Consider the following 41724-nt stretch of genomic DNA (forward strand, 5'->3'; position numbering starts at 1 on the left):
TTGTGGCGCCATGGATCGTCCGCTACACCTACGACTTCACCGACTGGGACAATATGCAGATTCCGCCGTCCTTTTCTACCCATCACTATCTGGGTACGGATTTGCTCGGCCGCGATTTGCTGTCGCGCGCGGCAACCGGCGGACGTATTTCCTTGCTGGTCGGTGTGGCCGGCGCATTGGTGGCCGTTGTCATCGGTACGCTTTACGGCGCGATTGCCGGCTTTATCGGCGGTAAGCTCGATTCACTGATGATGCGCTTTTTGGAAATTTTGAACGCGTTTCCGTTTATGTTTTTCGTGATTCTGCTGACCACATTCTTCGGCCGCAACCTGCTTTTGATTTTTGCCGCCGTGGGTTTGGTGTCTTGGTTGGACGTGGCACGTATCGTGCGCGGCCAAACCTTGAGCTTGAAGCATAAAGAGTTTGTCGAAGCGGCGCGTGTGAGCGGCGTGGCAAAACGTAAAATCGTAACGCGCCACATTATTCCGAATGTTTTGGGCGTGGTGATGGTGTATGCCTCATTGTTGGTACCGGGCATGATTATGTTTGAATCCTTCTTGAGCTTCTTGGGCTTGGGTGTGCAAGAGCCGATGACCAGTTGGGGTTCGATGCTGCAAGAGGGCGCGATTTCGATGGAAGCCGCACCATGGCAGCTGCTCGTGCCGAGTTTCTTCTTGGTAACCACTTTGTTCTGTTTCAACTTTATCGGCGACGGCCTGCGCGATGCGCTTGACCCGAAAGACCGCTAAACCACAACCAAAAGGATAATCAAAATGACAAAACAGTTACTGGTTGTAGAAAATCTGGACATCAATTTCGAACTGCATGAGAAAACCGTGCACGCCGTGCGTAATGTCAGCTTTAAAGTGGCAGAGGGCGAAACATTGGCTTTGGTCGGCGAATCCGGTTCGGGCAAGTCGGTAACGTCCATGTCCATCATGCGTCTGTTGCCTGAAAAATTTGCCCGATACAGCAAAGATTCGCGCATTACGTTTGACGGCATTTCCATTTTGGACGCCGATGAGAAAACCCTGCGCGATTTGCGCGGCAACCGCATCAGCGTGATTTTCCAAGAGCCGATGACCTCGCTCAATCCGTTTATGCGTATCGGTACGCAGCTGATTGAAGCGGCGCGGGTACACAATAAAAAGCTCGGCAAAAAAGAAGCAGGGCAGAAGGCATTGGCATTGCTGCAACGGGTTGGCATCAAAGAAGCCGAACGCCGCATGAAGCAATATCCGCACGAGTTTTCCGGCGGTCAGCTGCAACGCATCATGATTGCCATGGCGCTCATTAACGAACCCGACCTGCTGATTGCCGACGAGCCGACCACTGCTTTGGATGTGACCATTCAAGCTGAGATTCTCGATTTGCTCCACGATTTGCAACAGCAAATGGGCATGGCGATTATTTTCATTACTCACGATTTGGGTTTGGCTGAACACTATTCCAAAACCGTCTGCGTCATGCGTAACGGCGAAATTGTCGAGCGCGGCAAAATCAAAGAAGTATTTGCCCATCCGAAACACGAATATACTGCCGAACTCATCAATGCCATTCCCAAAGGCATGAAAGAGCCTGAAGAAAACAACGCCGGTGTGTTAATCGATGCCGATAATGTCCATGTTTCTTTCGTATTGAAGCAAAACTTTTTCGGCAAACCGCTCAAAACTTTTGAAGCCGTTAAAGGCATCAGCCTCAAAATTAAAGAAGGCGAAACATTGGGCGTCGTCGGCGAGTCCGGTTCCGGCAAATCCACGCTGGGCAAAGCCGTCATGCAGATGCTGCCTTATACCGGCAATATTTCCTTTGAAGGCAAAGACCTGAAAAACTATACCGCCGAAGAAGCACGCCGTCTGAAATCGCAACGGCAAATTGTGTTCCAAGATCCGTTCGGTTCGCTTTCCCCACGTCTGACCGTTGGTGAAATTATCGGCGAAGGTTTGACGGTTCATCATCCTGAAATGACCAAAAAAGAACGTATCCAGCGCGTTTTGGAAGTCATGAAGGAAGTGTCCCTGCCGCTTGATGCGCTCAACCGTTATCCGCATGAGTTCTCCGGCGGCCAGCGTCAGCGTATCGCCATTGCACGCGCCGTTATCCTGCGCCCGAAATTCATCCTTTTGGACGAGCCGACCTCTGCACTTGACCGTTCCGTACAATCCAAAGTGGTCGAACTTTTGCGCGATTTGCAGAAGAAATACGGCCTGACTTATATGTTCATCAGTCATGACTTATCTGTCGTGCGCGCCGTCAGCGACAACGTGATTGTGATGAAGCAGGGCGAAATGGTTGAGTATGGCAGCGCGGATCAGATTTTCCACCATCCGCAAAACGACTACACCAAACGTTTGATTAACGCCGCATTTGATTTGTAGAAAAGGAAAAGGCCGTCTGAAAAGAAGTTTTCAGACGGCCTTTTAAAGCGGAGGCTTTTTTCATCTAATTAGCGCTATTGCCTATACCTTGGCGGCATCCAATGCCTGTGCCAAGTCGGCAAGCAAATCGTCGATATGCTCGATACCCACGCTCAGGCGTACCATGTCGGGGCTGACGCCTGCTGCGGCGAGTTCTGCATCGTCAAGCTGACGGTGAGTCGTTGTAGCAGGATGGGTAGCCAGCGATTTGGCATCGCCGATATTCACCAAACGCAGGAAGAGTTGCAGTGCGTCAATGAACTTCGCGCCGGCTTTACGACCGCCTTTAATGCCGAAACTCAGCAAACCGGAGGCTTTTCCGCCATAGTCGCGGTCGATTAAGTTTTTGTACGGGCTGTCAGGCAAGGCAGGATAGTTTACCCATTCGACCTGCGGGTGTTTCTTCAAGAATTCGGCTACTTTCAGGGCGTTTTCACAATGACGCTCCATGCGCAGGGCGAGGGTTTCCAAACCCTGCAGCAGTAAAAACGCGCTGTGCGGCGATAAGGCGGCACCGGTATTGCGAAGCGGGACGACCCGGGCACGGGCGATATAGGCCGCCGCGCCAAAATGTTCGCAGTAGTTTACGCCGTGGTAAGACGGATCAGGCTGATTGAAGGTTTTTTCAAAACGCGGATTGCCTGCCCATTGGAATTTGCCGCCGTCGATAATGGCACCGCCAATCGTTGTGCCGTGACCGCCGATGTATTTGGTCAGGGATTGGATAACGATGTCGGCGCCATGCTCGATGGGGCGGAACAATGTGGGCGTAGCGACTGTGTTGTCCACCATCAGTGGCAGCCCTTGAGCGTGCGCGGCTTGGGCGAATGCTGGAATATCAACGACATTGATGGCGGGATTGCCGATAGATTCGCAATACACCAGTTTGGTACGGCTGTCGGTATTGGCGGCGATTTCTTCGGGTTTGGCCGGATCGATAAAGCGTACTTCAATGCCTTGGCGCGGCAGGCTGTGGGCAAAGAAATTGTAAGTGCCGCCGTAGAGCGTTTTGGTTGCGATGATGTTGTCGCCTGCTTCAACCAAGGTTTGAACGGCATAGGTAATTGCAGCCATACCGCTGGCGACAGCCAATGCGGCGATACCGCCTTCCAAACGGGCAACGCGTTCTTCCAAAACGGCAGTGGTCGGATTCATGATACGGGTGTAGATATTGCCCGCTACATCAAGGTTGAACAAGTCTGCGCCGTGTTGCGTGTTGTCGAAAGTGTATGAAGTGGTTTGGTAAATGGGGACGGCAGCGGATTTGGTAGTCGGTTCGGATTGATAGCCTGCATGCAGGGCAATGGTTTCCCGTTTCATTTAAATATCCTTGTAGCGATTAAATAATGATAAATAGAGGCCAGCAGATTCGGATTTGAAGGGCAAACTTTCCATAACGGAAAAGTTCGGTATGCAGCAGCATACAGCCTTTCCTACAAGAAAGATTACCCTGAGCGACACGCAACTGACCCAAGAAGAACGATACCACATTCAAGACCTGTCCTGCCACCACACCATCATCGAATGACACCCCATCACAATACCGTTTACCGCGACCTTCTCCAAGATAAAAGCAACGGCGGTACTCTGTGGCAATATCTCGAAATATGCAGCAAACCCTATCGCAAACGATACGGCGGCACACAGACCTGAAGCAAAATGCACAATTGCGTCGGCATAGGAAAAGCCCAGCATGGTTGAGAGAAAATTCCGCATTGGTGATGGGTAGGCTGATGCCATTGACGGCAAAGATTAGAAAAGCGGAGACCTTCGCAAAAGTCCCCCAAGTCTCTAAATGTCTGGGTAGGACTTTAGGGATTTGGGGGAATTTTAAAGGTATTAGGCCGTCTGAAACTGAGTTATAGAAAGTTTCAGACGGCCTTTACGGGATTCTTTGGATTTGAAAATAAAAAAAGACTTGAATCATCAAGTCTCACATTTCATTTTTCATTAGATAAAAAAATATCAAGAATGGCGGAAGCGGTGAGATTCGAACTCACGGAGGGCTATCAACCCTCGACGGTTTTCAAGACCGTTGCATTAAACCGCTCTGCCACGCTTCCGTTCTTGAAGCCGTAATATTAATGGAACTTACGGCCTTTGCCAAGTGGTATTTTAGGGAAAATATCTAGTATTTTGTTTTTATTTGGATTGTTCTTCACGCATGAATATCCATTCGGCTTCGTTTGAAGCTGCTTCATTGAATGAATAGCCCTCGTAGTCGAAATTTTTGAGCATTTCAGGCTCGGTAATGCCGTGTTCTGCCGCGTAGCGTACCATCAAACCGCGCGCACGTTTGGCGTAGAAACTGATGATTTTGTATTTGCCGTTTTTCTCGTCTTTAAAAATCGGCGTAATCAGGCGTGCGTTGAGTTTTTTGGTGTTGACGGATTTGAAATATTCTTGTGAGGCGAGGTTGATTAAAACATCGCTGCCGGCCTGCTTCAGTGTTTGGTTGAGCAGGTCGGTAATTTTATCGCCCCAAAATTCGTAGAGGTTTTTGCCGCACGAGTTGGCAAAGGCTGTGCCCATTTCCAAGCGGTAGGGCTGCATCAAGTCGAGCGGGCGCAGTACGCCGTATAGGCCGGAGAGCAGGCGGACGTGTTGTTGCAGGTAGTCGATTTGCTCCGGTTTGAGCGTATCGGCGGCAATGCCTTCATAGACGTCGCCGTTGAACATAAATACGGCCTGCTTGGCGTTTTCAGGTGTAAACGGCGTGTGCCATGCGGCATTTCGTTCGGCGTTGAGCAGGGCGATTTTGTCGGAAACGTGCATCAGCTCGGCGATTTGATGAGGGGCAAGTTTGCGCAACTCCTGCATCAGGATTTCTGCTTCGGGCAGAAGGTCGGGCTGGGTAAAGCTGCTGACGGGGGAGGGGTCTTTTTCGTTGAGGTTTTTGGCTGGGGATAAGACAAAAAACATAATAATTTCGGCTTTGAAATGAATAATGTGTGGGATTGTAGGTTTAAAATCGAGGAAGAACAAGACGGGCTAAACGCATTAATTGAATGCTTTTATTGAAACGTATTTCTGTTGAAAGTAAAATTCGAAGCTTCCACCTGTTTCTGACATTTCTACTTGAGGAGAATATCATGTCTAAAACCATTATCCATACCGACAAAGCCCCTGCCGCAATTGGCGCATACAGCCAAGCAGTCCGCGCAGGCGATACGGTTTATATGAGCGGTCAGATTCCTTTGGATCCGGCCACAATGACTGTGGTCGGTAATGGCGACTTCCGTGCCGAAGCAGTGCAAGTATTTAAAAACCTGCAAGCCATAGCCGAAGCGGCCGGCGGTTCTTTAAACGATATCGTCAAACTCAATGCTTATTTGACCGATTTGGCCAACTTTGCCGTGTTCAATGAAGTGATGGCTGAATTTATCGAACAACCTTTCCCTGCGCGTGCGGCGGTTGGCGTGGCCAGCCTGCCTAAAGGCGTTCAGGTTGAAGCGGAAGCAGTATTGGTTTTAAACGCATAATTGATGTTTCAGACGGCCTGGGCTGGGCTTGAGGCCGTCTGAAAATAATAACAACGGAAAACAATAATAATGGCACATTACGCAATCGGAGACATTCAAGGCTGCTTTGACGAGCTGACTTTGCTGCTTGCCAAAATCGGCTTTAATCATGGTACGGACACCCTTTGGCTGGTCGGCGATATTGTCAATCGCGGTCCGAAGTCATTGGAAACCTTGAAATTTGCCAAAGAGTACGACAGCAGTGTGCAAATGGTTTTGGGCAATCATGATTTGCATCTTTTGGCCGTCGGTTGCGGTGAAGGAACGCTCAAGCGCAGCGATACGGTTGAGCCGATTTTGACCCATCCCGAGAGTCAATCCCTATTGGACTGGCTGCGTCATCAGCCGCTTTTGGTGCGCGGCAACAGGCATGTGATGGTGCATGCCGGTATTTTGCCGCAATGGTCGGTTGATAAGGCCGAAAGCCTTGCCCGTGAAGCCGAGGCTGAATTGCAAGGTAAAAAATACAGGAAATTTTTTGGCAAAATGTACGGCAACAAGCCGACTGCGTGGACGGATGATTTGACCGGCTACGAGCGCCTGCGGATGATTGTCAATGTCTTTACCCGTATGCGTGCGCTGACATACAAAGGCGAATTGGATTACGAATATAAATCCACTTTGAAAAAAATGCCGCTTTACCTGCGCCCTTGGTTTAAAGCGCCTGATAGGCAGAATTTGGATTATATTACCGTGTTCGGGCATTGGTCGTCGTTGGGCTACGTTAACACAGACCAAGTGATTGCTTTGGATACCGGCGCGTTGTGGGGCGGAGAGCTGACAGCGGTCAATTTGGATACCAACGAAGTGATACAGGTACCGTCGTTGGGCGGATTGGACTGGAAAACGGCATTAAAATAGTTTGGATAAGATAAAAGGCCGTCTGAAATGTTTCAGACGGCCTTTTTGTATTGGTTAATCCAAAGAAGGAAGGAGTTTTCCCGGATTCATAATGCCGTAAGGGTCAAGCTGATTTTTGATGGCATGCATCAGAGCAAGTTCGGCTTGTGTGCGCACTCGGGGCAGCCAATGTTTTTTGATGATGCCTACACCGTGTTCGGCTGCAATCGTACCGTGGCAGGCAAGGATGTTTTCATAAACAATGGTATTGACGGCATCTTCGTATTGGTAGGCTTCGTTGCTCAATACGTTGGGCAGGAATGTATTGTAATGCAGGCTACCGTCGCCTAAATGTCCGAAGCAGACAATTTGTATGCCGGGGAAACGGGTTTCCAAGGCAGGCGCGCATTGGCGGACAAAAGCGGCTACTTGGGCGATAGGGACGGCGATATCGTGTTTGATGCTGGTGCCGAGTTTGCGTTGGGAGGCGGAAATATTTTCACGCAAGGTCCATAAATCGGAGCGCTCTTGCTCGGATTGAGCCAAGATACTGTTTTCCCATCCGTTTTGATAGAGAAATTCGGCAAGTTTTTCATCCAAACCTGCGTCGGGAACGGAGTCGGCAAGTTCAATCAAAATATGCCATTCCGCATCGGCAGGCTTTTTGAGTTGGCTGAATTCCGAAGATAAATCAAGGGCAAAGCGGCTGATCAGCTCGAAACTGGTCAAGCGTTCGGCAAAATGGCCTTGCACAGCGGTCAAAAGCGAGACGGCGGATTCAATATCATCTAGGCCTACCCATGCGGTCGCTTTGGTTTTGGGCTGGGCAAAGAGTTTGAGTGTGGTGGCGGTAATGATGCCTAATGTTCCTTCACTGCCGATAAAAAGATGGCGCAAGTCATAGCCGGTCGTGTTTTTGTGTAGGGGCTGAAGGTGGGAAACCAGTTCGCCGTTGGGTAAAACAACTTCCAAACCCAATACCAAATCACGCATGCTGCCGTAACGCAAGACATTCAAACCGCCGGCATTACAGGCGATATTGCCACCGATTTGGCAAGAGCCCTCGCTGGCAAGGCTGAGCGGAAACAGTCGTCCGGCTTCGGCTGCCGCCTTTTGAGCATTTTGCAAAATCACACCGGCCTCAACCGTCATGCTGTTGTCGGCAAGGTTGATATCGCGGATGCGGTTTAGCTTGGAGAGGTTGAGCAGTACGCCTTCGGTGGTTACCGTCGCGCCGCATAATCCGGTATTGCCGCCTTGCGGGGTGACACGGATGCGGTTTTCAAAACAGAAACGCATGATTTTCTGCACGCTTTCGACAGAGTTCGGCTGTAAGACAATATCCGGAGAAGAAGTAAAACGGCGGCGTTGGTCGTTTAACAAGGCCGGAGTGGCTTCGATGATTTCAGAGGCAGAAAGAAACGTTGCAAAACGGTTGTGAAGGTGCATGGCAGTCAGGCGGAAAAGTCGGGAAGGGGAGTGAGAGGAATGTAAAAAAGCAGGATACGCAATGGTATCCTGCTTTTTTATATTCAAAAGAATATTATTTAGCAGCTTCAGAAGCGGCAGAAGCAGCGGCATCAGTAGCAGACGCAGCAGCTTCAGTAGCAGAAGCAGCAGCTTCGGTAGCGGCAGAAGCAGCGGCATCAGCAGTAGAAGCAGCGGCATCAGCAGTAGAAGCAGCAGCTTCAGTAGCAGAAGCAGCGGCTTCAGAAGCAGCAGAAGCGGCAGTTTCAGCAGCTTTATCAGCACCGCCACAAGCGGCCAAAGCTAAAGACAACAAAGCAGCAGCGAACAGAGATTTTTTCATTTTTAAGAACCTTTTTTAAATCGATTTAAACTAAAAATAGCCGTCAAACGGCCTATACAGTAGAAATTCATTGCTGAATTTTTCAATATTATGCCCCACGGGATAGGTCAATGCAACGTTGCGTAACCGTTTGCCGGCTAAAATCAATACGAAAATAGTGAAAATAATGTAAATCATATTGGCGCGCGAAAAATCATCTGAAAATATTCATTATTGATGAAGATTTTAAAAACATATTATATTCAATTGGTTGTGTAGTTTTATTTGTTATTGGTTTTAAGGGTTTGGAATGTTTTTGCTTTGGGGAAGTTTTTTGTAATTTAATCACTTTGTGTTGTGAAAAAGCAACTTATGCGTATTGAAATCATTTGATTTTGCTTTTTTATATAGGCTTTTATCTTTTTGTCGCATTTGAACGGGGTATTTATTAAAGCAAGCCGATTGTTTGGTTGAGGCTGTGATAGAATAACCGTAGCGTAACTTTTAAATATTGATTAAGGACGGCATGATGTCTATTGTTAAAAATTCCGTAGTTTCCCTGCATTATGAAATGTACGATGCCAACAACCAACTGTTGGACAAAACCGAAGAGCCGATTGCTTACCTGCATGGCGGTTATGACGGTATTTTCCCTTTGGTGGAAGAAGCGTTGCACGGCAAAAATGTAGGCGATACCGTCGAAGTGGCTTTGTCGCCCGATGATGCTTTCGGCGAACAAGATCCTGAGTTGGTGCGCATTGAAGATGTCAGCGTGTTCCCTGTTGAAGTCGAAGTCGGCATGATGTTTGAAGCTGATGATCCGGAAACCGGCGATGTATTGATTTATCGTGTAACCGATGTTGCCGACGGCAAAGCCGTGGTGGACGGCAACCATCCTTTGGCCGGTATGAAAGTATTGTTCAAAGCGACTGTTGAGGGCGTGCGCGATGCGACCGAGGAAGAAATTGCCCACGGTCACGTACACGGTCCGCACGGTCATCATCACCACTAATCAGGCTTAAAGCATGATAAAGGCCGTCTGAAAAGGAATGAAATCCTCCTTTTCAGACGGCCTTTAAGTTTTTACAAGACAGATAAATAGGAAATTTTGGCTCAGGTCAAATCAAGCGGGGAAATATGGGGTTTGTTTGAGACTACAATGAATTACATATCACGGTGCGGCAGAATCTGTATTAAGATTCAGATATTGGTAAAACAGGCAGAATGCAATGAGTGAAACATTGGAGCAGCAGGCGGTACAGGCCGGTATTGATTTAGGCTATCACGACATCAACGGGACATATCATGCGACAAAACCTGAAGTTTTGGAATCGATCGTTGCTGTTTTGAACAAAAGCAAACCGGATTCAGACGGCCTTTATCTGAATACGATGGTTGCGCATGAAAACGGCGAAGAATCTTTACAGATGCCGTCTGAATTTCATGGTGCGGAAGCGGTCGTATTGAGTGATGAGGCGGATGAGTGCCAGAACTTGACTTTATATCCGGGCGACAACGATACGCTTTGGATTAAGCTGCCCCAACTGGCTTGCGGTTATTACACTTTGTCGGCTGAGACTAGCAGCAAATGTTGCCTTATACGCCTGATTGTTGCGCCTGAATCGGTTTACCAACCCAAATTACTTGCCAATGGCGGTCGGATGAATGGTTTGACCATGCATTTGTACAGTCTGCGTTCCGAGCGTAACTGGGGCATAGGCGACTTTACCGATTTGCTGAATCTGATGAAATATGCGGCTGAGAAAAAGCTGGATTTTGTCGGTATCAATCCTTTGCACGCTTTGTTTACTAGCAAGCCTGCCTTTGCCAGCCCGTATAGCCCTTCTTCGCGCGAATGGCTCAATCCGATTTATTTGGATATTGAGAAAGTGGGCGCGTTTACTTATAACGAGCAACTGAAAAACTGGCTGGCACAACCGAAAATCCGTCAGCGCATTGCCGCTTTGCGTGTTACGGAAACGGTGACTTATACGGCAGTTTGGGCATGCAAGCGTGATGCGCTGCAGATGGCGTTTAACGCGTTTGAACAAGATACTTGCGAAGCTGCGGCAAATGAACGCGCTGCATTTGAAGCGTTTGTATTAGAAAAAGGCAAGGCTTTGCAGGGCTTCGGTTTGTTTGAGGCTTTAGACCAGTATTACAGCCGTCCCGGACAAGTGGGTTGGCAGTCATGGCCGTCTGAATTTCATCAACCTGATGGCGAAGCAGTAGAAAAATTCGCGCGCAGTCATGAGCGTGAAATCCGTTTTTATATGTGGCTGCAATGGCTTTGCGCGGAGCAATTGCGCGAAGTCAACCAAGCCGCTGCCGAATACGGTGTCAAACTTGGCATTTACGGCGATTTGGCAGTCGGCGTGGCGCGCGGCAGTGCGGACACTTGGTTAAACCGTCAAGATTATTGTATGGACGTATCGGTCGGTGCGCCGCCCGATCCTTTGGGGCCGACCGGGCAGAATTGGAATTTGCCGCCGCTTAATCCGTCGATGTTGAAGCATACGGGCTATGAAAAGTTTGCTCATCTGTTGCGCGAAAACATGCGTCTGTATGGCGTGTTGCGGATTGACCATGTGATGGCATTGTGTCGTTTGTGGTGGGTTTTAAATGATAAAACAGCAGATTTCGGCGCATATGTACATTACGATGCCGAAGTGACTTTTGCCATTTTGGCATTGGAAAGTCAGCGCAACCGTTGCGTCATTATCGGCGAGGACTTGGGGACGGTACCCGATCAAGCACGTTATCTGCTCAACCGCTATCAAGTGTTCTCCTACAAGGTCATGTATTTCAGCAAGGGCTGGAACGGTTTTCAGTTACCTGAAGAATACCCCGAACAGGCGATTACGGTCATCAGTACCCACGATGTTGCGCCACTGGCAGGGTATTGGATAGGCAAAGATTTGGATACGATGTTCAAACTCGGAACTTTGCCTGAAGCAGCCGCTTTTCAGACGGCCTTGGATGAGCGCGAACACGATAAAGCCGATTTGCTGGATAAATTGAAAGAAACTGGCTGTCTGGGTGCAGACGTACAAATGCCGGCAAAAGCCGATGAAACCTTGCTGGCGGCTTTGCACAAATACGGCGCATTGAGCCGCAGCAAGCTTTACGCCGTACAACTGGAAAACCTGCTGGGTGTCATTGACAATCTGAATGTCCCGGGTGTAACCGAAGGCTATCCGAACTGGGCGCAAAAAATGCCGGTTTCTTTGGAAGATTTCCTACAACACCGCCTCATGGGCGGCCAACTTGCCATTATTGACGAGGTACGCATGAAAACAAACAGCCAAATCAAGACTTATCATGAACTTGACCAAATCGAGCGCGATACGGTCGAAAGCCTGTTTCTTGCCACCCACAGCGATGTGTTCGCTTATCTGGGACGACACCGCCTTGCAGAGGGCGATGAAGTAGTACGCGTTTTGATTCCCGGCGCAGTAAGCGTGGATATCGTGAACCGCCGCAGCGGCGAACTCATCGTGCCGTCTGAAAAAATTGATGAACGCGGTTTCTTTGTGGCCGTCTTGCCCGATGATGCGCCCGATTACGCTTTGCGTATCCGTTACACCGAAGACACCGAGCCAGTGATTGAAGAAGACCCTTATCATTTCAGCTCTGCTTTGCAAGACATGGATTCCTGGCTGTTGGCCGAAGGCAAACACCTGCGTCCTTATGAGACTTTAGGCGCGCATTTTGCCGAGTTGGACGGCGTGAAGGGCGTACGCTTTGCCGTCTGGGCGCCCAATGCGCAACGCGTTTCCGTTATCGGCGAGTTCAATAACTGGGACGGCCGCCGCCATGTGATGCGCTTCCACCGCGACAACGGCATTTGGGACATCTTTATTCCGGCTGTCAAACTCAACGCCCTCTACAAATTTGAAATCCGCGATGCCAACGGCAATGTGCGCGAAAAAGCCGACCCGTATGCTTTCGGTGCGGAACTGCGCCCGACCACGGCATCTATCGTGCGCGGTTTGCCTGACGAAGTGGAAGAACCGGCTTTCCGTGCCCGCGCCAATGCCATTGATGCGCCGATCAGCATTTATGAAGTGCATTTGGGTTCATGGAAGCGCAATCCGGAAAACAATTTCTGGCTGACTTACGAACAGCTCGCCAAAGAATTGGTGGCATACGTCAAAGACATGGGTTTTACCCATATCGAGTTCCTGCCTGTTTCCGAATATCCGTTTGACGGATCGTGGGGCTATCAGGCAACCGGTTTGTATGCGCCAACCAGTCGTTTCGGTTCGCCGGAAGAATTACGCGCATTGATTAAAGCCGCGCACGACGAAGGCATCAGCGTTATCCTCGACTGGGTGGTCGGACACTTTCCGACCGATGATCACGGCCTGGCCAAGTTTGACGGCACCGCGCTGTATGAACATGCCGATCCGCGCGAAGGCTACCATCAAGACTGGAACACCCTGATTTACAACTTCGGCAGAAACGAAGTGAAAAACTTCCTGCAAGGCAATGCCCTGTATTGGATAGAACGTTTCGGCTTCGACGGTATCCGCGTTGACGCCGTCGCCTCCATGATTTACCGCAACTACTCGCGCAAAGACGGCGAGTGGATTCCGAACCAATACGGCGGCCATGAAAACCTTGAAGCCATCGCTTTCCTGCGCGATACCAACACCATGTTGAAAGAAGAAGTTCCGGCTGCGACCGAAATTGCCGAAGAATCTACTTCATTTGCCAATGTAACCCGCCAAGAAGGTTTGAACTTCAGCTTCAAATGGAATATGGGCTGGATGAACGATACCTTGCGCTACATGATGGAAGACCCCATCAACCGTAAATACCACCACAACAAAATGACCTTCGGCATGATGTACCAGTACAGCGAAAACTTCGTCCTGCCGCTTTCACACGATGAAGTCGTACACGGCAAACGCTCGCTGCTTGGACGGATGCCCGGCGACTGCTGGCAGCAATTTGCCAACCTGCGCGCCTACTACGGCTTTATGTACGGTTTCCCCGGCAAAAAACTCTTGTTTATGGGCAGCGAGTTTGCGCAAGGCCGCGAGTGGAACTACAACGAAGGGCTGGATTGGTTCCTGCTGGAGCAAGAGGGCGGCTGGCACAAAGGCGTACAAGACTTCGTACGCGAATTGAACCATGTCTATAAAGACACCGCGCCGCTTTACCAGCTTGACCAATGGCCGGAAGGCTTTGAATGGCTGGTCGCTGACGACGGCAATAATTCCGTTTTTGTCTTCGAACGCCGCGACCGCGAAGGCAACCGCGTTATCGTCATCAGCAACTTCACGCCTGTAGTGCGTGAAGGTTACCGCTTCGGTGTGAATTCTGCCGGCGAATACCGCGAAATCCTCAATTCAGACGACCTGCATTACAAAGGCAGCGGCGTTTCTGCCGGCGCAACGGTGGAGACAGAAGAAGTTTGGTCGCATGGCAAACCAAATTCCCTGTCTGTGACCGTACCGCCGTTGGCAACTGTTTACCTGTATCAGGCGGCAGTCAAAGAAGAAGCGTAAATCAACTTTGAGGGTGGGCATCCTGCCTGCCCAATCAGCTGAAAATTAAAGATAGTGACATCAATATGACTCAAGGCCGTCTGAAAGATTTTCAGACGGCCTTATATTGGACACGAAACCAAATACATACCAAGGAATCATTCTATGTCTGCCAAATCATGGCATATCGAGGAAGGCAAGCCTTATCCCATGGGCGCGATCCTGACAAGCAAGGGCGCGAATTTCACCTTGTTTTCCATCAATGCCGAAAAGGTCGAATTGTGTCTGTTTGATAAGGATAAAGAAACCCGTTTGGAGATGCCTTCGCGGCGTGGTTCGGTATTTTACGGATTTGTTCCGGATGTTAAGGCAGGGCAGCGATACGGTTTCCGCGTGTATGGACGTGAAAACGCAGAATACGGCTCATGTTTCAATCCCAACAAATTGCTGATTGACCCGTATTCCAAAAAAATTGACGGCAAACCAAGCTACCGTAACACCGAAGAAATGGCATGGTTCAGGCCGGAAGATGAACGCGACAATGCCGCCGTTGCGCCAAAAAGCGTCGTGGTCGGACGCAGCCGATTTAATTGGGCCAAAGATTGCCGTCCGGAAATACCGTGGGGCAAAACCGTTATTTATGAAGCCCATGTCAAAGGGTTGACCAAGCAATTCCCTGATTTGAAGTATGCAGGCACTTATAAAGCCTTGTGCGATAAACGGGTTTTGGTCTATTTGCAAGAATTGGGGGTAACGACGGTCGAGCTGCTGCCGATTCATTTTCATCTGGATGAATACCATCTTCAGCAGATGAGCTTGAGTAATTATTGGGGCTACAACACTTATTCCCATTTTGCCGTCGAGCCGTCTTATGCCGACAATCCCGAACGTGCGGCGGCGGAGTTTAAACAAGCGGTCAAAGCCCTGCATCAGGCAGGTTTGGAAGTGATTTTGGATGTCGTGTACAACCACACGGCCGAGCAGGATGACAAAGGCCCGATGCTGTGTCAGCGCGGTATCGATAACACCTTATGGTATTGGCACACCCCTTACGGCAATTATGAAAACTGGTCGGGTTGCGGCAATACGCTCAATATTGTCCGGCGCGATGTTACCCGTTGGGCGGCAGACAGCCTGCGCTATTGGGCGGAAGAGTTTCATGTCGACGGCTTTCGTTTCGATTTGGGAACCGTATTGGGACGCGAGCCCGATTTCCAATCGTACGGCCGTTTTTTCCAAGTCCTGTATCAAGATCCGGTTTTGGCCGGTTTGAAGCTGATTGTCGAAGCATGGGACATCGGTGAGGGCGGCTATCACTTGGGCAATTTCCCGCAACCTTTTGCCGAATGGAACGGCCGTTTCCGTGATGACATGCGCGCGTTTTGGTCATGGGAAAGCGGCAATTTGGGCGCATTTGCCGAACGCTTGGCCGGGTCGTCCGATATTTTCAACCACAGCGGCCGCCACCCGTCCGCTAGCATCAACTTCATCACTGCACACGACGGCTTCACTCTGCGTGATTTGGTCAGCTACAACGAAAAACACAACGAAGCCAACGGCGAAAACAACCGCGACGGGCATAATGAAAACATCAGCTACAACCACGGCGTAGAAGGCGAAACCGATGATGAAGAGGTGTTGCTCAACCGCGAATACACCTCCAAAGCGCTGCTTGCCTCCTTGTTTTTATCCAACGGTACGCCCATGCTTTTGGCGGGCGATGAGTTCGGCAACAGTCAGCAAGGCAACAACAACAGCTACTGCCAAGATAATCCGATTACATGGTTGGATTGGCAAAATGAGCCTCATGAGTTGCAAAATTACACTCAAGCGCTGATACGCGTACGCAGCCGAATCAAGCTGCTGACAGATGATTGCTGGTGGGAAAAAGAGCGTGTGCAATGGCTCAATGCCGATAGCAGCCCGATGACCGAATATTGTTGGCACAACAGGGGCAGCAAGGCGATTCAGGTTGTTTTGGACGACGAGTGGCTGCTGTTGGTCAATGCCAAACGTAGTCGTCAGTTATTTAACCTGCCTCAAGGCAATTGGGAAATTTCTTGCGTACCATCTGAGAAATTTAATTACGAAGAGGCTGGAAAATGTGTTGTCGAACACATGGGGATTTGGATTTTACATAAAACGAATTAAAGAAAAACCAAGCCGTTATATTGTTAACCCTTTGATATTTTGTCTGTATCCGTTGGGCCGAAGCTTGCATGGCATAAATGGAAATGTCGATGAGATGATGAGTGGTTTAATTTGTAATTAAATGTTTTATAAAGAAAAAATAATACGGAGTTGAATCTTTCAGTTATAATCCGTATCAAACCTGAAACAAACCTACCTATAAATTTTTCAGACGGCATTTATACTTCTTCAGGCCGTCTGAAAACTGAATAACGTTGTTTCTATAAACCATCAGGCGCGTTGTCCAAGTGCCTCAAATGAAAGAAAGGCTTCCATGGCTAAGCAAAAACTCCCCATCTCCGGCTACGATTACGTTATGCCCAAACCGGATGCAGAAACCATCCGCAAGTCCATTGTTTACAAGTTGATTTTCATCTTGGGCGTCGATCCTAAAGAAGCAACTTCACACCAATGGCTCAACGCCGCCATGTTGGCCGCACGCGACCTGATTGCCGAGGATTTCCTCAAAACACGCCGTGCCCACATCGACAACAGCAAACGCATGGTTTATTACCTGTCTATGGAATTCCTGCTCGGCCGTGCGTTTGTCAATGCGCTGATTAACGAAGGCGTTTATGCCGAGTTTGAAGAAGCCTTCAAGCAACTGGGCAAAGAATTTGCCGATGTCTGCGAACAAGAAGAAGATCCGGGTTTGGGTAACGGCGGTTTGGGCCGTCTGGCCGCCTGCTTCCTCGACTCATTGGCAACCCTGCGCATTCCTGCCATGGGCTACGGCATCCGTTACCAATACGGTATGTTCAAACAAGAAATCGTGGACGGCCAACAAGTCGAAAAACCTGATTTGTGGCTCGACCAAGATTTGGCATGGCAATTTGCCCGTCCGAACAAACAATATTCCGTCCGTTTCGGCGGCCAAGTATTGAACTTGGGCAACAAAAAAGAATGGCAGCCGAGCGAAGAAATCTCAGCTTGGGCATACGATGAAATTATTCCGGGCTATGGCGGCGAATGTGCCAACCCATTGCGCTTGTGGACTGCGCACGCAGGCAACCTGTTCGACCTTGCCGACTTCAACCGAGGTGACTATGCCTCTGCCGTTCGCGCACAAAACAGCGACGAAAACATCTCGCGCGTCCTCTATCCGAACGACTCTACCGATTCCGGCCGCGAATTGCGCCTGAAGCAAGAATACTTCTTGGTTTCCGCGTCCGTTCAAGATATTGTTGCACGCCACAAATGCCGTTTCCCAAGCATCCGTACGCTGGCGGACGAAGTTGCCATCCACTTGAACGACACCCACCCGGTACTCGCCATTCCAGAATTGATGCGCATCCTGATTGACGAAGAAGGCATTGAATGGACTGAAGCATGGAATATGTGCTGTAAGATTTTCTCTTACACCAACCACACATTGATGAGCGAAGCCTTGGAAACTTGGCAGGTTGACCTGATGGGCCGTCTGCTGCCGCGCCACTTGGACATCATCTTTGAAATCAACGCCTACTTCCTCAATGCCTTACGCGCCATCGGCAACTTCGACGACGACTTTGTCCGCCGCGTATCCATCATTGACGAAACCCACGGCCGTCGCGTCCGCATGGCATGGCTTGCCGTGATCGGTTCGCACAAAGTCAACGGCGTGGCCAAAATCCACTCCGATTTGATGACCACATCCATCTTCGCCGACTTTGCCAAAATATTCCCAGAACGCTTTACCAACGTAACCAACGGCGTCACCCCGCGCCGCTGGATCAACATCGCCAACCCGGGCCTGACCAAATTCTTGGACAAACATCTGGGCGACGAAGACTGGCGCCTGCATTTGGACAACCTGACCAAGCTCAACGACAAAGTGGACGATGCCTCCGTACAGGCAGAATTCGGCGCAGTGAAAAAAGCCGCCAAAGAGCGCCTTGCCAAATACATTGAAACCGAACTGGGCATCAAGGTTAATACCGATGCACTTTTCGACATCCAAATCAAACGTATCCACGAGTACAAACGTCAAGCGTTGAACGTGATGCACATCGTCGACCGCTACAACAAAATCCTGGAAAACCCGGATTTCGATTGGCAGCCGCGCGTGTTCATCTTTGCCGGTAAAGCCGCATCCGCTTATTACATGGCGAAGAAAATCATCCGACTGATTAACGACGTTGCCAAAGTCATCAACAACGACACCCGTATCCGCGACCTGATTAAAGTTGTGTTCATCCCGAACTACAGCGTCAGCCTCGCCCAAATCATCATCCCGGCCGCCGATTTGCACGAACAAATCTCACTGGCGGGTACAGAAGCCTCCGGCACCAGCAACATGAAATTCGCCCTCAACGGCGCGCTCTGCATGGGTACGCTGGACGGCGCGAACGTCGAAATTTTGGAAAAAGTCGGCGCGGACAACTGCTTTATCTTCGGTAACACCGTCGAGCAAGTCGAAGAAATCCGCCGCAACGGTTACGACCCGTTGAGCTATATCGAACGAGACAGCGACCTGCGCCGCGTCGTCAACCAAATCAGCCAAGGCACTTTCTCTCCGGAAGAGCCAAACCGCTACAACGACGTGTTGCAACCATACGGCGACTTCTATCAACTGATGGCCGATTTCCGCAGCTACATCGACGCGCAATACAAAGCGGACGAACACTACCGCAACGTATCCGCATGGCGCAAATCAGCCTTGATCAACATCGCCAACATGGGCTTCTTCTCATCCGACCGCTCTATCGCCGACTACTGCCGCGATATTTGGTACATCAAACCATTGAGCGAAAAAGAATTGCCCAGCAGAAATTAAGCGTTAAGCAGATAGCGAAAGCCGATACATCGGAAAGGTGTATCGGCTTTTTTTCAGACGGCATGAGATAGAAACGAGTAAAACAGTATGGTTATATTTATTACTGTTTTAGCGTATTTCTAAATGACTCAATTTAAAATCGGTATTTAAAATTTAGTAGCCATTCATTCTGACGGTATCGGTAATGTACTGTATTGCTATGGGAGATTGAGCGTCTGAAACGAAATTCAGGATACACACCTTTAAGGTTCCACTGAGGAAAGCCTGCAGCGGCTATCATGATGTATTGATTGTCGCGCCGCCGTCTGTTGTCGCTGACAAAACTTGCTGCGTCATAAAGACTGCGGCGGTGAAGCAGGATGGTGTTGAGGTAAGTACCGCTTGAAAAAAAACTATACACTCCCAGCCGTGTCGTATATTCCTTGCTGGAAGAAGATTTTTCGGGATAGGCTTTGCGTGTTGCATCAAAGTTGGCGAACAGGCCGCTTTGGGGTGTGAAAGAAAATTCTGCCCCTACGCCTAGTTCGTATTGCTTATAGTCGGCAAAATAATCTTTGTTTTGTCCGCCGTATCCGGTCTTTTTTGCTCCGGCATGTGAGTTAATGCGCCAGCGAGGGGAGAGTGTGCGTGACCAGTTGACATCCGCACCCCATGCGCGGTAGTGGGTGTGGCGGTTGCGGAAGTCGTATTCGAAATAGGGCAGCAGGGAAAAGGAGGAGCGTGCGTCGGCATAGGCATATCCCGCATACAGCGAACCATTGTGATAGCCGTAATCCGGCATGGCCGCCGAATCTTTGTCTTTTTCCGTGTAGCGGTTGCCGTACAGGACACCGCGCACCTGTACACCGTGATGCCCTTTGAGCGGGACGGTTCTTTCGGCGGTTGCGCTATAGGATGAGAAGGTCGAATCCGTTGGCGCAGGCAGGGTGCGCTCCATCAGGCATATGCCCGCGATTTCCCACACGCATTGGCTGATGCCGTTGCCTTGGTTTACATTGCTATTGTAGCCGTAGCCGAGGCTGATTTGGCCGTGCCAGCGGCGGCGTTTGCCCAGTTCGGATAGGTAGTGTTCCACGATGGGGCGGGTTTCAGCAGGAATATCTGTTTTCAGAACTTTTTCAAATGCGGCGGCGGACTCTTTGTTTTGGTTGTCTTCGGCATAAAACCGCCCCGCTTCGAGCAGCAGGCGTGGGTTGTCGGGTTCGGCTTCCAAGGCCGTCTGAAAACTGTTCCCCGCCGCGCGAGAATCTCCTTCGGCCCGTTTTTGCAGCGCATCGGCCAAATGAATCAGCGCGGGTTTGTGCTGCGGCAGTTTGGCATAGCGGGCGGCAAACTGTCGCACCTTGTGCCACTGCCGCGCGTTGAGGGCGTGGTAAATCGCACTTTCCAGTTCTTCCGCCGTATCGCCGACTTGGTAGACTGTACCGTCTATCATGATGTAGCTGTCGTTTTCTCCCACTTCCCCGTGTGCCTGTTCCGTGTCCAGCCAGTCACTTTCTCGATATTGCTGCGTTTGGCGGCTGCTCTCATCCAGCAGGCGGCGGCGTTCATCTGCGGCATCGTTGGACGGAGCGGCAAGGCAGACCGTACAGAGCGGTAGAAAAAGCAGGCAGAAGTGGTATTTCATGGGATGGGGTCCTTTGGGCGGAGAGGCTGTCTGAAAGAAGTAAAAACAGAAATTCCGCAAGGCAATGCAGGTTTGCACGGCACTTCGAAAACAGGTCAGCCGCAGTATATTTATGCCTACTGCGGCTGCGGTTAAAAAACGGCGGTTTTCCTGATTGCGGGAATGGACGGCCAAACGCCGAAAACACCGGCATTCCCTAATCGCATAAGCAGGCAAGGTTATTTTTTCGCGCCGCCGAAGGCTACGTCTTTATCTGCGCCTGCACGATCCACGATACCTGCCAAGGCTTCCGCTCCGCTACCATAGAAGCGTCCGGTAATATGCTCGGTATTTTTATGGTTATCAAATTTACCGCTGCTTTCGATTTTGGTATTGGCAAAATTGATGCTGTCTCCGGCGCGGGAAATAGTGCCGGCCAGTTCATTTTTACCTGTTCCATAGTTGGCGGTCAGTACGCCGGTATAGAAATCATTTTTCCCTGGAGTATGCTTGTTAATACCTAATACATTGTATTTCGCATTGACCAGTTTCGGCATATTAGCTGTCGGATTCTCACCCACGAACCAAACCGTGCGGTTGCCGTCGTTCATATTCAAATCCGTGCTGTTGGCAATCTGATTGCTGTTGCCTTTGCGCGGTGCCCATTCGCCGAAGAAGACGTTGGTTGCCGCAGTCGGCACTTTGGCAAAGGTCATGCCGCCGAATTTCGGTGCAATCGGCAACAGCGGGTCAGCCATTTGGCGTACGCTGAACACCTCGGTGTTGTTGGCGCGTTTTTCATACCAAACTTGTCCGAGTTTTTTCGAGCTGAACCAGCCCAATACGGGATTGACATCACCTGGGGTGAGGTATCTCGGATTGGCCGCACCGTTTACATTGGCGTTCTGATTGCCGCCGTTGATGGGTGCGTTGCCGTATTTGGTGCGGATGCGTTGCGCGGGACCAGCTTGGAGGTTGATAGAATTGGATAAGCCATTGCCTGTGCTGACTTTGATGCCGGCAGCACCCGAACCAAAGGGCAGGGAATCGGATGTTTTGGGTTCGATTAAGTTCAGTTTGCTTGAACCACCTTCCACATTAACTGCATAAGCAGAGCTGAAGGTTGCAGTCAAAAGGACAGCGAGGGCTAATTGTGATACTTTCATGATTTTTCCTTTTAAAGAAAAGATATGGTGGATACCGCTGTTTTGTCTCGAGCGGCAAGGTGTATCGGGTGTTACCGATAGGGCGCATATTAATATAAATAAAAATATAAATCTAATTAAAACTCATTATCAAATGTAAAGTGCGGATTGCATTTGTTAATATTTTATTTTTAATATCATTGCATTATCATCTAAGAAATACAAAAATTATAGTAACGGTAACAGGTTGTAGCCGACGGGCAGATTCCTGCCCGTCGGCTACATAGGATACAGTCAAGCCTTAAAACCTACCCTTGATGCCGAAGGTAACTGTCCTGCCCGGGCCGGGGACAGGAGTGCTGGACATGGGGTCTAAGTAGTAGCGGTTGGCGAGGTTTGTTACTCCGAAGTTCAAGTCTATATGTTTCCCTATGCGGTAGCGGGCATAGGCATCAAGCAGGGTGGCGGCGTGCCAGCCGTAGGGTTTGCCGTTGCGCTCATACACCTGCCCTGCGCCGTCGGCAATCAGCTTGTCGTAGTTTTTCCGTTCCGCCTTGCTGTGATGGATGGCGCGCATGCCCAATTCCAGTCTTTCGTTGAAGAAGCGCGTGCCGACATCGAGGGTAAGCGAATATTTCGGCTGCAAGGACTGGAAGAAGCGGCTGAGGCCGAAGCCGCCTTCAAGGCATTCGGGTACGCGTTGCAGGTAATAGTCGAATTTGAAGGCGATGCCCTTGTCGCACACCATATGTTTCAAGCGGTAAGTGCCGCCGAAGGAGGCAAAGAAGCGGCCGCTGTCGAGGCGGCTTTGCAGTTCTAGCCCCTTGCTGATTGCCTTGTCGTATTGGATCATGCCGCCGTCCATATTCGAGGTGTCGATTTGGTTTTTGATTTTGTTGCTGTAGTAGGTGAGGCGGATATCGCCTTGGCGCAGCTTGGCGAAATGCGGGGCGAAATTGAAGTTGTAGCCGACTTCCCAGTTGGTGCTTTTTTCCGGCTTCAGGCTGTATTCGGCCACGGTCTCGCTGCCGTACAGACCGCCGCTGCCGGTGGCGGCGGTCAGTTCGTAAAGGCTGGGGAAGCGGCTCATGCGGGCATAGCGGGCGAAGAGGCGGTGGTTGTCGGCAAGATCGTAGCTGACCGACAGCATGGGCGCCCAGGAATGCGCGCGCTGTTCCTGCGGCATGCGCCAGCGGTCGGCTTCGCCGAATTGATGCCGGATCCAAGCGGTACGATTGTAATCGCTGCCATATTTCAGTACCTGATTATTGTCTTCTTTTGACGGAATTTGGTTTTCATTGGCCATACGTTCCATTTCTTCGCGTACCGGGTCGGTCATGTAAATATGCGATCCTGGGATATAGCGACGGTAGCTGCCGCTTTTTCCCTGCGGATTGTTTACCCTTTCGCGGTACATTTCCGGCGTAATCTGCACTTTGCCGTGATCAAATTTGCCCGCGACCATTGGGATAATTTGCTTGCGGCGCAGGACGTAGAGTACACCGTTGTTTTTATCCGCTTGGTAACTTTGAAACAGGCTGCCGTCGGCTTTGCTGTAAAGCCGTGTTCCCGAGACGAATGTATCGCCCGGACGGTAGTCATAGCCGTTTTTTTCCTTAAAGCGGCGGTTGAGCCTTTGATATTCTTCAACCTGTCCCCCGATTCTATCAGGGTCATAAAGCTGCTCCATCCGCCGCTGGCTGGCAATATCTTCTTCATCCGCCAATTCGTAATAAGGCATCATCAGGCCGGTAACATAGCTGTCCGAACCCAGGCCGTACTGATACCAAGGGTTGCGTGCGGCACGCTGCCGCGCCAGTTCGATATTGCGTCCTTTAAAGTTCTGATAGCGCACGCCCGCCTGTATGTTCAGGCGGGAAGTCGGTTTCCAGTCGAAGACCAGGTTCGCGCCCCATTCGCGCTTTTTCGCCGACTGCGGGCCGCCCAAGGCTGCCATGCGGGTCAGTACGCCGAACGTGTTCATCAGGTCGGCGCTGTTAGCGATGTCGGTGCGTTCTTCCAGTGTTTCGCGCTGGTAGTCGGCGGCAAGGGTGAGGCTGAGTTTGTCGGAAAGGCGGAAGCGGTTGCTGAGGTTGAAGCCGTTGCGGACGACGTCGGTACGCTGCCGCGCGCCGGGAATGATGATGCGGTCGGGATGTTCGATGTAGTAGCGTTCCTGATTCAGCTTTTGCTTCAGTTCGGCCAGGTTCATCAGCCTGCCCAGATGGTTGGTCTGGTCGGTCATCACATTTTTATCGGCGGGCGTAATGGCGTAGTAGCCGCCCGTATGCCCCATCCAGCGGTCGGTAATCGCACGGTTGTTTTCATCGTACTGGGCCAGCCTGCGGGCGATTTTGTCGGGCGTGTCTTCTATCATGCGCAGCACTTCTTCATGGGTTCGTGCCGAACCGTAGGCGTTCCACGTCATCGCGTCTTCGCAACTTTCCGTTCTAAGACCGGGAGACTGCCGTTTGCGTATGTTGCACCAGTACCAGATGTCGTAGTCCATGTCGGGCGTGGTTACGCCGACGACGGGGCCGCCGCTCTGATGGCGGTTGCTGTCGGTCTTCACCCGCCACATATCGGCCTGAAAATCTATCCACTTGTTGTCCTGCGGCTTCCATTCGTAGCCGATTTTGTAGGTTTTACTGTCGATTTTCGTCCCTATCCCTGGTGCCTGCTGCGCGGGGTCATTTAGGGATTGTTCGCTGAAACCGAGTATCCATGCCGTTATCAGGGGGTTGATTTCACCGAAGCCGATTTTGTTGTCCATATATTGCAGGCTGATTTTCTGATTGCCCGGCAAATACCAGTTATTTTTCAGCAGCAGGGTTTTGGTGTCGGTGTGGCTGTTCATGATTTCTTCGCCCGGCCTGAACAGGATGGCCATATTCGGCACCAGGCTGGCGGAAGATTTGCAGAGTATGTCTTTTTCCCGTTGCGATTTATCGGGATACTGGTCGTAACAGGCATCCGCACCGTAAATGGGGTTGTTGAGGTAGCTTTGATAGCCACGTTTGCCCGCGTAGTAGTTGCCCTTTTGACGGTGGCTGTATGCGGCAAGGCCGTCTGTAATGTCGGTTTTAAAGGCGGCGGACAGCATCAGCTGCCTGTCGTCTTTGAAGTTGGTGTGGCTTTTGCCGCCCGAGAATTTCGTGTCGGCTATGCCTTCGTCCAACAACAGGGCGGTGGGGGAGGGTTTGCCGGTATAGCCGGTCAGCACGTCCGCCATACCCGGTGTACCGTCCGCCGTCGCGCCTATGGGCGAGAGGGTGCGGTAGTCGCGGCCTAAGAATTGGCGCAAGTCGTTTTTCTGCGCCACGGTGTTGCCGGAAAATTCGGTTTTGACTTCGATTCCCCAGTTTCTTCCTTCGGGGATGATGTCGGAAGGTTCGATGGTGCGGATGGACATCGCGCCGCCGACGCCCGATTTCACGCCGCGCGTGAGGGCGGGGCTTTTTTCCACCGCGATGCTGCGGAACAGGGCGGGGTCGAGGTAGTTGCGGTCGCCCACGCCGTAGTTGTTGAGCCAGACATCGACCGTTTGCTCCGTGCCGTCCAGCGTTACGGGAATACGGCCTTTGCCGGTGATTCCGCGTATATTAGGCGTAATCGCGCCGCCAGCGGTGCGGGTGTTCATGTTGTACACGCCGTTTAAGCCTTTGAGTACGTCGCCGGCGGATTGGACGCGGTAGCGTTCGAGGTATTCTTTGCCGACGTAGGCGTTGGAAACGTTTTTGTAATACACATCGTCCGCGCCTTTTTGGTCGTTGGTACGTTTGCCACTGACAACAACGGTATCCAATTCTTGGTATTGTTCGGGTTGAGCTGAGGTTTCGATGACATTAGCAACGGTTAATGTACTGAATGCGCTGGCAAGGCTGAGAATGATTATTTTGGGTTTGGGAGTAAAAGCAGACATAGTTTCTCTTTGTTAAGAACTTAATATAAGAGGTTAAAATACTCTTTTATATGAAAAATATAAAATTTTTAAATATTATTAATATTTATCTAATAATTGATTATTCTTATTATTATTGAAATAATCTAATAAATAGTCTTTTTTATTGTGATTTTATTTGGATCATATTCAGATAAATAGAGATATGAAAAGGCCGTCTGAAACCTTTCAGACGGCCTTTTGTTTCATTTGTTTTGAGCATCAATCAAGCAAGATTATTTTTCAGCTTCTTCAAAGCCGACGACTTCGAGGCCGAAGCCGGTGAGGCCGGTGAAGGATGACGGTTGGCCGAGGACGCGCAGTTTTTTGACGTTGAGGCCGGCGAGGATTTGTGCGCCTATGCCGTAGCTTTTGCTATCCCATTTGTAGGCTTGGTTGGCGCCTTTGGGCAGGGTGCGGTCGAGCAGGGTGGCGCCGTCTTCGGTGCGGTGCAGGAGGATGACGACGCCGCTTTCGGCTTGTTGGATGCGCTCAAGGGCTTTGGGCAGCGACCATGAGTGGCGCGGGTTGGTTTGGATGAAGTCCATGACGCTGAAGGGCTCGTGGACGCGGACGAGGGTTTCTTCTTCGGCGGAAGGTGTGCCTTTGACAAGGGCAAGGTGGGTTTCACCGGAGAGTTTGTCAACGTAAACGTGTTGTTGGAACTCGCCCCACGGGGTTTGTACGGGCGCGTTGCCCATGTCTTCAAGCAGGCTTTCGGTACGGCTGCGGTATTCGATGAGGTCGGCAATGGTGCCAATTTTGAGGTTGTGTTCTTCGGCGAATTTCATCAGCTCGGGCATACGCGCCATGGTGCCGTCGTCGTTGATGATTTCGCAGATGACGGCGGCGGGAATCAGGCCGTTCATTTGTGCCAGATCGACGCCGGCTTCTGTGTGTCCGGCGCGGACGAGTACGCCGCCTTTTTGGGCGCGCAGTGGGAAGATGTGGCCGGGTTGGACGATGTCTTCGGGTTTGGCGGATGGGGAAACAGCGGTTTGAATGGTCAGGGCGCGGTCGGCGGCGGAAATGCCGGTGGTGATGCCGTGGGCGGCTTCGATGGAGACAGTAAAGTTGGTGCCGTATTGTGCGCCGTTTTTCTGGGTCATCATGGGCAGGCCGAGTTTTTCTACCATTTCGCCGTCCATCGGCAGGCAGACCAGGCCGCGTGCGTTTTTGATCATGAAGTTGATGGCTTCGGGGGTAACGAATTGGGCGGCCATCAGCAAGTCGCCTTCGTTTTCGCGGTCTTCGGCATCGGTGATGATGACCATTTTGCCGGCTTTGATGTCTGCTAGGATTTCGGGGATGGTGGAGATGTGGGACATGGTATTTCTTTCTTGGCTGATGGTGGGGGCGTGGCGGTCTTGATGGTCTTGATCCAGCCACATGTCGGGCATATTGGCTGCCTGCTCGATTTTTCGGGCTTTTTTCTCGCCGAAAGATTTGTTTTTCAGCAGGGCGGACAGCTCGCCTTGGTTGATGGCGATGGCTTGGGCAAACTTGGTTTGCTGGCCGTTGTGGTGTTGTGTTATCCATTGCCGCAGGTTGAGGCGGCGCAGGTCGGTGGTATTCATGATGGGATGAAGTTGAATTGTGTGTAATGGATTGTAGTCTTGTCTTTACCAAAAGGCAAACTTTGTTTGCGGGGATTTTTTTATTACTTTTTGGTAATGAAATTTATTGTTTCAGACGGCCTGAATATGGCTTGAAATTGATGGTTTTGGGAGAATATGGGGAATGTTTTGATGATTATTTTAACGGGGGATGTTTGAAATGAAAATGTTTGGGCGCGGATTGGCCGTGCTGGTGTTGTGTGCGCTGACTGCTGCGGGCGGCTGGTTTTATGCTCTGCATGGTCAGAACGAAGAACATCAGGTTTTGTCCCGCGAAGGGGTTTTGATGCAGATTAAGCAGATGAACCGCTTGGAAAGTACGGCATTTTATATCGATACGATTATCCGTACGGAGAAAAAAGGGGATTGGCGCAGGCTGTGGCAGGATTCGCAAAGCGGTATTTTTATTGTGCGCGGTAAGGTGTTGGCCGGTTTGGACTTGGACAAATTAGGCGCGGACAATGTCAATATTGTGGACGACAAGGTCTTAATCAGCCTGCCGGCGGTGGAAATTTTGAGCGTGGATTTGGAAAATATCGAAGTGTACGATATTCAGACCGGCTCGTTTAATTTGCTGCCTATGGATAAGTCGGTATTTAAGACGGTGCAGGAAGAGGCAAGACGGCAGGTGTTGCAAAGCGCGTGTAAGGCTGAGATTTTGGAACATGCCAACCGTCAGGCGCAAATGCAGTTGGAAAACTTGTTTGCATTGACGCAGACGAAGGTATCCGTCTATCCGGCTGCGGTAGGGAAGTGCGGTTAAATAGATTGCTTGCAAAGATAAGGCCGTCTGAAAATTTTTCAGACGGCCTTTGTTTCATCAAGCCATTATCCGCGGCGTAAAACGGCGGTATTGATGTATTTTTGAATGCCTGTTGCAATGGCTTGGGCACATTGTTGGCGGAATGATTCACTGCCGAGCAGCCGCTCTTCGGTAGGGTTGGAGAGGAAGGCGGTTTCCACCAAAATGGACGGAACATCCGGCGCGCGGAGGACGGCAAAGTTGGCTTCGTCAACGCGGCCTTTGTGCAGTTGGTTGAGCTTACCCAATTCGGTCAGCACCAAATGTCCGAGTTTGCGGCTGTCGCGCAGGGTTGCGGTTTGGGTCATGTCTAAAATCGTGTTGTCGACGTTGTGGTTGCCACTGGTCTGAATACCGCCGATGGCGTCGGCGTTGTTTTGGGTTTGGGCCAGGAATTTTGCCGCCGAGCTGGTCGCGCCTTTGGTATTGAGCATGTACACGCCGGTACCGCGTGCGGACGGGCTGGTAAAGGCATCGGCGTGAATGGAAACAAATACGTCGGCATTGCGCGCGCGGCCTTTGGCGACGCGGATGCCCAAGGGAATGAAGATGTCTTCGTTGCGCGTCATGAATACGTTGTAACCCAAGGCTTCGAGGCGTTTTTTGGTTTCGCGTGCGATGGAGAGTACGACGTTTTTCTCTTTGAGGCCGCTCGGTCCGATGGCACCGGGGTCTTCGCCGCCGTGGCCGGGATCGATCATAATCACGGGACGGCGGTTGCCGCCGCTGCCGCGGTTGCTTTTAGGGGCGGGGGTGTCGTATGCGGTGTTGGTATTGGGACGTTGTTTGGGGACGCTGCCGTTGAGCAAGGCCATCATCGGGTCGTTGGCATCTGCGCCGTGCGGATAGAGGTCGATAACCAAGCGGTTTCTGAAGTTGCCGACAGGGGTGAGCGCAAAGACTTGCGGATGGGTGCTTTGTTTGAGGTCGATGACGATACGCACGGTATTGGGCGTATTTTGACCGGCGCGGATGCTGCGGATGAAAGGGTCGTCAGACAGCACTTTGCTGGAAATGCCTTGTAGGACGCTGTTGATTTCCGCACCTTGGATATCCACGACCAACCGGCTGGGGTTGTCCAACATAAAATGTTGGTATTTCATCGGGTGGTTGCTCTCAAGGGTAACGCGTGTGTAGGCGTGCGCCGGCCAAATGCGGACGGCAAGGAATTGCGCAGGAGAGGCCGGTTTGGCCAATGCGGCCCCCACGGGCGTGAGGGTGAGAAATAGTCCTGTGCCTTGACGGAGAATGTGTCTTCTAGTTAATTTGACCATGATTCTAAACTTTTTCGGCCTTGGTTTGTATGGGCGGAAAAGGTGCAGGTTCTGCCCTTATCGGTGTACGTCAATGTAATGGTAATGTCTGCCGGAGGTGTGAATTCCCCGCCTTGCTGCGGCCATTCGATGAGGCAGATGCTGTCGGGCGCAAACAATTCGTCCAAACCGGCATCTTCCCATTCCTCGGGCATGGTAAAGCGGTAGAGGTCGAAATGGTGGAGGGTGAATGTATCCAGCGGATAAGATTCGACAATGGTGTAAGTCGGGCTTTTGACTGCGCCCGTATGCCCCAGTCCGCGCAAAATCCCGCGTGTCAGCGTGGTTTTGCCTGCACCCAGCCCGCCTTCAAGATAGATGGTCAGCGGAGCGGAAAGCTGCTTGCTCCATTCTTCACCCAGTTTCAGGGTTGCTTCTTCATCGGGTAGAAAACGGGTGTACAGTCCGTTTGAGTGCATGGAATAGGCCTTGTCGTTCAAAAGGCTTAATTATGATGGAATTGGCGGCGTTTGCAAACCTGATAGACGATAAAGTTAGATAAAGATAGTGTTGAGGTCGTCTGAAAACGGAATTCAGACGGCCTTTAATGTTAAAATCAAAATATCCCCCACAAAATTGCGAGACAGCTTATGCCTTTATCCATAGACGAACAATTATTGCCGCACCGCAATGCCATCGACAGCATCGATGCGGAAATCCTCCGTTTGCTCAACGAGCGCGCCGGTCATGCGCATGCTATCGGCGAATTGAAAGGGACAGGCGCGGTGTACCGTCCTGAACGGGAAGTGGCCGTTTTGCGCCGGATTCAGGATTTGAACCGCGGCCCTTTACCGGACGAATCGGTTACCCGGCTGTTTCGTGAGATCATGAGCGAATGTTTGGCAGTGGAGCGTCCGCTGACGATTGCCTATTTGGGCCCGAAGGGGACATTTACCCAGCAAGCCGCCATCAAACATTTCGGCCACGCCGCACACACCATGGCGTGTACCACCATCGACAACTGCTTCAAACAAGTTGAAACGCGCCAAGCCGATTATTTGGTGGCACCGGTCGAAAATTCGACTGAAGGCTCGGTGGGCCGTACTTTGGACTTGCTGGCCGTAACCGCGTTGAAAGCCTGCGGCGAAGTGGTTGTCCGCATCCATCACAACCTGCTGCGTAAAGACAGCCACGAAAGCGGCGGCATTACCAAAGTTTTCGCCCATGCCCAAGCCTTGGCGCAATGCAACGACTGGCTCGGCCGCAACCTGCCTAATGCCGAGCGTATCGCCGTAGCCAGCAATGCCGAAGCGGCGCGTTTGGTTGCCGAGTCTGACAGCCCGAATGTGGCCGCCATTGCTGGACGTATCGCCGCGGAAATTTATCAGTTGAGTTTTGCCGCCGAGTGTATCGAAGATGAGCCGAACAACACCACGCGCTTCTTGGTGATGGGCCATCAAGAAACCGGCCGCAGCGGCAACGATAAAACCTCTTTGGTCGTCTCCGCACCCAACCGTGCCGGTGCCGTTACTTCTTTGTTGCAACCTTTCACCGAGTTGGGCATTTCCATGACCAAATTTGAAAGCCGCCCAAGCAAATCGGTTTTGTGGGAATACCTGTTCTTCATCGATATTGAAGGCCATCAAAGCGATGAAAATGTCCAAAAAGCCTTGCAGCTTTTGGGCGAACGCGCTTCCTTCGTGAAAGTTGTCGGCTCTTATCCGACCGTTGTTTTGTAAGAATTATTGGGTATCAAAGGCCGTCTGAAAAGTTTTCAGACGGCCTAAATCATGTTCTTAATAGTTGCCATTTATGCAACATTATTGGCAGATTGATGTCAGTAAGTTTGCATGATTGGAAATGAACCCTCTATAATCCGAACGTTTTTAATATTTTCATGCAAAGAAAGGAGCAAGCCATGACACGCAATACTTCAATCCGCTCAATCACATTCTTTGCAGCCCAAGCGTCGGTCTGATTTTCGGATAACGCTTTTCGCATTCCATGTCGCCCGCTTCGGGCTGCTTTCCCTACGATTATCGGCTAGAAACCAGGCCGTCTGAACATTTCTCAGACGGTGGCTATTTATTGTCATCTGCTGACGGTTTCTATCCGTTTTAAAGAAAGCATAAACACATGGGCAATTATCCCCATCATATTCAAATTATTGCCGATTCAAATACATGGATTGAAGGCAATGCTGTCGCACAGCTTGAAACCACCGCCCGATTACCGCATATGTTGCGCGTTGCCGGAATGCCGGATTTACACGCAGGGCGCGGTTATCCGGTTGGTGCGGCATTTTTCAGCGACCGTCATTTTTATCCTGCCCTGATTGGGAACGACATCGGTTGCGGCATGGCGTTTTGGCAGACCAATTTACGCGCAGCCAAACTCAAACCGGCCAAACTCGCCAAACAGCTCGGTAACATCGATACGCCGCTAGACAAAGACGAACAGGTCGATTTATTAGGCTACGCTGTCGATATGCGCCAATTTTCAGACGGCCTTGCTGTAGGTACGATTGGCGGCGGCAACCATTTTGCCGAGTTGCAAACCGTTGACACCGTTTATCGCGCCGATCTGCTCCCGATAGATTTTGATGAAAACCATCTGCAACTGTTGGTGCATAGCGGTTCGCGCGGATTGGGCCAGCAGATTTTGCAACGCCATATTGCCGCCTTCGGGCATCAAGGTTTGGCGGAAGAGGGCGAAGCGGCGGCGGCCTATCTTGCCGAACACCAAACAGCCCTTGAATTTGCCAGCCTTAACCGCCGTTTGATTGCGGCCAGAATGCTCGACCGGTGGCGCGCAGAAGGAACATGCCTGCTCGATGTCCACCATAATTTTTTGGAGCAAACCGAGATTGACGGCATAACCGGTTGGCTGCACCGAAAAGGCGCAACGCCCACCGATAAAGGCTTGGTCATGATACCCGGCTCGCGTGGCGATTACAGCTATCTGGTCCGACCTGCCGAAGATTGCCAAATTTCGTTGAATACCTTGGCTCACGGCGCAGGTCGGAAATGGCAGCGCGGCGAATGCAAAGGCAGGCTGTCGCACAAATATACTGCCGACAGCCTGCGCCAGACCGAGTTTGGCAGCGTAGTCGTTTGTCAGGATAAGGCCCTGATTTTTGAAGAAGCACCGCAGGCTTATAAAAGCATCGACAGCGTTATTGCCGCCATGAAAAATGCAGGTTTGATTGAATTGGTTGCGCGGTTTAAACCTGTTTTGACCTATAAAACCGGCGGTGAGTGTGGAGCGTAAAGATGAAACAGAATACACCAGCGGTTTATCTGCAAATTTCCACCGCGCAAGGGCCGGCAGAGTGCCGTATATTTGCCCGTTTCGTCTTGGGCAAGCTGCTTGCCGAAGCCCAAGCCAAAGGCATTGATGCCGAACTTGTTAACGAAACCGCCGATAAGCACGGCATTTTGTCGGCGACGCTCAAGTTGGCAGGGCAAAAAGCCGAAAGCCTAGCGCAAACTTGGCAGGGGACGCTCCAATGGATATGCCCCAGCCCCGTCCGCCCGAAACATCCGCGCAAAAATTGGTATATAGGCGTTTTCCGTTTGCCCGATATGCCACAGACGTATGAAATGCCGTCTGAAAACGGAATCGAGTTTCAAACCTGCCGTTCGGGCGGTAAAGGCGGGCAACACGTCAATAAAACCGAGAGTGCCGTCCGCGCTACCCATAAAGAAAGCGGCATTTCCGTGCGGGTCGAGAGCGAACGCAGCCAGCATGCCAATAAAAAATTGGCGGTAATGTTATTGGCGCAAAAGCTGGCGGAGCATCATGCCGGACAGGCTGGAAGTTTTGTGCAGGAGCAACACGCGCAACTCTATCAAGTTGAGCGCGGCAATCCGAAAAGAACGTTTGTCGGTACTGCTTTTAAGGAAAAGTAATTTGCCTGCCGGATAAGGAGGTATTTAAAACATAAATCAAAGGCCGTCTGAAAATTTTCAGACGGCCTTTTATTGGTTTATCGATTAGCGTTCGCTTAACGCTTGTTTCATGCGCGTAATCGGTTTGATCAGGTATTGGAAGATGGTTTTTTCACCAGTTTTGATGTCCACCGTTGCCACCATGCCCGGAATAATCGGCATAGGTTTGCCGTTTTTGTCTTTCAGGGAATTGTTTTCGGTTTGGACGAGAACGCGGTAATAGACTTGGTTCGGGTCAAGTTTCAAGTCGTTGGCACGGTTTTGCATGGAATTGCTGACGGTATCGGCACCGACGAGGGTAACTTTGCCTTCCAAACCGCCGTAGATGGAGTAGTCGTATGCGCTGACTTTAACCAATGCAGGTTGGCCTGCGCGGATAAAGGCAATGTCTTGCGGACGGATATAGGCTTCGACCAGCAGTTTGTCGTCAACCGGGACGATTTGCATAATGTCTTCGCCTGCGTTCACAACGCCGCCGATGGTGGTGACTTTTATGCCTTTGACGATGCCGCGCATAGGGGCGCGGATTTGCGAGCGTTCAACCGGGTCTGCGCGCATGGCAACGTTTTCTTTGGATTGCGCCAGCTCGGATTCGGCTTGCAAAAGTTCGTTGTTGGCATCAGCTTTGTAGCGGTTGCGGCGCTCGGAAATTTGGGTGGCCAAGTCGGCAGACTCACGGCGCATTCTTAAGAGTTCGACTTCGGAAACCACGCCTTCAGCAACCATGGGGGCGGTAATGGCGATTTCGCGGTCAAGCGCAGCCTTGCTTTGGGAAAGGCCGCTGACGGCGTCGGTCATGGCTTGACGGCGTGCTTTGTAGGCGGCGATTTCGCGACGGCGAAGCTCGGGACCCACGCTGTCAGGGAAGGAGAGCTTGGTGCCGTAGGCTTCGGCTTTCAAGCGGGCAACAGTGGCTTCGAGGTTTTCGACTTTGGCTTCGCTTTCACGCAAAACAGCAGAGCTGCGCGTGTCGTCGAGTTTCATCAGAATCTGATCTTTCTCGACCATATCGCCTTCTTTAACCATGATTTCGGTTACGATGCCGGGGTCGAGGCTTTGGATTACTTGCTCACGGCTGCTGGGAATGATATTGCCGTTGCCGCGGGTCACTTCTTCGACAGGACTGTTGTATGCCCAGACGACGAAGACAACCAGGAAAAGGAAGAATAGGATAATGACCCAAAATTGACCGCTGTGCTTTTCTTTTTGAAGGGCGGCGTTGAGGTCGTTGATGAGGTGTAGGTCTTTGGATTTGACGTTGTTTTCGCGGCTCATAATCGTGTGTCTTTATTGTGTTTGGTGGATTTTAACCATTAGGGCAGGCCGTCTGAAAGGGTAAGCAGGTTTCAGACGGCCTTTTGCTTTATTGTGCTGCCGATTGAGGGGCGGCGGCTTGTTGTTGCTGTTTGGCGTTGACAGCTTGTTGCTGTTGTTTGACGTTGGCTGCTTTGGCCTGTTCGTTTTGCATGAGTTTTTGCAATACCAGGTCGCGCGGGCCGTCCATCACGACTTTACCATTGTCCATGACAATGATGCGGTTGACGATTTGCAGCACTTGCGGACGGTGGGTTACCAAAAGCATGGTGCGGTTGCGACCCCATTGGGCGATGGCATTGAGCGCCATGCGTTCGGTAGCCTGGTCCAGGCTGGTGGTCGGCTCGTCCAGCAGGACGACTTTCGGATTGCGCAAGGTCATGCGTGCCAGGGCGATGATTTGTTTTTGACCGCCGGACAAGCCCAAACCGTCTTCACCTAAAGGCATATCCAAACCGCGCGGATGGTTGCGGATGATTTTGTCGAGGCCGAAGCGGTTGAGCGCAATCAGCAGGTCTTGGTCGGTAGAGTAGCTGCCGGTACGCGCCAAGTCCATGTTTTCGCGCAATGTACCGAGGAACAGGCGTGGCGATTGGCTCAGCAGTAGGACTTGGTCGCGCAGGAAGTTGGGGTCAAGCTGGCGCATATCGACGCCGTCAAGGGTAACGTTGCCTTTTTCGGTATCGTACAGGCCGCTGGCCAGTTTGAGCATGGTGCTTTTACCGCTGCCGATACGGCCCAAAATACCGACTTTTTCACCCGGTTTGATGGTCAGGCGCAAATCTTCGACGGCGCTGTTGTTGTCGGCTTGATATTTGAACGATACGTTTTCAAAGGTAATATTGCCTTGAACGTTGTCCAAAGTAATGTATTTGCGTTCCGGATTGCGCTCGATAGGGCGGGTAACGATATCGTTTACGCCTTTGAGGGCAAGTTTGGCCTGTTGGAAGCGGGTCGCCAAACCGGCGATTTGTGCCAACGGCGCCAAAGCGCGGCCGGACAGAATCACGGAGGCAATCAATGCACCCATGGTAATGCGTTCCGCATGGTTTTCGGCATGAATCAGATAGGTACCGACTACGACCAAGAAGACGGTATTGAGCTGCTGCATGGCAACGGCAAAGTTGACCATGAAGTTGCTGGTGTCTTTGACTTTGATGGAGGAAGCGGAAGTTTTGGCGGTGTATTCGTCCCAGCGTTGTTGCGCCCAAGATGTGGCGTTGTTGGTTTTCAGGGTTTCGATGCCTTCGATGGCTTCAACGGCAAGGCCGGAGCGTTGCGAACCTTCTTTCATCGATTCGTTGATGTGGCGAGAGAGCGGGCGTTGTACGACAAAACCGACAATCACGACAATCGGAATGATGGTTAGGGGAACGAGTGCCAGTTTGCCGCCGACCATGGAAATTACGAAGATAAACAGCAACAGGAAAGGCAAGTCGACAATGGTCAACAAGCTGGCACTGGTCATGAACTCGCGCACGGCTTCAAATTCGCGCAGGTTGCTGGCGTATGAACCGGAGGAAGCGGGACGGTCTGCCAGGCGCAATGCCATCACGCGGCGGAATAAAGCGGAGCTGATGATCAGGTCGGCTTTTTTACCGGCAATATCGGTCAAGTGGCCGCGAATCATCTTGGCGGCAAACTCAAACAAAATCGCCAAGACCACGCCGATACTCAATACCCACAAGGTTTCATAGGCTTGGTTGGGAATCACGCGGTCGTACACGTTCATCACATACAGGGAGCTGACGAGCGCAAGGAAGTTAATGATGATGGTGGCCAAGATGACTTGGTAGTAGTAGCTGCGGAATCGCCAAATGACTTTCCAAAACCATGCTTTGGGCAAATGGTATTCAGGCAGCTCCGAGCGCATATCGGTAGCCATTTTGGGTTTGATAAACCAGCAGTAGCCTAAATACAGGCCGGAGAGCTGCTCGTGGCTGAGTTCCTGTTCCAAACCGTCAACCTGGCGGATATGGTATTTGCGCTCTTGGCCGGAGCCTTCGATTTTGGTGACGACCGCGGCCTCTTCGTTGTGCAGGATAATCATGACCGGCACGGCGAGCGAGGGGATGTCTTCTAAATTGCGTTTGGACAAGGTGTTTTCAAAGCCGTGGCTGCGCAGGACTTCGACCAGCGAGTGATAGTTGACCTTGAGCTTTTTGTCGCGCACGACTTCGGCGGACAAAGCGGCTTCGGATACGGGCGCACCCAAAAGACGGGTCACTAAAACGATGTGTTCAATGATGGCTTTCATATTTTTTCGCGTAATGTTTTTGGTTTAACCGGCGGATATGGCTTTATTTTTGCGCCAAACCGACCCAAGCGGAGATTTTGGCCTGGGTATTTAAATAGTCGAGCGCCGCATCGCGGAAATCGTTGCGGGCGGCAACGTAATCCTGTTCGATGGAGGATAACTCGCTGTATGCGCTCAAAACGTCGGTCAGCGTGCGTCGGGCGATTTTAAACTGCAATTCGTACACTTTGATGACTTCTTTCTGGGCGGCGATGTGTTGCGCTGTCAGGGCGGCACGCTGTTCGCTTTCCTGCATATCGATGGCCGACGTTTGGACGCGTTCGTTCATGTCGCGCAGGATTTGTTCGGATTTGGCTTCTGCGGCAATCAATGATTTGGCATTGCGCTCTACATTGTGTCGTGCGGCAATATCTAGCACATTCCATGCAACATTTAAATAAAGCTGTTTGGTATTGCGCGTTGCACTGCCTTCCAAATTGAGGGCAGGCAGACGTTCGGCTTTGGAGGCGTCCAAATCGGCACGGACGCTGTCGCGTTCGGCCAATTGTGCCTGATAGGACGGATTATTATTGCGGTTGGGGTTGCTGAAGCGTTCGCTGATGGATTTTGCCGTGTCGTTTTTAAACGGATCTTCCAAATCGTTGGCAGTCAGTTGGCGCGAGGTGTAGCGGGATAGGCGGCTCAGCGCCAAATCCATGGTGCGGCGTTGTTGGGCAATGATGTTGGCCACTTGTAATTGGCGCGCGCGTGCTTCAATCAACTCGGAACGGCGGCCGGCATCATATTTGACGATGGTATTTAAGTCTTTTAAGAGGTTGTTGTGGCGCGCCAAAGTCTGCTCGTTGAGAATCAGGGTTTCTTTTGCACGCAATGCGCTCAGATAGAGGCGGCCGATATCGCTTCCCAGCTGCTCTTGGCTTTCGGTGTATTTGTGTTGATAGTATTCTTCGCGGCTGCGGTCGCGGCGGACGGCGGCTTCAATCGCGCCCCATGAATAGATGTTCAGGCTGCCGCGTACGCCGACGCCGTCTTCCATATCGTTGCTGGTGTATTTATTGTGTTGTGCCAGCACTTTCGTGCCGGTCAGGGTAACAACGGGGTAATGGCGCGCACGCGTGGCTTTGGTCGTGCTTTGCGCCGCTTCTTGGGTAGCCTTGGCTTCACGCACAATCGGGTCGCTGATTAAAGCATCCCTGAGGATGTCTTGCAGGCTGTATGCAGAGGCCGTCTGAAACGGCAGCAGACAGCAGGCGACGGCAACGGCCGATGACAATAAACGGGGCTTTGTGGGGGAAGAATAAATATGCGACATGATTTTTAACCAAATGATTTATATATTATCGTTGTCCGTATCGGGTATCGCTTGAGGCATGGCCGGGCGAATTTTGAACGAGAACACATACATTTACAAAGCATAAAGCATTTTTTCCGGCTTTTCACAATATTCTGATAAAAGGTCGAGATACAGGCCTCAAAGTATATTATTGCAAAGCGCGACTATCGTAATTTATGGTTTTAATGTAAGAAATCTATCGATAAGGCCGTCTGAAAGGAATTCAGACGGCCTTTTTCAACCTTAATCCTTGCGTTGCAATACAGCGGCAAAGAAGCCGTCGGTTTGGTGTTCTCCGGAGTTGAGGCGCAGGTATTTTCCGGTATCCAAATCAACCTTCAGGCTTTGCAGCAGTTCGGCGCAGTTGACGAGTTCAAATTCGGGATGTTCGGACAGGAAACGTTCGACCTGCTGCTCGTTTTCTTCCGGCAATACGCTGCAGGTGGCGTACACCAAGCGGCCTTGCGGTTTTACCAGTTTGGATGCGGCATCGAGGACGCTGTGTTGCTGTTCCAAAAGGTTGGCCACGGTCTCGGCGGATTGGCGGTATTTGAGGTCGGGGTTGCGGCGTAAAGTACCCAAACCGGAGCAGGGTGCGTCCACCAACACGCGGTCTGCTTTACCTGCCAGTCGGGCGATACGGGTATCGTGTTCGCTGCTGATGCGTTCGGGGTGGATATTGGTCAGTCCGGCGCGGGTCATGCGCGGTTTGAGGTTGGCAAGGCGTTTTTCGGCGATGTCGAAGGCGTAGATTCGGCCTTTGTTGGCCATTTGCGCGCCGACAGCCAAGGTTTTGCCGCCGGCGCCGGCACAGAAATCGACAATGATTTCGCCGCGTTTTGCGCCCACCAATAAGGCAAGCAGCTGGCTGCCTTCGTCTTGGACTTCCAGCGTGCCGTCTAAAAACAGATCGTGTTTGTTAAGCGCGATTTTATTTTTCAGGCGGATGCCCCAAGGCGAATAAGGCGTTGCCTCTGCATCGGCACTTTCAGCCTGTAACAATGGCAATACTTTATCTCGTTTGCCTTTCAAAGTATTGACGCGGATGTCGAGCGGGGCAGGTTGGTTGATGCTGCGGCCGAAGGCGAGAATTTCTTCTTCGCTCCAATGCTGTTGCAGTTGTTCCACCAGCCATTGCGGCAATTCTGCGGCGGTATTCAGGCCGTCTGAAAACTCGGTTTTACGGGCTTTCAAATTGCCGAGGAACGCTGTTTCTTCTTCATCAAGCAGGTCTTTGATTTGGCTGATGTTGGTGCTTCTGCCGAGAACCAGCGCGGCAAGAGCGGCTTTGCGCGGCTGAGCGTGCGGACGGCGCAGGGCGGTGCTGATTTTTTGATAGTGGCGCAGCGCGGCAAAGGCAGTTTCGGCGATTTCGTGGCGGTCTTGGCGGCCGAGTTTTTTGTGTTCGCGGAAATAGGCGGAGAGGACGGTGTCGGCAGGCTGTTTGAAAGTCAGCATTTCAGCCAAAACTTTGGTGGTGTGGTCGAGTTGTGCGGCGTTCATGATGTAATGGGTTTCTCTTAAAGTTAGTAAAGGGTTTCAGACGGCCTTCATGATGCGTTCGATTTCGTGCCAAAAGCCGTCCGGCCGTAATTCCAAAACGGCAATCAAGCCTTGGTCGATACGGCGGATTTCGGTTGCGTTCAATGTTTCGGTTTCGGCAACTCGCGCAGGGGCGAGATAGGCCATGCGGTCGAGCAGGTGGTAGCGGGCTTCTTGGCGTTCAAACCCGTATTCCGCCCAATCTTGAATATAGATGCCGCGCCAGCCGTATGGGTTAAGTGGCGGCTCAAAAGCATGGAAACCTTGCGGAAAAAATCCGATACCGCGCACGATGGAAGCAGGGAGCGGATTTTCCGGCAGGCCTTGTGTAGCTAAGGTTGCTTTGCCTTGCGGCGTATGCAGCAGCTGGGATTGCTGCACCAATTTGGCGGCTTTGTCCGTCAGCGTGTCTTTAGGATTGAGGCCGCGCAGGTTTTGCACTTGGTCTCCGCCGTAGTATTTACACGCCAACTCGATATGGTAGGGTTGTTGGTTGAGGGAAACGACAAAATCCGCGGCGCCTAAGGTTTGGCCGTCTGAAAAAACGGGCAGATTGTATGCGTGCAGTTTGGCGTGCGGCGCGTTGGCAAACCAGAAAGCCAGCAGCTCTTCGGCATAAATGCCGAGACGGTGTCCGAATGGGGCGCGTTGGGCAAGGTAATCCGTCAGCGGCGCGGGATCGGCATCCAATGCCAAAAGGTAACGGAAACCGTGTTCCCCCAATAATTCGCGTACGCTCAATTCGCAACCGCTTTGCCACAAAGGCGGCGCAGTCAGCAGCGAGGCGAGGTCACGGACGGGTTGGCTGGTGAGTTTCCACCATAATGCGTCTAGGGCGTAATTCATGCTTATCCGAATATCAGTCATGCCGTCTGAAAAGCTGGAAATGTTTTCAGACGGCCTTAATCAGTCTTTTTTATGGATACGGTGGCTGACGGTATTGAAAAAACCGCGCAGGATATCGATGTCTTCGGTTTGCGTGTTGGCGCGGCCGAACAGGCTTTGCATTCGGCGCATCAGGCGCTCGCCGTTGCGGCGGTTGAAAAAGCCGATGTCGTTCATCACGCTTTCCATGTGGGCGACCATGCCTTTAATTTGCTCGTGGGTCGCGGCGTGGTCTTCCTGTTGAAGGTGGGTCATGGGCGAATCGGTTTGGCTGAAGATTTCGTAGCATACGACCTGCACGGCTTGGGCGAGGTTGAGCGAGAAATAGTCGGGGTTGCCGTTGATGGTCATCAGTCGGTTGCAGGCTTGGACTTCTTCGATGCTCAAACCGAACGTTTCGTTGCCGAAGACCAGCGCCACTTTCTCGCCGCGGTTGGCAGCCTGCAGTAATTCGGGTACTAACTCGCGCGGGGTTTGCAGCGGCGCAGTAATTTCGCGGCGGCGGCTGGTCAGGGCGCAGGCGATGGTGGTGTCGGCAAGGGCTTCGTCCAAAGAAGCGGCAATGGTGGCATTTTCCAAAACGTCTGCCGCGCCGGAAGCGAGGATGAAACTTTCTTCCGGTAATTTAAACGATTGCGGACGCTCCGGGTCGAACACGGGCGGATTTTCCGTCATCGGCGTTGCCATCAGATTTGGGGCGACGATGGTCAGTTTGTGCAGGCCCATCGTTTTCATGGCGCGCGCGGCGGAGCCAATATTGGAAGGATGGCTGGTGCGCGTGAGGATGATGCGGATGTTGTCCAGATAAGCGGGCAGGGCGGGTTTTTCGGAAGTCATGTTTTATTTTCTGTTTGTACGGGAATCAGGTATAATGCGCCATCTTTTTGTTTTCAGACGGCCTTTTTCCATGTCGTCTGAAATGTTCTTTAACAGCATCGGAAACGATTAACAGCCTCTTGTGTGCCTTGTTCGGCGCATTAGGGCGTATTTTACCTGAATTAGGAAGAAAACCATGAATCCGTTTTTAAATACCGCTTTCAAAGCCGCCCGTAAAGCAGGGCAAATGATGATTCG

General features: G+C 51.4%; 28 protein-coding genes, 1 tRNA gene and 1 pseudogene. 13 read left to right on the plus strand and 17 right to left on the minus strand.

Features of this window, described 5'->3' with window-relative positions; translation table 11 throughout:
- A partial coding sequence (locus ACTHUT_RS02610) for an ABC transporter permease subunit (protein ID WP_440418670.1) occupies nucleotides 1–749 on the plus strand: 749 nt, incomplete at its 5' end.
- A gap of 24 nt (nucleotides 750–773) precedes the next feature.
- Nucleotides 774–2378: an ABC transporter ATP-binding protein gene (locus ACTHUT_RS02615; protein ID WP_440385657.1), complete on the plus strand. Its 1605-nt coding sequence runs from the start codon at nucleotides 774–776 to the stop codon at nucleotides 2376–2378.
- A gap of 81 nt (nucleotides 2379–2459) precedes the next feature.
- Here ACTHUT_RS02615 and ACTHUT_RS02620 read toward each other — a convergent pair whose 3' ends face one another.
- Entirely contained in the window at nucleotides 2460–3737 is a 1278-nt protein-coding gene (locus ACTHUT_RS02620) for an O-acetylhomoserine aminocarboxypropyltransferase/cysteine synthase family protein (protein WP_440385658.1), read from the minus strand.
- A 195-nt stretch (nucleotides 3738–3932) separates the two neighbouring features.
- Here ACTHUT_RS02620 and ACTHUT_RS02625 point away from each other — a divergent pair.
- Nucleotides 3933–4140 (plus strand): annotated as a pseudogene (locus tag ACTHUT_RS02625) (IS30 family transposase); the annotation flags it as partial.
- A gap of 249 nt (nucleotides 4141–4389) precedes the next feature.
- Here ACTHUT_RS02625 and ACTHUT_RS02630 read toward each other — a convergent pair.
- Both ACTHUT_RS02630 and yaaA read right to left on the minus strand, forming a co-directional pair.
- Nucleotides 4390–4480, minus strand: a tRNA-Ser gene (locus ACTHUT_RS02630).
- Nucleotides 4481–4559: 79 nt separating this feature from the next.
- Entirely contained in the window at nucleotides 4560–5339 is a 780-nt protein-coding gene (yaaA, locus tag ACTHUT_RS02635; protein ID WP_440385659.1) for a peroxide stress protein YaaA, read from the minus strand.
- A 170-nt stretch (nucleotides 5340–5509) separates the two neighbouring features.
- Between yaaA and ACTHUT_RS02640 the strand changes: the two genes are divergently transcribed.
- Both ACTHUT_RS02640 and ACTHUT_RS02645 read left to right on the plus strand, forming a co-directional pair.
- Entirely contained in the window at nucleotides 5510–5899 is a 390-nt protein-coding gene (locus tag ACTHUT_RS02640) for a RidA family protein (protein ID WP_440385660.1), read from the plus strand.
- A gap of 69 nt (nucleotides 5900–5968) precedes the next feature.
- A complete protein-coding gene (locus ACTHUT_RS02645; RefSeq protein WP_070616152.1) occupies nucleotides 5969–6799 on the plus strand; it encodes a symmetrical bis(5'-nucleosyl)-tetraphosphatase in 831 nt (276 codons plus the stop codon).
- A 54-nt stretch (nucleotides 6800–6853) separates the two neighbouring features.
- Here ACTHUT_RS02645 and ACTHUT_RS02650 read toward each other — a convergent pair whose 3' ends face one another.
- Nucleotides 6854–8227, minus strand: a complete 1374-nt coding sequence (locus tag ACTHUT_RS02650) for an FAD-binding oxidoreductase (RefSeq protein WP_440385661.1) — start codon at nucleotides 8225–8227, stop codon at nucleotides 6854–6856.
- A 94-nt stretch (nucleotides 8228–8321) separates the two neighbouring features.
- On the minus strand, nucleotides 8322–8588 hold the full coding sequence (locus ACTHUT_RS02655; protein WP_440385662.1) for a hypothetical protein: 267 nt from the start codon (nucleotides 8586–8588) through the stop codon (nucleotides 8322–8324).
- Nucleotides 8589–9096: 508 nt separating this feature from the next.
- On the opposite strand from ACTHUT_RS02655, the gene ACTHUT_RS02660 reads away from it, so the two are divergent.
- The 4 genes from ACTHUT_RS02660 to ACTHUT_RS02675 all read left to right on the plus strand — a co-directional run bounded on the left by ACTHUT_RS02660 (nucleotide 9097) and on the right by ACTHUT_RS02675 (nucleotide 19007).
- The gene (locus ACTHUT_RS02660) at nucleotides 9097–9579 is read left to right on the plus strand and encodes an FKBP-type peptidyl-prolyl cis-trans isomerase (RefSeq protein WP_003683125.1); all 483 of its coding nucleotides are present in this window, start codon (nucleotides 9097–9099) and stop codon (nucleotides 9577–9579) included.
- Between the two features lie 217 nt (nucleotides 9580–9796).
- Nucleotides 9797–14083 carry a 1,4-alpha-glucan branching protein GlgB gene (gene glgB / locus ACTHUT_RS02665; protein WP_440385663.1) on the plus strand — a complete coding sequence of 1429 codons (4287 nt, stop codon included), beginning with the start codon at nucleotides 9797–9799 and terminating at the stop codon, nucleotides 14081–14083.
- Nucleotides 14084–14227: 144 nt separating this feature from the next.
- The gene (glgX, locus tag ACTHUT_RS02670) at nucleotides 14228–16213 is read left to right on the plus strand and encodes a glycogen debranching protein GlgX (protein WP_440385664.1); all 1986 of its coding nucleotides are present in this window, start codon (nucleotides 14228–14230) and stop codon (nucleotides 16211–16213) included.
- Between the two features lie 313 nt (nucleotides 16214–16526).
- Nucleotides 16527–19007: a glycogen/starch/alpha-glucan phosphorylase gene (locus tag ACTHUT_RS02675; protein ID WP_440385665.1), complete on the plus strand. Its 2481-nt coding sequence runs from the start codon at nucleotides 16527–16529 to the stop codon at nucleotides 19005–19007.
- Nucleotides 19008–19140: 133 nt separating this feature from the next.
- Here the strand turns inward: ACTHUT_RS02675 and ACTHUT_RS02680 are convergent, their stop codons facing one another.
- From ACTHUT_RS02680 to ribBA, 4 genes are all read right to left on the minus strand, one after another.
- Nucleotides 19141–20634: a surface lipoprotein assembly modifier gene (locus ACTHUT_RS02680; protein WP_440385666.1), complete on the minus strand. Its 1494-nt coding sequence runs from the start codon at nucleotides 20632–20634 to the stop codon at nucleotides 19141–19143.
- Between the two features lie 218 nt (nucleotides 20635–20852).
- Nucleotides 20853–21779, minus strand: coding sequence for a Slam-dependent surface lipoprotein (locus tag ACTHUT_RS02685; RefSeq protein WP_440385667.1), 927 nt, complete (start codon nucleotides 21777–21779; stop codon nucleotides 20853–20855).
- 280 nt (nucleotides 21780–22059) lie between these two features.
- A complete protein-coding gene (tdfG, locus tag ACTHUT_RS02690) occupies nucleotides 22060–25680 on the minus strand; it encodes a TonB-dependent receptor TdfG (protein ID WP_440385668.1) in 3621 nt (1206 codons plus the stop codon).
- 254 nt (nucleotides 25681–25934) lie between these two features.
- The gene (gene ribBA / locus ACTHUT_RS02695; RefSeq protein ID WP_440385669.1) at nucleotides 25935–27275 is read right to left on the minus strand and encodes a bifunctional 3,4-dihydroxy-2-butanone-4-phosphate synthase/GTP cyclohydrolase II; all 1341 of its coding nucleotides are present in this window, start codon (nucleotides 27273–27275) and stop codon (nucleotides 25935–25937) included.
- A 190-nt stretch (nucleotides 27276–27465) separates the two neighbouring features.
- Between ribBA and ACTHUT_RS02700 the strand changes: the two genes are divergently transcribed.
- Nucleotides 27466–28077 carry a DUF4230 domain-containing protein gene (locus ACTHUT_RS02700; protein WP_188213678.1) on the plus strand — a complete coding sequence of 204 codons (612 nt, stop codon included), beginning with the start codon at nucleotides 27466–27468 and terminating at the stop codon, nucleotides 28075–28077.
- A 65-nt stretch (nucleotides 28078–28142) separates the two neighbouring features.
- Here ACTHUT_RS02700 and ACTHUT_RS02705 read toward each other — a convergent pair whose 3' ends face one another.
- Together ACTHUT_RS02705 and tsaE are read right to left on the minus strand one after the other, a co-directional pair.
- The gene (locus tag ACTHUT_RS02705) at nucleotides 28143–29390 is read right to left on the minus strand and encodes an N-acetylmuramoyl-L-alanine amidase (RefSeq protein ID WP_440385670.1); all 1248 of its coding nucleotides are present in this window, start codon (nucleotides 29388–29390) and stop codon (nucleotides 28143–28145) included.
- Nucleotides 29378–29848: a tRNA (adenosine(37)-N6)-threonylcarbamoyltransferase complex ATPase subunit type 1 TsaE gene (gene tsaE, locus ACTHUT_RS02710; RefSeq protein ID WP_063076419.1), complete on the minus strand. Its 471-nt coding sequence runs from the start codon at nucleotides 29846–29848 to the stop codon at nucleotides 29378–29380. Before tsaE ends, ACTHUT_RS02705 begins: the two co-directional genes overlap by 13 nt.
- Before the next feature lie 171 nt (nucleotides 29849–30019).
- Between tsaE and pheA the strand changes: the two genes are divergently transcribed.
- The 3 genes from pheA (at nucleotide 30020) to prfH (ending at nucleotide 33280) form a co-directional block, all read left to right on the plus strand.
- Nucleotides 30020–31108, plus strand: coding sequence for a prephenate dehydratase (pheA, locus tag ACTHUT_RS02715; protein ID WP_440385671.1), 1089 nt, complete (start codon nucleotides 30020–30022; stop codon nucleotides 31106–31108).
- 397 nt (nucleotides 31109–31505) lie between these two features.
- A complete protein-coding gene (locus ACTHUT_RS02720; protein WP_440385672.1) occupies nucleotides 31506–32639 on the plus strand; it encodes an RNA ligase RtcB family protein in 1134 nt (377 codons plus the stop codon).
- A gap of 2 nt (nucleotides 32640–32641) precedes the next feature.
- Nucleotides 32642–33280 (plus strand): peptide chain release factor H, encoded by a 639-nt coding sequence (gene prfH, locus ACTHUT_RS02725; RefSeq protein ID WP_440385673.1) that lies wholly within the window; start codon nucleotides 32642–32644, stop codon nucleotides 33278–33280.
- Between the two features lie 84 nt (nucleotides 33281–33364).
- Here prfH and ACTHUT_RS02730 read toward each other — a convergent pair whose 3' ends face one another.
- The 6 genes from ACTHUT_RS02730 to ACTHUT_RS02755 all read right to left on the minus strand — a co-directional run bounded on the left by ACTHUT_RS02730 (nucleotide 33365) and on the right by ACTHUT_RS02755 (nucleotide 41487).
- Nucleotides 33365–34594, minus strand: a complete 1230-nt coding sequence (locus ACTHUT_RS02730) for an HlyD family type I secretion periplasmic adaptor subunit (RefSeq protein ID WP_049323522.1) — start codon at nucleotides 34592–34594, stop codon at nucleotides 33365–33367.
- An 88-nt stretch (nucleotides 34595–34682) separates the two neighbouring features.
- Nucleotides 34683–36890: a type I secretion system permease/ATPase gene (locus tag ACTHUT_RS02735; RefSeq protein WP_440385674.1), complete on the minus strand. Its 2208-nt coding sequence runs from the start codon at nucleotides 36888–36890 to the stop codon at nucleotides 34683–34685.
- A 43-nt stretch (nucleotides 36891–36933) separates the two neighbouring features.
- Entirely contained in the window at nucleotides 36934–38202 is a 1269-nt protein-coding gene (locus ACTHUT_RS02740; RefSeq protein WP_430225210.1) for a TolC family protein, read from the minus strand.
- A 264-nt stretch (nucleotides 38203–38466) separates the two neighbouring features.
- Entirely contained in the window at nucleotides 38467–39726 is a 1260-nt protein-coding gene (locus ACTHUT_RS02745) for an RsmB/NOP family class I SAM-dependent RNA methyltransferase (protein WP_440385676.1), read from the minus strand.
- A 36-nt stretch (nucleotides 39727–39762) separates the two neighbouring features.
- Nucleotides 39763–40632 (minus strand): DUF1853 family protein, encoded by an 870-nt coding sequence (locus ACTHUT_RS02750; RefSeq protein ID WP_440385677.1) that lies wholly within the window; start codon nucleotides 40630–40632, stop codon nucleotides 39763–39765.
- Between the two features lie 39 nt (nucleotides 40633–40671).
- Complete coding sequence (locus ACTHUT_RS02755; protein WP_049329264.1) at nucleotides 40672–41487, minus strand: RNA methyltransferase; 816 nt, start codon at nucleotides 41485–41487, stop codon at nucleotides 40672–40674.
- Between the last annotated feature and the right edge of the window lie 237 nt (nucleotides 41488–41724).

It is taken from the genome of Neisseria sp. P0022.S010, assembly GCF_051956635.1.

What these genes read in the sequence shown, in the direction of transcription:
- yaaA (WP_440385659.1), bottom strand. Translation starts at nt 5,339, where the DNA reads ATGTTTTTTGTCTTATCCCCAGCCAAAAACCTCAACGAAAAAGACCCC.
- ACTHUT_RS02680 (WP_440385666.1), bottom strand. Translation starts at nt 20,634, where the DNA reads ATGAAATACCACTTCTGCCTGCTTTTTCTACCGCTCTGTACGGTCTGC.
- ACTHUT_RS02615 (WP_440385657.1), top strand. Translation starts at nt 774, where the DNA reads ATGACAAAACAGTTACTGGTTGTAGAAAATCTGGACATCAATTTCGAA.
- ACTHUT_RS02675 (WP_440385665.1), top strand. Translation starts at nt 16,527, where the DNA reads ATGGCTAAGCAAAAACTCCCCATCTCCGGCTACGATTACGTTATGCCC.
- ACTHUT_RS02755 (WP_049329264.1), bottom strand. Translation starts at nt 41,487, where the DNA reads ATGACTTCCGAAAAACCCGCCCTGCCCGCTTATCTGGACAACATCCGC.
- ACTHUT_RS02730 (WP_049323522.1), bottom strand. Translation starts at nt 34,594, where the DNA reads ATGAGCCGCGAAAACAACGTCAAATCCAAAGACCTACACCTCATCAAC.
- ACTHUT_RS02660 (WP_003683125.1), top strand. Translation starts at nt 9,097, where the DNA reads ATGTCTATTGTTAAAAATTCCGTAGTTTCCCTGCATTATGAAATGTAC.
- ACTHUT_RS02735 (WP_440385674.1), bottom strand. Translation starts at nt 36,890, where the DNA reads ATGAAAGCCATCATTGAACACATCGTTTTAGTGACCCGTCTTTTGGGT.
- tsaE (WP_063076419.1), bottom strand. Translation starts at nt 29,848, where the DNA reads ATGCACTCAAACGGACTGTACACCCGTTTTCTACCCGATGAAGAAGCA.
- ACTHUT_RS02745 (WP_440385676.1), bottom strand. Translation starts at nt 39,726, where the DNA reads ATGAACGCCGCACAACTCGACCACACCACCAAAGTTTTGGCTGAAATG.
- ACTHUT_RS02655 (WP_440385662.1), bottom strand. Translation starts at nt 8,588, where the DNA reads ATGAAAAAATCTCTGTTCGCTGCTGCTTTGTTGTCTTTAGCTTTGGCC.
- ACTHUT_RS02700 (WP_188213678.1), top strand. Translation starts at nt 27,466, where the DNA reads ATGTTTGAAATGAAAATGTTTGGGCGCGGATTGGCCGTGCTGGTGTTG.
- ACTHUT_RS02750 (WP_440385677.1), bottom strand. Translation starts at nt 40,632, where the DNA reads ATGACTGATATTCGGATAAGCATGAATTACGCCCTAGACGCATTATGG.
- pheA (WP_440385671.1), top strand. Translation starts at nt 30,020, where the DNA reads ATGCCTTTATCCATAGACGAACAATTATTGCCGCACCGCAATGCCATC.
- prfH (WP_440385673.1), top strand. Translation starts at nt 32,642, where the DNA reads ATGAAACAGAATACACCAGCGGTTTATCTGCAAATTTCCACCGCGCAA.
- ribBA (WP_440385669.1), bottom strand. Translation starts at nt 27,275, where the DNA reads ATGAATACCACCGACCTGCGCCGCCTCAACCTGCGGCAATGGATAACA.
- ACTHUT_RS02740 (WP_430225210.1), bottom strand. Translation starts at nt 38,202, where the DNA reads ATGTCGCATATTTATTCTTCCCCCACAAAGCCCCGTTTATTGTCATCG.
- ACTHUT_RS02645 (WP_070616152.1), top strand. Translation starts at nt 5,969, where the DNA reads ATGGCACATTACGCAATCGGAGACATTCAAGGCTGCTTTGACGAGCTG.
- tdfG (WP_440385668.1), bottom strand. Translation starts at nt 25,680, where the DNA reads ATGTCTGCTTTTACTCCCAAACCCAAAATAATCATTCTCAGCCTTGCC.
- glgX (WP_440385664.1), top strand. Translation starts at nt 14,228, where the DNA reads ATGTCTGCCAAATCATGGCATATCGAGGAAGGCAAGCCTTATCCCATG.
- ACTHUT_RS02720 (WP_440385672.1), top strand. Translation starts at nt 31,506, where the DNA reads ATGGGCAATTATCCCCATCATATTCAAATTATTGCCGATTCAAATACA.
- ACTHUT_RS02640 (WP_440385660.1), top strand. Translation starts at nt 5,510, where the DNA reads ATGTCTAAAACCATTATCCATACCGACAAAGCCCCTGCCGCAATTGGC.
- ACTHUT_RS02620 (WP_440385658.1), bottom strand. Translation starts at nt 3,737, where the DNA reads ATGAAACGGGAAACCATTGCCCTGCATGCAGGCTATCAATCCGAACCG.
- ACTHUT_RS02685 (WP_440385667.1), bottom strand. Translation starts at nt 21,779, where the DNA reads ATGAAAGTATCACAATTAGCCCTCGCTGTCCTTTTGACTGCAACCTTC.
- ACTHUT_RS02705 (WP_440385670.1), bottom strand. Translation starts at nt 29,390, where the DNA reads ATGGTCAAATTAACTAGAAGACACATTCTCCGTCAAGGCACAGGACTA.
- ACTHUT_RS02650 (WP_440385661.1), bottom strand. Translation starts at nt 8,227, where the DNA reads ATGCACCTTCACAACCGTTTTGCAACGTTTCTTTCTGCCTCTGAAATC.
- glgB (WP_440385663.1), top strand. Translation starts at nt 9,797, where the DNA reads ATGAGTGAAACATTGGAGCAGCAGGCGGTACAGGCCGGTATTGATTTA.